Below are 53,551 nucleotides of genomic sequence, written 5' to 3'. Positions count from 1 at the left end.
CTGGGGCGCGCTAACCGCCGCCGAACGGGGGCGGATGCTGGCCGATCTTGGCCGCCTCGTCGCCGCCCGCGCCGATGATCTGGCCGCGCTTGAAGCCGCCGATGTCGGCAAACCGCTGAAACAGGCCCGCGCCGATGCGCTGGCCCTGGCGCGCTATCTGGAATTTTACGGCGGCGCGGCCGACAAGGTGATGGGGCAAACCATCCCCTATCTTTCGGGCTATACCGTTTATACGCTGCGCGAACCGCATGGCGTGACCGGCCATATCGTGCCGTGGAACTACCCGATGCAGATCATCGGCCGCTCGGTCGGGGCCGCCCTTGCTATGGGCAATGCCGCCGTGCTGAAACCGGCGGAAGAGGCCTGCCTGACCGCGCTCGCCTTCGGCGATCTGGCGCTGGAAGCCGGCCTGCCGGCGGGCGCGCTCAACATCGTGCCTGGATTGGGGCCCGAGGCGGGGGCGGCGCTGGCGGGCCATTCCGGCGTGCAGCACATTTCCTTCACCGGCTCGGTTGCCACCGGCGTCGCCGTGCAGGCTGCCGCCGCGCAGAACCTCGTGCCGGTCACGCTGGAGCTTGGCGGCAAATCCCCGCAGCTGGTGTTTGACGATGCGGATCTGGACGCCGCCTTGCCCTTTCTGGTCAATGCAGGCGTGCAGAATGCGGGGCAAACCTGCTCGGCGGCCAGCCGCATCCTCGTGCAGCGCGGCGTGTATGATCGCGTGGCCGAGGCGATGGCTGCGCGCTACCGCGCCTTGCGCGTTGGCCCCGCCGCGCATGACCTCGATATCGGCCCGCTGATCTCGGCCCGCCAGCGCGATATCGTGCAGGGTTTTCTGGGCCAAACCGCCCCCGAACACGAGCTTGCCCGCGCCGCTATGGCGGCTGATCTGCCGCCCGGCGGCTTCTACTTCGCGCCGCGCCTGCTGGCGGGGCTGGCCCCCGACAGCCCGCTCGCCCAGCAGGAAATTTTCGGCCCCGTGCAGGTGCTGATCCCGTTTGAGGATGAGGCCGAAGCCATCGCACTGGCCAATGGCACCGAATACGGGCTGGTGGCTGGCATCTGGACGCGCGACGGCGCCCGCCAGATGCGGCTGGCCAAAAAACTGCGGGCCGGGCAGGTGTTCATCAACAATTACGGCGCAGGCGGCGGCGTGGAACTGCCCTTCGGCGGCACCGGCAAATCCGGCCACGGCCGCGAAAAAGGCTTCGAGGCGCTCTACGGGTTCTCAACCCTGAAAACCGTAGCGGCATTGCACGGTTGACCCAACCCAACCCTCTGCGCCGTCCCGGGCTTGACCCGGGACCTCGACCATTTGCTCAAGGCCCCGGGTCAAGCCCGGGGCGGCGCGGTGCTAAACCTTCACACCGGTCATCACATGCACGGCGTCAGGGTAAACCAGCGCATCGCCGACCACATAGTCTTGCAGCGCATCGGCAACATCACCCGCCAAAGCCGCCTTGGCCGCGTCATCCAGGCCATGAAACGCGGCTGCGATGGGCATGGAGCCTAGGTGCAGGGGCACAAATGTCGCCGCCAACGGCACCTCAATCTGCAAGTCCTGCCGCAGGATATTCACATCACCAAACCCCGCTGCTTCAAGCTGCGCGGCCAGTTCCTCCGGCGACGGTGCCGCGCGCTGGCTGTGTTGCTTTTGGGCGATTTCGGGCGAAATATAGCGCGCAAGCGCATCGCAAAGCGCCGCTGTATAGGGCGAATGCCCCGCCCAGATTGACAGCGCCACCCGCCCGCCGGGTTTTAGCAGCCGCAAAAACTCGGCCAAAGCGGCGGGTTTGTCGGGAAAGTAATGATAGCCGTGTTGTGCGATGATCGCATCAAATGAGCCTGCCGCCAGCCCGGTTCGGGCGGCATCGGCCAAAAGCCAGTCTATCGCACTATCTGGCGCAAGGCTGCGCGCGGTGGCGAGCATCCCTTCATTGACATCAAGCCCAGCAACCCGCCCCGTGCCACCAACCGCCTGAGCAGCCAGCCGCGTGGTCACGCCCGTGCCGCAGGCAATATCCAGAACAGCCTCGCCCGGTTTCAGCGCGACAAGGTCCGACAATTCGCGCGCCCAGCGGCCAAACCACAGGGGCACCAATGTATTCTCGTAAATCTCGGCCGCATTGCCGGAAAGCTGGAAAGACATGTGGCAAGCCTAGCATGTTTTGCATCGCTTGGCGCGATTCAATGGCACAACCGCCACACGGTCGAGGCCCCGGGTCAGGCCCGGGGCGGCGTGGTTCCGGTGGGCCGGGTCACTCAAACACGCTCATGATCTCCCCCAGCGGCTTTTTCAGCTTGGCGACGGCGGGCACGGTTGCATCTTCTGCCGGATGTCCCACGGCGATGATCATCACCGGTTTTTCGCTGTCGGGGCGGCCCAGTGCCTCGGTCAGGAATTTCATCGGGTTGGGGGTGTGGGTGAGGGTGACAAGCCCTGCCGTGTGCAGCGCGGTCAGCAGAAAGCCGGTGGCGATGCCCACGCTTTCGGGCACGTAATAGTTCTTGAACCGCGCGCCATCGTCAAACTGGCCCCAGCGTTGGGCGAAAACCACGATCAGCCAGGGGGCGATGTCCAGATGCGGTTTGTTGGCATCGGTGCCGATGGGTTCCAGCGCCTTCAGCCATTCATCGCCCGCGCCGCCATCGTAAAATGTCTGCTCCTCGGCCTCGGCCTGCAGGCGGATGCGGTGCTTCATCTCAGCCCCGGAAATTGCCGCGAAATGCCAGGGCTGGTGGTTGGCGCCGCTCGGGGCCGTGCCTGCCGCCAGCACGCAATTTTCAATCACTTCGCGCGGCACGGGGCGGTTGCAGAAATCGCGCACCGAATGGCGCTTCTTGATATGCGCATAAAAGGCGGCAGAGGCGGCAAGCATTTCCGCATCGGACATATTTGCGCGGTCGGGCAGGGGCAGGGGCGTGTGGTTTATCTTCTCGCGGGCAAACATGGTGCATCCTTTGGCTGGTTTGGCGCAGATTAGCCAAGCCCGCCGCCCCTCACAAGCCACTTGCGCCTGCCGTTCAGTCTGGCAGTCTGAGGCGCAGAAAATGGGGGTCATATGCAGCTTAAGAACAAACGCGCGCTCATCACCGGCGGTGGCTCGGGCTTTGGGGCGGGGATTGTGGCGAAATTCGCCACCGAGGGCGCACAGGTGCTGGTGGTGGATATCAATGCCGAGGCCGCGCAGGCCGTTGCGGCGGCGCATGGCGCAAGATCTGCCCGCGCCGATGTGTCCAAAGCCGCCGACTGGGCGGCGCTGGCCGCGCACATGCAGGCCGAATTCGGCGGCTGTGATATTCTGGTGAACAATGCCGGCATTACCCATTTGCCCCAGCCGATGGGCGATGTGGAGGAAGACGAGTTCGACCGGATCATCGCGGTCAACGCCAAATCGGTTTACCATTCCGCCCGCCATATCGTGCCGCTGATGCTGGCGGGCGGGGGCGGTGCACTGGTCAATATCGCCTCGACGGCCGGTATTTCGCCGCGCCCGAACCTGACTTGGTATAACGCCTCCAAAGGCTGGATGATGACGGCGACGCAATCAATGGCGGTCGAGCTTGCACCCAGGGGCGTGCGGGTGAACGCCGTCTGTCCCGTGGCCGGTGAAACGCCGCTTTTGCAAAGCTTCATGGGGCAGGATACGCCGGAAGTGCGCGCGAAATTCCTTGCCACAATCCCTATAGGCCGCTTTTCCACCCCCGCCGATATTGCCGAGGCGACGGCCTTTCTGGCAAGCGATGCCGCCGGAATGATTACCGGCATCTGCCTGCCGGTTGACGGGGGGCGCTGCATATGAGGGTGGGCGCGCGCAATCTCATCACCGATGTGGCCGGGCTTTATGTGGGCAATGCGCAGGATGCGGGCCTGAAATCGGGCAGCACGGTGCTGGTGGGCGATGCGCCGTTTTGCGCGGCGGTCAGTGTTATGGGCGGTGCGCCCGGCACGCGTGAAACCGACCTGCTCGCGCCCGATAAAATGGTGCAGGCGGTGGATGCGCTGGTGTTGTCCGGCGGCTCGGCCTTCGGGCTGGATGCCGCAAGCGGTGTGGTCGATGCGCTGGCCGCCGCCGGGCGCGGCTTTGCTGTTGGCCCTGTGACAGTGCCAATCGTGCCCGCCGCGATTCTGTTCGACCTGCTCAATGGCGGCAACAAGGATTGGGGGCAAAACCCCTATCGCGCGTTGGGGGCAGCGGCCTTCGCGGCGGCGGGGCAGGAATTTGCGCTGGGCTCGGCGGGGGCCGGCACGGGGGCGACCACGGGGAACTACAAGGGCGGGCTCGGCTCGGCCTCGTTGGTGCTGGAAAGCGGCATGACCGTCGGCGCGCTGGTTGCCGCCAACCCGTTCGGCACGGTTGCAGGGCCGCAAGGCCATTTCCATGCGGCCAGCCACGAGATTGCGGGCGAGTTCGGCGGGCTGGGCGTTGATGCGGCATTCAACCCGCTGGCCGGCCCGCATAGCGCGAAGATGGACGGGTTCAACCCGCGCGGCAACACCACCATTGCCATTGTCGCAACCGATGCCGCCCTTACCAAGGCCCAGGCGTTGCGCATGGCAACGGCGGCGCAAGATGGGCTGGCCCGCGCCATCTGGCCCGCACATACGCCGGTTGATGGCGACCTTGTTTTCGCCGCCGCGACGGGCGCAAGGGCGCTTCAGGATGAAACCGCCGACCTGCTGCGCCTTGGCCATGCGGCGGCCATTTGCCTTGCGCGGGCCGTGGCGCGCGGCATCTACCACGCGACGGCTGCGAAGGGCGATGTCCTGCCCTGCTGGATAAACCGCTAGGGCAGAATTTCGGCCATCAGCCGCGCGGCCTCATCGGCGGGGCTGGCCAGCTTGCCGCGATCTTCGCCGGGGTAAAACCGTGCGCGCGTGGCCGTGGCCATCGGTTTGGGCGACAGGTGCAGCACGCGCGGCCCGATCTCGGCTGATTCGGCGATCTGCGTTTCCACCAGAGCGGCCTGTGCGGCCTTGCTCATCCCATAGGTCGACTGGAACTTGTGCCCGCCCATATCATCGCGGAAATACACCATCGTGCCGCTGGCCGCCCGCACCAGCGATTCCGCCATGCCCATCAGCCGCTGGGTGGCGCGGATATTCACGGCGATCGAGCGATCGAGGTCTTTTTCCCCCACATGCGACACGGGCGAAAGCGGGGCGGCATGAACCGCGCAATGCACCAGCAAATCAAGCTTGCCCCAGCGTTCATGGATGGCCAGACACATGCGCTGCACGCCCATATCATCGCTCAGGTCCAGCGGCACCAGCGTGCTGGGTGCGCCAATCGCATCCAGCGCATCGGCCAGCTCTTCCAGCCCGCCCTGGCTGCGGGCCAGCGCCATGATGTGGTAGCCGCGCTTGCCAAGCTCCAGCGCCATCGCATAGCCAAGCCCGCGCGAAGCGCCGGTAACAAGCGCCAGTTTTGTCTGTTCTTTCATTGCGCATATCCTTTTGCTGGCAACTGAATAGACATTCAGAACGCGCGCGTAAAGCCACGCAGCGCAAAGGCGCGCTGCCATGCCGCGCCCCCTGCCGCGCCCCCTGCCGCGCCCCCTGCCAGCAATGCTTGAATTTGCCCAGACATAGGTTAAAAGGAGTGGCAACGGGCCTATCACCCCTTTCAAAAAAGGACGCGCTAACATGAAGAATGAAATGGTATTGTCGCAGGCAGTCTGGTCGGGCAACTCGGTGCTGCGCGGGGCTGCGCTGGTGCTTGGCGGCTCGGCGCTGATTGCGGTGGCCGCGCAGGTCTCCATCCCGATGTTCCCCGTGCCGATGACCCTGCAAACCCTTGCCATTCTGGCCGTTGGCCTGACCCTTGGCGCGCGGCTCGGGGCAATGGCGCTGCTGGCCTATCTGGCCGAAGGTGCGGCCGGCCTGCCGGTTTTCGCCAATGGCGGTGCGGGCGTGGCCTATATGATGGGGCCAACCGCGGGCTTTCTGGTCGGCTTTGTGATGATGGCCTTTGTGGCTGGCTATGCCTCGGACAAGGGGCTGACACGCAGCTTCATCGGGGCGGGTATCGTTTCGCTCATCGCCTCGGCCCTGCTTTATGTGCCCGGCCTTGCCTACCCGGCAGCGGCGATGGGCAAAACCTTCCCCGAGCTGTTCAGCGGCTGGATGCTGCCCTTTGTCATTGGCGATGCTGTCAAGGCCGTGCTGGCCGCGCTGATCGTCACCGGCGGCTGGGCTGCCCTGTCGCGCCGCAAAGCCTAGGCGGACCACTACAAAATGCAGGGGCCGTAGCGCAGGCTGCGGCCCTTATTTTGTGGCAATTTCGGCGCGGCGCGCGGCAATCATCCGCCTGAGCAGATCTTCGGGGATGGGCCTGTCGGCCGTAAAATGCACGGCACTTTTCGTAAAGCCAAGCCCAAGCGCCGCAAGCTCGCCCTCGAACTGCGGCACGACATTGCCGGAATGCGGGTAAAAACTGCAATGCTTCACCCAGCCCGCATAGCCCGCAACCACTTTGCCGCCCTGCCTGAAGCCCGGCATGGCGTAGGAAATCACCTCATCAGCTTCGGGCAGTAAAGCCGCAAGCCGCGCGCGAAAGGCCGTGAGCAGCGCGGCGTGTGCGGGGCTTTGGCCAGCCAGATAGGCATCATGGCTGGCGGGGGCGGGCATTATACCGCCTCGCGTGTCTTGAACCCCGCGCTGAGCTTGTCGCTGGGCGCGATGGGGTAGTCGCCGGAGAAACAGGCGTCGCAATATTGCGGGGCGGCATTGTCGCGGCCCTTGTCCTGCCCGGCGGCGCGGTAAAGCCCGTCAAGCGTGACAAAGCGCAAACTGTCCACACCCAGATGCACGCGCATCTGCTCCTCGCTCATTGTCGCTGCCAGCAGGTTTTCCTTGTCCGGCGTGTCGACCCCGTAAAAACAGGGCCAGCTTGTTGGCGGGCTGGCAATGCGGAAATGCACCTCGGCCGCGCCCGCATCCAGGATCATTTCCTTGATCTTCAGGCTGGTCGTGCCGCGCACCACGGAATCATCGACCAGAATCACCCGCTTGCCCTTGATCAGCGCGCGGTTCACGTTCAGCTTCAGCCGCACGCCCATATTGCGGATTTCGGCGGTCGGCTCGATAAACGTGCGCCCCATATAAGAGTTGCGGATAATCCCCATCGCATAGGGAATGCCCGATTCCTGTGAATAGCCAATCGCGGCTGGCGTGCCGCTATCGGGCACGGGGCAGACCAAGTCAGCCTCCACCGGGGCTTCCCTGGCCAGTTCCACACCAATGCGGCGGCGGGTTTCATACACCGAATGCCCGCCGATCACCGAATCGGGGCGCGAAAAATACACATGCTCAAAAATGCAGAACCGGCTGGGGCGTTTTTCAAACGGGGTAAAACTTTCAAGCCCCTCATTGGTAATCACCACCATTTCGCCCGGCGCAATCTCGCGCAGAAACTCGGCGCCGATGATATCGAGCGCGCAGGTTTCCGAGGCCAGCACATAGGCATCGCCGAATTTGCCAAGCATCAGTGGGCGCACGCCCATCGGGTCACGCACGCCAATCAGCTTGGTGCGGGTCATGGCGACAATGGAAAACGCGCCCTCGATGCGGCGCAGCGCATCCTTCAGCCGTTCGGGAATGTTCTTCTGAATCGAGCGCGCCATAAGGTGAATAATGCATTCGGTATCCGACGAGCTTTGGAAGATCGAGCCGCGCTCGATCAGCTCGCGGCGCAGGGCGGTGGCGTTGGTCAGGTTGCCGTTATGGGCAATCGCGCAGCCGCCCATTGCAAATTCGGCAAAAAGCGGCTGCACATCGCGAATTGCCGTCTGGCCCTTGGCACCCGACGTGGAATAGCGCACATGCCCGATGGAAATTTTGCCGGGCAGGGTTTCCATCACGCTGGCCTTGGTGAAATTGTCGCGCACATAGCCAAAGCGGCGGGCCTGGTTGAAGCCGGTTTCAGGGTCGTAGGTGACTATCCCGCCGGCTTCCTGGCCGCGATGTTGCAGCGCGTGCAGGCCAAGGGCGACGTAATTCGCCGCATCCTTGGGGCCGAGAATGCCGAATATCCCGCATTCCTCGTGCAGCTTGTCATCGTCAAACGGCAGCGATGGAAGGGTTGGGAAACTGTCGGTCATGGAAGGCTCGCCTGACTGTCAAAGTTGGCGCCTTATACGCGGCGCTAACTTCAATGTCACGAGATCATCACATAGTTTTTTGGGCCCGCTTGCACAGGCCCAAAACTTAGTTTGCAACCGGCGCGGCAGGTTCAGCCGGGGCGGCTTCGGTGGCGGGCAGGGCGGCCGGTGTTGTGTCGGTGCGGCCGGTGCAATTGGCGGTCATCTCGTCAAAACGATCGGCGAACCATGTCGGCAGGCTGGAGCTTTGCACCTCGGTTGCAAAGCTGGCCTGTGTCGGGCCAAGAATTTCATAGGTTTTGGAGGTGGTGACAATTTCAATGCCATCACCAACCGCAAAGAATTCTTCATAGACAAACAGCGCCACCACGACCAGCAGCACACCGCGCGCCAGACCGAACAGAAAGCCAAGCCCCTTGTCGACCGTGCCAATCGCGCGCCCGCGCACAACCGATGCCAGCAGCGGTGCGAAAAGCGACAGCACGATCAGCGCAATCACGAAAACAATGGCGAAAGCGGCCATCATGGCAAGGTTGCAGCTTTGGTCAATCAACCCGTTGAGCAGCGGAATCTCATACATGAGTGATTCGGCCCGCGGGGCCAGGAAGTAAGCGACAACCGCAGCGCCAACCCAGCCTGCGATTGATGTCAGCTCGCGCATGAAGCCGCGCGCAAAGGCCAAAATGCCCGAAATCAATACAATGGCGATAACCGCGCCATCAATTATGGTAAGATCTTCCATCCCTGATCCCTCTTATTTAAGTTTCGATCACACCAAAGACCTGGTCAATAAATCCAGCGAGGTCGTCGAACTTCTGCACTGTTATGCCCGATTCGGCAGCAAGCTTCACCCGTGAAGGTGTAATTGCCGTCATAAAACCCAACTTTTCTGCCTCTTTAAGCCGCGAATCGGGCTGGCTCACCGGGCGCAGCGCGCCCGAAAGCGAAATTTCTCCAAAAATCACCGTATCCGGCGCAATCGCGTGGTCTTGCCGCGCCGAGATGAGCGCCGCCGCCACGGCAAGGTCGGCGGCGGGTTCCGATATCCGCAAACCGCCCGCCACGTTCAGATAAACATCCATGCCGCCAAAGCCGATGCCGCAGCGCGCATCCAGCACGGCAAGGATCATCGCCAGCCGCCCCGCATCCCAGCCGACAACCGAGCGGCGCGGTGTGGCCAGCGGCGAAGCTGCGACCAGCGCCTGCATTTCGCACAATAGCGGGCGCGAGCCTTCGATGCCGGCAAACACCACCGCCCCCGTGGCCTGGGCATCGCGCGCGCTCAAAAACAGCGCCGAGGGGTTGGCGACTTCGGCCAGCCCCGCGCCCGTCATCTCGAACACGCCAATTTCATCGGCGGGGCCGAAGCGGTTTTTCACGGCGCGCAGAATGCGGAACTGATGGTCGCGCTCGCCCTCAAAATACAGCACGGTATCAACCATATGTTCAACCACGCGCGGCCCGGCGATCTGCCCGTCCTTGGTGACATGGCCGACCAGCACCACCGAAGCGCCCGAGCGTTTGGCATAGGCGACAAGCTCGTGGCAGGCGGCGCGCACCTGGCTGACGGAACCGGGGGCGCTATCCACATTGTCGGCCCACATGGTCTGGATGGAATCGATGATCACCAGGTTTGGCTTTTCAGCGTCAAGCGTGGTCAGGATATTGCGCAGGTTGCTGTCGGCGGCCAGTTGCATGGGCGCGTCAGCAAGGCCCAGCCGCGCGGCCCGCATCCGGATTTGCGCCGTGGCCTCTTCGCCCGAAATGTAAATGCATTTCTGCCCGGCCTTGGCAAAGGCGGCGGCGGCTTGCAGCAGCAGGGTCGATTTGCCGATGCCGGGGTCGCCGCCCAGCAGAATGGCGCTGGCGCGCACCAGCCCGCCGCCCAGAACGCGGTCCAGCTCGCCATTGCCCGATTGCACGCGCGGCGGGGTCGGCTCGCTGCCCGCCAGATCGGTCAGCCGCACGCTTGCGCCGCGCCTGGCCCCCAGCGCCACCTTGGCGGGGCCGGTGGACAGCGGCACATCTTCGGTTATGGAATTCCACGCGCCACAGGCATCGCATTTGCCGGCCCATTTGGCATAGCTTGCGCCGCATTCGTTGCACGAAAAGCTGGTGGATATCTTAGCCAATGACCGTGGTCCAGCCGTTGAAGGGCAGGCGCATGACGAGCGCAATGCCAAAGGCGATATGGATCAGCGGAAAGAGCTTGTTCAGCCATTTCTCCCAAAGCAGCGCCATTGCCGCCGCCGCAACCAGCAGCCCGCCGATAATTTGCGAGGCCAGCACCTGTTCCTGGCTGAGCATCAGCATGGCCAGCAGCGCCAGCACCAGTGCCGCGATCTGCGCGCGCCGCAGCCGCCCGCCATAGCGATAGGCCGAGGTTGCCGACCACCAGCTTGCAACAAGCACCCAGAACGCGATCAGGATTGCATACAGAATTTCATTGTCCATAAGTCTTCCTTTTGGTCAATTCGGTCACAAGCAACGACACCAGCACGCAGGCACTGAACAAATACAGGCCCCAGCCGGTTTCAATATAGCCAACGCCCACGCCCTTGGCGGCGACGATCAGCAGCGCGATCAGAAAAATATCGGCCATTGCCAGCTTACCCAATATTGCCAGCGCGCCAAGCATATTCGCACCCAGCCATTCCAATTGAATCATTAATAAAAGCAATGTCTTGGCCATAGGGGCCAGCAGGGCGAAAAACACCACGACAATCGCCAGAAAGACATCGCTTTCCCACAGGGTTTCAATGGTGGTCAGCACGGTCAGCACATCATCGTTGAACCAGCTCAGCAACCCGGTATGGGCGAGCGGCACGAACCAGCTTATCGGAAAGGCGATCAGCAGAAGCAGGTTCAGGATGATCGGAATGCGCATGTCGGCCTAGCGCACGGATTCAATCGGCCCGGTGGCGCGGCCATGAATGAACTGGTCCAGATATTCATCGCCCGAGGCATCGATATCGGCGACCTTGCCGTGCCAGCGCAGCTTGCCACCGTGGATCATCGCCACCGTATCGGCAATGGCGCGCACCGAGGACATATCATGCGTAATGGTCACCGCCGTCACCCCAAGCTCGACCACGATTTCGCGGATCAGCGTGTTGATCACCCCCGACATGATCGGGTCGAGCCCGGTTGTCGGCTCGTCAAAGAACATGATCTCTGGGGTGGCCGCAATGGCGCGGGCCAGCCCCACGCGCTTTTGCATCCCGCCCGAAAGCTCGGCGGGGAACAGGTTGGCCACGTCGCCCCCCAGCCCCACGCGGGCGAGTTTTTCCACCGCCAATGCGCGCGCCGCCTCGCGCGGCATCCGGCGTTTGCCCTGCAACAGCCGGAAGGCCACGTTCTGCCAGACCGGCAGGCTGTCAAACAGCGCACCGCCCTGAAAGAGCATCCCGATCTTGTCCATGATCAGCGCATCATGGCCCTTCACCTTGCGCCCTGCCACCGAAATGCTGCCGCGCTCCGGCTTGATCAGCCCCAGAATGGATTTGAGCAGCACCGATTTGCCGGTGCCCGAGCCGCCAATCACCACAAGGCTTTCGCCCTTGGCAATATCAAGCGTAATGCCATCCAGCACGACCTTCGGGCCGAAGCGTTTGGCCACATCCCTGATTTCGATCATCGCGCTCATGCCGGAAACAGAAGTTCGGTCAGCAAATAGTTGCTGGCCAGAATCAGGATAGAGGCGGAGACAACCGCGTTGGTTGTGGCCTGCCCAACCCCCAGCGCGCCGCGCCCGGAATTATAGCCATGATAGCAGCCCATCAGTGCCACGATAAAGCCGAACACCGCCGCCTTGATCAGCCCCGAAGTGACATCGCCCACTTCCAGAAAATCAATCGTATTGGTCACATAGGCGCCGGGGTTGAAGCCCAGCCGATACACCGCCACCAGAAACCCCCCCAGAATGCCGATGATATCGCCGATCAGCACCAGCACCGGCATGACCAGCGTGGCTGCCAGCAGGCGCGGGGTGACAAGGTATTTCATCGGGTCGGCGGACAGGGTTGTCAGCGCGTCAATCTGCTCGGTCACGCGCATCGTGCCCATTTCTGCGGCAATCGCGGCGGCCACGCGGCCCGCCACCATCAGCCCGCCCAGAACGGGGCCAAGCTCGCGCACCATGCCGATGGCGACAATGCTCGGCACCACGCTTTCGGCATTCAACCGCCCGCCGCCTGCATAAATCTGCAAGGCGAGTGCGGCACCGGTGAACAGGGCCGTCAGCCCCACGACGGGCAGGCTGAAATAGCCGATGCGCAGCAATTGCTGGCCGAATTCGCGCATATAAAAGGGCGGGCGCGGCAGGGCGGCCAGCGCCTGGCCGGCAAATATGACCAGGTGGCCGATGCTGGCAAACAGCGCCAGCACCGAACGGCCGATCGAGGCCAGAAAGCCGTGAAAGAGGGTGATTGCCTGCATTGCGCTATCCTTTTGCCCCTCTATAAACGCGATTGTAGCGCGCGCCTAGGGCCGTAAGCACTTCGTATGAAATCGTGCCGGCAAGGGCGGCAATATCGCCGGGGCTTTGCTGCGGGCCGATCAGGGTCAGGCTGTCGGGTATTTCACCGAGATCGGTGATATCCACGCCGATCAGGTCCATCGAGATGCGGCCCACAACCGGGCAGGGCGTGCGGCCGCAATACAGGTTCAGCCCTTTGAGGCTGCGAAAAACCCCGTCGGCATAGCCGCCCGCCAGCGTGGCAATGCGGCTGGGGCGGCTGGCGGCCCATATGGCCCCATAGCCAACCGGCTGGCCGGGTAAAAGCTGGCGCGTCTGGATAATCGGCAATTCTGCCTGCACAGGCAGGGTGCCGCCCGCAAAATCGCCGGTATATAGCGCAATGCCGGGGCGCAGCACATCAAAATGAAAGGCCGCACCAAGCGCGATACCGGCGCTGGCGGCCAGCGATTTTGGCACCATCGGCATGGCGGCGGTGAGCAGCGAGAAACTCGCAAGCTGCGTGGCATTCATGGCATGGCCGGGCGTATCGGCGCAGGCCAGATGGCTGGTCAGCAAAGCCGGGCGCAGCGGCGGGCTGGCAAAGGCAAGGCTGGCCAGTGCCGCAGGCTCGAACCCCAGCCGCGCCATGCCGCTGTCAATATCCAGCCCATAGGGCGCATCGGGGAAGTCTTTGCGAAAGGCGGCCAGTTGCGCGGGGCTGTTCAGCAGGGGCCGCGCGCCGCTGGCCTTGAAATCGGCCGCATCGCCCGGCATATAGCCGGAAAACACCCAAATTTCGGCATTTTCCGGCAGATGCGGGCGCAGCGCGGCCGCCTCGCTGGCCAGCACCACGAAAAACTTGCGCGCGCCTTCGGTGGCCAGCGCGCGGGCCACCTGTGCGGCCCCCAGCCCATAGGCATTGGCCTTGACCACGGCGCCGCATTCGGCGCGGCTGGCCTGGTCAAGGCTACGCCAATTGGCGCAGATCGCGTTCAGATCAATGGTCAGAACCGGGTTCATGGTGCAGGCTTAACGCGCCCTTGCGCGATTGTCACCAATCGCCGGAAACCTGATGCGGCTTGGCAAGGTTGCCGAATTTGGTGAACTGGCCTTCAAACGACAATTCAACCGTGCCAATCGGCCCGTGGCGCTGCTTGCCGATGATCACCTCGGCCTTGCCATGCAGGCGGCTCATGTCATCCTGCCATTTCATCATGGCCTCGACATTGTCATCGCCGGGCTTTTCGCGCTCGCGGTAATATTCCTCGCGAAACACGAACATCACCGAATCGGCGTCTTGCTCGATCGAGCCGGATTCGCGCAAATCCGAAAGCTGCGGGCGCTTGTCCTCGCGGTTTTCCACCTGGCGCGAAAGCTGGGAAAGCGCGATGACCGGAATATCAAGTTCCTTGGCAATCGCCTTCAGCCCCTGGGTAATTTCAGACACCTCGTTCACGCGGCTGTCCTTGGCCGAAGCGGGGCGCAAAAGCTGCAAATAGTCGACGATCAGCAAATCCAGCCCGTGCTGGCGCTTGAGCCGCCGCGCGCGGGCATGAACGGCGTTGATCGGCAAGGCCGGCGTGTCGTCAATATACAGCGGGCAACGCTCCAGCTCCTTGGCGGCTTCCACGAAGCGGCGGAATTCTTCTTCCGTCAGGTTGCCCCGGCGCAGGTTTTCGCTGGGCACGCGGCTGGCTTCCGAAAGGATGCGCGTGGCCAGCTGGTCGGACGACATCTCAAGGCTGAAAAACCCGACAACGCCCCCATCGATTGTGCCTTCGCTGCCATCGGTCTTTATGCCGCGCTTATGGGCCTTGGCCACGTTGAAGGCGATATTGGTGACAAGCGCGGTTTTGCCCATCGAGGGGCGACCGGCAAGAATGAGCAGATCGGACGGGTGCAAACCGCCCAGCCGGTTGTCCAGATCCTTCAGCCCGGTGGAAATGCCCGACAGCCCGCCGCCATGCTGATAGGCCTGGTTGGCAATGGCCACCGCATCGGAGACCGAGCGCAGGAAAGACTGAAAGCCACGTTCCGCCTGGCCCTTTTCGCCAAGCTGGTAAAGCGCCTGTTCAGCCTCGACAATCTGCGCGGCGGGCTCGCTATCCACCTCGACCGAGGCCGCCTTGGCCGAAATTTCGCGCCCGATTTCAATGAGTTGGCGGCGAATGGCCAGATCGTAAATCAGCTGCGCATAATCGCGCGCGGCAAAAAGCGAAATGGCCGAACCGGCAAGCCGGGCAAGGTAGGCGGGGCCGCCAAGCTCTTTCAGCCCCTCGTCATTTTCCAGAAATGCCTTGAGCGTGACAGGCGAGGCCAGCGTGTTTTTCTGGATTTTCTGCGCGGCAATATCATAGATGCGGCCATGCACCGGGTCGTAGAAATGCGAATCGGAGATGATGGCCGAGACGCGGTCATAAACCTCGTTATTGACCAGAAGCGCGCCCAGAAGCGCCTGTTCTGCCTCGATATTATGCGGCTGGATATAGTCATCCGCATTCAGGTTTGCCGTGCCGTCCGCCATGTATTCGCCCGTTTTCTGGTTTTGCGCCTTATAGCGGATTCCGCGCGGCAGGTCATTGTGGATATGTCTTCAACGCGGGGATAGCGGGGATAAGTTTGCGCCCAGTCGCAGAATATGGACGCCGGGCACAAAAAAGGGGCCGGAAAACCCGGCCCCCGTTGTTCGGTGCGAAACCGGCTTATGCGTCGCGGTCATCCGCGATGGGGGCGCCGTCTTCGTCCTTGGCGGCTGCGCCCACATCGTCGAACAATTCGGCGATGTCATAATCGGCGGCGGCATCGGCTTCGGCGCGCAGATCCTGGATCGACTTGCCCGAGGCCTGCAATTCGGCTTCCTCGGCCGAACGTGCTACGTTGATGTTGATCTCAACGGTCACTTCGGGGTGCAGAACAACCGACATTGTGTGCATCCCAAGCTCTTTCACCGGACGGTGCAGAACGATCTGGCCGCGGTTGATGGAAAACCCTTCGGCCGTCGCCACTTCGGCGGCGTCACGCGCGGTGACAGAACCGTAAAGCGACCCCGCATCGGAGGCCGAGCGGATGACCACAAACACCTGACCGTCGAGCTTTTCGCCAACGGCTTCGGCCTCTTTGCGGGCTTCAAGGTTGCGGGCCTCAAGCTGGGCGCGCTGGGTTTCGAACTGTTTCAGATTCGCATCATTGGCGCGCAGGGCCTTGCCCTGGGGCAGCAGATAGTTGCGTGCATAGCCCTGTTTGACGTTCACAACGTCGCCCATCTGGCCAAGTTTCGCAACGCGTTCAAGAAGAACAACTTGCATTTTATTCTCCTTATTTCACGGCATAGGGCAGCAGGGCGAGGAAGCGGGCGCGCTTGATCGCGCGGGCCAGCTCACGCTGCTTTTTCGCCGACACGGCGGTAATGCGGGCGGGGACGATCTTGCCGCGCTCGGAAATGTAGCGCTGCAGCAGTTTCACGTCTTTATAGTCGATCTTCGGCGCATCGGCGCTGGAGAACGGGCAAGATTTCCGGCGGCGGAAAAACGGTTTGTTAGCCATGTTCCAAGCCCTCCTTAAAATTCACGGCGCGGGCGGCGCGGCCCACGGTCGTCACGGGAATTCTTTGCCTGAACAACGGCCGAGGGGCCGTCTTCATGGGCATCGACCTTGATCGTCATGATCCGCATCACATCATCATGCAGGCGCATCAGACGTTCCATTTCCTGAACGGCGGCGCTGGGCGCGTCCGATTTCATGAAAACGTAATGGCCCTTGCGGTTCTTGTTGATCTTGTAGGCCATTGTCTTGAGGCCCCAATATTCGTTTTCCAGAACATTGCCGCCATTGTCTTTCAGGATGGCGGTGAAATGCTCAACCAGGCCTTCCGCCTGGGCGCTCGACAGATCCTGCCGAGAAATAAATACGTGCTCATAGAGAGCCATGCGCATATCCTAACATTTGCAAGCGCGCTTCACTAGCAGACCAATGCCCGGCGGTCTGGGAACGAGAGGCGACGCGGTGAGGTTTTACCGGGCAATGGCGCGTTATACCCATGCGCGGGGCAATTGCAAGCAAGTGCTGGTGCGAATTCGCGCAAAATCCCGTGAAAATCATGGATAGGGCTTGGATTCGGGGATTTCGCTGTTATTTTGCCCGCCCAGCAGGGTTGGCACATTCTGGCCCCCAAACCGCCCGACCGCCGGGCACTGATAGAGGTTAAGTGATGAATATTGCGCGTGGGTTGATTTTCTTGCCGATGCTACTGGCCGGATGTCTGGCCGCCACCGACCCGGTGGCAGATGTTTCGACACCGCTGGAGCCGCAGGTCGATGTGCAGCCCATCCCCGATGAAGAGCGGCGCTTTACCGTGAAAATTACCGGGATTGCCGGGCAAAGCTTCGCCAATCTTGTGCCGATCTGGGACAGGACGCTGGATGAAACCTGCAGCAATACCACCTATAACCCGTTCAACCTGAACGAAATTCTGGAGCGTGACGCGCTTGGCCGCACCATTCCCACGCTGCAAGGCACGGTAAGCTGCCGCCCGGCAGACTGAACGCCCAACATTTGAGGTAGATCATGCGCGCATTCGTATTTCCGGGGCAGGGGGCGCAGGCGATTGGCATGGGCAAGGCCCTGGCCGAGGCCTTTCCCGCCGCCAAGGCCGTGTTCGACGAGGTCGATGCCGCTTTGGGCCAGGATCTTTCGGGGCTGATCTGGGGCGGCGATATTGCCGACCTCACGCTGACCGAAAACGCCCAGCCCGCGCTGATGGCCACCTCGATTGCCGCGATGCGCGCGCTTCAGGCCGAAGGTTTTGGCATTGATGATGCAAGCTATGTGGCCGGGCATTCGCTGGGCGAATATTCGGCCCTGTGCGCGGCTGGCGCGCTGTCTCTGGCCGATACCGCAAGGCTGTTGCGCATTCGTGGCCGCGCCATGCAAGAGGCCGTGCCGGTGGGCGTGGGGGCGATGGCCGCCCTTCTGGGGCTGGATTTTGCCGCCGCAGCCGAGGTGGCCGCCGAGGCCGCGCAGGGGCAGGTGTGCCAGGCCGCCAATGACAACGACCCCGGGCAGGTGGTGGTTTCCGGCCATCGCGAGGCCGTGGAGCGTGCCGTAGAGATTGCCCGCGAAAAAGGCGCCAAGCGCGCGCTGCTGCTGCCGGTATCCGCCCCTTTCCATTGCGCGCTGATGGGTCCGGCGGCCACGGCGATGCAGGCGGCTTTGGCAGATGTCACCGTGAATGCCCCTGCCGTGCCGCTGGTGGCCAATGTGCGCGCCGAGCCCGTGCGCGACCCCGACAGCATTCGTGCATTGCTGGTCGCGCAGGTCACAGGTTCGGTGCGCTGGCGCGAATCCGTCATGATGATGCTTGGCGCGGGCGTGGGTGAATTTTGGGAAATCGGCGCCGGTAAGGCGCTGTCGGGCATGATCCGGCGCATTGAAAAAGAGGCCACCTGCCGCGCCATTGGCACGCCCGAGGATATTGCCGCGCTGAAGGGCTAAAGCTCCACACCCTCCTTGATGCCGTGATTGGTGACATCGTCATATTTCTTCTGCGCCTTGCTGTGGTCGGCCAGAAAGGTCTTCCACTCGGCCTTGGCGTCTTTGGCCGATAATGTTTCCATCCCGTCCAGGCGGGCAACGAAAATCGCCACCTGTTCCAGCAGGTGGTAATAATGGTTGTTCTCGTGCTTTGCCAAAGCCTTATACATTTTGTCGAACCGGGTTTTGGCGTCTTTGTCGGCCTTTGAATACTCTGTCCATTTGGGCATGAAGATCACCGGTTTGGCGGAGATGGTGACCTTTTCAACCGGGTCCTTATTGCCCCAGTTGACCGCCTCGTTGGCCACGAAACGGCCCCAGAAGGCGCGGGCCTCAAGATTGGCGAACAGCGTATCGAGGTCTTTGCCCTTGATGTTGTAATGCTTGGTTGTCGGCTTTTTGATCGAGGTCGAAATCTTCATGCTTCACCTCAGAACTGTGGGAACGGGCCGGAATTTACCACAAATGGGGCAAAAAGTCATGGTGGCGGTGCTGTTCGCCCGGCTTTCATATGGCAGGGCGGGCCAAGGGCTGTTATGCAGGGGGAAAGCAGGATTTTGAGGTGCGATATGTTTGATCTGAGTGGGAAGTCGGCGCTGGTGACCGGGGCTTCGGGCGGGATTGGCGGGGCGATTGCGCGCCAGTTGCACGCATCGGGTGCCAAGGTGGCCCTGTCGGGCACGCGGCGCGACCCGCTGGAGGCGCTGGCCGCCGAGCTTGGCGAGGGTGCGCATGTAATCACCTGCAACCTTGGCGATTCGGCCGAGGTGGAGGCCCTGCCCAAAGCCGCCGCCGAGGCGATGGGCGGCTTGGACATTCTGGTGAACAATGCCGGTGTGACGCGCGACAATATCTTCATGCGCATGTCGGATGAGGAATGGGACCAGGTGATCAACGTGAACCTGACCTCGACCATGCGGCTGTGCCGGGGCGTTTTGCGCGGCATGATGAAGGCGCGCTGGGGGCGGATTGTGAATATTTCCTCCATTGTGGGTGTCACCGGCAACCCCGGTCAGGTGAATTACGCCGCGTCCAAAGCGGGCGTGATCGGCATGAGCAAATCGCTTGCGCAAGAGGTGGCGAGCCGTGGCATTACCGTGAATTGCGTGGCGCCGGGCTTCATTACCACCGCCATGACCGACAAGCTGAATGACGAGCAAAAAGCCAAGCTGATGGCCGGCATTCCCGCCGGGCGCATGGGCACGGCCGAAGAAATTGCCGCCGCCACGCTTTACCTTGCATCCCCCGAAGCGGGTTATGTTACAGGGCAAACCTTGCATGTGAACGGCGGCATGGCCATGTTCTAGGCGCACGCGATGCTTGACAAAGCATTTGCCAAAAGGGTTCCTTGTGCTATAGGCGCTGCGGACAACCGGGTTTGGCCACGGATCGGCGAACTGACCGTGACACTGGCTGAACTTAAACACATGGGCGCTGCCCAAAGATAATGAGGAATTAACATGAGCGACATTGCAGATCGCATTAAAAAGATCGTCATCGAGCATCTGAGCGTTGACGCCGACAAGGTGACTGAGAATGCGTCGTTCATCGACGATCTGGGCGCTGACAGCCTTGACACCGTTGAACTGGTGATGGCGTTCGAAGAAGAATTCGGTATCGAAATTCCCGACGAAGCCGCCGAGACCATCCAGTCTTTCGGCGATGCCGTCAAATACGTGACCGAAAACTCCTGAACCCGTTTCAGCCGTGTTTTGAAAAGGCGGTGCCCGCACGGGCGCTGCCTTTTTTTGTGCCGAACGGCACCAGGCCCTGAACCGGCTGGCGCAGAATCTGGCGCACCTGCGCGCGGCTCAGCGATTTTTCAAAGTCGATGGCGGCGAAATGCTCGTTTGCCCATATAACCTTGCCGCTGATGGAAAGCGCATCGAAGCGCAGCGTGACGGGCGTGTGTTTGACCAGCTCGGGCAGCACAACCAGCCGCGCCCCGACCTGGCTGATATCGACAATGGTTGTCAGGCTTTCATTGTCGTCGATTTTGACGGTCACATGGGTTTGGCAATAGTGGCGCCGCGCGCGCCGGCGGTTGCGCCTTTCGCGCCTGCCATAGACGAAAATCAGCATCGCAAAGGACAGGATGAGCAGGCCAAGAACCCAGGTGATGTTGAGCGTCAGCACGGCTTTGGGGGCGGGGGCGACGTAATTCTGCACCGGTGTGACCGTGGCCGCTTGCGCAAAACCCCAGCCGCGCAGCCCCGTTTCCGCGCCAATGTCTGCGCCCGCGTTTCCCCCCGTGCAGGGCGATTGCTGTTCGCAAGGTGAGGATTGCGCCCAGGCGCCGAAGGGCAGGCAGACCAACCAGAACACGGCAAACACATGTCGCCAAACCATTTAACCAACCCTTCCCACAGCCTAAAATATGCCGCCAAAGCTAGCAGCCAATTTCTAAACAAGTGTTAAACGCGGCAGGCGGTTGCCTGCGCGCCCCGCCCCCCACTTATTGCACGCGCCCCGCGCAGCGTGTATCTAAAGAAAAAAGTGTGAATGACGGGGGATTTATGCGTCGTGTGGTGGTAACCGGAATGGGGATGCTTTCCCCCTTGGCCTGCGGGCTGGAAGAAACCTGGACCCGGCTTTTGGCGGGCGAATCCGGTGCGGGCACCATTCAAAAATTCGATGCAAGCCATCTTGGCACCGGTTACGCCTGCGAGATTCCGCGCGGCGATGGCAGCAATGGCAGTTTCAACCCCGATGACTGGATGGAGCCGAAAGAACAGCGCAAGGTGGACCCGTTCATTCTGTATGCCATGTGCGCCGCCGATCAGGCGATTGCGCATTCCGGCTATGAGGCGACGACCGAAGAGCAGAAATGCCGCACGGGCGTGATGATCGGCTCGGGCATTGGCGGGCTGAACTCGATTGCCGAAACCGCTGTCACGCTGAAGGAACGCGGGCCACGGCGCGTGTCGCCCTTCTTCATTCCCGGTGCGCTGATCAACCTTTGCTCGGGGCAGGTTTCCATCCGCTACGGCTATAAAGGGCCGAATCACGCGGTGGTCACGGCCTGCTCGACCGGCGCCCATGCCATTGGCGATGCGGCGCGGCTGATCATGCTGGATGATGCCGATGTGATGATTGCCGGTGGTGCCGAAAGCCCGATCTGCGAGATCGGCATTGCCGGGTTCAACGCCTGCAAGGCGCTGTCGACCGCACGCGCCGATGACCCGAAAAAAGCCTCGCGCCCCTATGACCGTGACCGCGACGGTTTCGTGATGGGCGAAGGGGCCGGCGTGGTCGTGCTGGAGGAATATGAACATGCGCGCGCACGCGGGGCAACGATTTATGCCGAGGTTGTGGGCTATGGCCTGTCGGGTGACGCCTATCACATTACCGCGCCTGCCGCCGATGGCGATGGCGGCTTTCGCTCGATGACCGCCGCGCTGAAACGCGCGGGGGTTGCGCCCGGCGATATTGATTATGTGAATGCGCATGGCACCTCGACAATGGCCGACACGATCGAGCTTGGCGCGGTAGAGCGGCTGTTGGGGCCAGACAGCAGGGCGACGATGAGTTCAACAAAATCCTCTATCGGGCATTTGCTGGGGGCGGCGGGGGCTGTCGAGGCGATCTTCTCGATTCTTGCGCTGCGCGACCAGATTGCGCCGCCCACCATCAACCTTGACAATCTGGATGTCGAAACCCGGCTGGACCTTGCGCCCAATGCCGCAGTGAAGCGGAAAATCGACCTGGCCCTGTCCAATTCCTTCGGGTTTGGCGGCACGAATGCCAGCCTTGTCTTGAAACGGATCTAGGGTATGGGACGCTCGCTGGCCGCCAATGCGCTGCTGATCATCATTGTGGCGCTGGTGGCGCTTGGCCTGACAATCAACTGGGGCAAGGATGCGTTCTATGCCGAGGGGCCGCTGGCCGAGGATGTGGAATTCATCATCGAATCCGGTGAGAGCATCGCCTCGGTCGGGGACAGGTTGCAGGCCGAGGGGATCATCTCCAGCGCGATCGTGTTTCGGATTGGCGCGCGCTATACCGACCGGCGCAGCACCCATAAATTCGGGGCGCATATCATTCCGGCCCGTGCCAGCATGGATGCGGTGCTGGATGTCATCGCATCACCCGCACAGAGCTTTTCCGACTATCGCGTGACCCTTGTGCTGAACGAGGACATGGATGCCCGTGTTGAGCAGCGCCTGGATGGCACCTATGCGCTGGTTGAGGATGAGGTGCAGGCGGCGGGCATTCTGGCGGGGGCGGAAAGCAGCGTGAGCTACCGGCTGTCCCTGCCCGAAGGCGTGACCAGTTTCGAGGCGGTTGAGCGGATGGCGCAGGTGCCCTTCCTGAGCGGGCGCCGCCCGGAATTGCCGCCCGAGGGCAGCCTTGCCCCCGATACCTATGACGTGGCCAAAGGCGCGGACCGCGCCGCACTGGTGGCCGATATGATGGCCGCACAGGCGGCGATTCTGGCGGCGGCCTGGGAGGGGCGCGACCCCGATCTGCCGATTGAGACCCCGGAAGATTTGCTGATTCTGGCCAGTATCGTGGAAAAGGAAACCGGCGTGGCCAGCGAGCGCGGGCAGGTGGCCAGCGTGTTTGTGAACCGTCTGCGCCAGGGAATGCGCCTGCAAACCGACCCGACGGTGATTTATGGCATTACCCTGGGGCGCGAGACCCTGGGCCGTGGGCTGCGGCGCAGCGAGCTGGACCGCGCCACACCCTATAACACCTATGTCATCGATGGACTGCCGCCAACACCCATTGCCAACCCCGGCCGCGCGGCGATTGCCGCCGCCGCCAACCCCGATGAAACGCCCTATATCTTTTTTGTCGCCGATGGCACGGGGGGCCATGCCTTTGCCACGACGCTGGCCGAGCATAACGCCAATGTGGCGCGCTGGCGGGCGATCGAGGCGGGTAACTGATTCGCGGCAGGCGCCGGTTTTTCAGCGCGGCGCGGGCGTGAGGCTGCATCATGAGCTGCCCAGGCCGCGCCGCCTCCGGCAAGCGGTGGGGCCGGTCTTTGACCGGCGCAAACCGCGCGGCAGGGCTTGTTTTTATGGGCGTTCGGCTGTGGTTGCAGGGGTGGGAGCCTCCGGCGGGGATATTTAAGAGCAAAAGATGCGGGCAGAAAGTGATGCAACCTGAAGAATAGTTGTTGACTTTGCGAACGCTCTTAGGTATAGGTTTGGGCAAGCTGGAAGAAATGGGCAGGCGGCATCGTGAAAACGGGGCCGCTTTTTCCGTTTCTGCTCGTGCGGAGCAGACGAAAGCTTATCAATGACAGAAAAACCAAAACGTCGACCTGCCAAGGGGATGCGACGCTTGCGCGATGCGCAGCGTATGTATGAGCGCTGGTCGAAAACATTGACAGCATATCTTGATGCGCTTGACGCAAAAGACCCCGGCGAACTTGGGAATGCCAGAGGCCATCTTACGGCGCTGACAAACCATTACAAGACGCTGGAAAAGCTGTTGGATTTGGAGCGTGATCTTGACGGGCGGATCGAACCAGAACAGGCCAAAGGCGGCGGGGTCACACTTGACCTTGCCGCAGCGCGCGCCGAAATCCTTGAGCGACTTGCTCGTTGGGATGACGGTGGAAGCGCGGATGCGGTTTCTTGACGGATTGAGCCCGAATGCGCTGCTCGCCCTGCCGTGGCTGTTCGAGTTCTGGGCCGTGGCAGGGCACCAGCTGCCCCCGCAGGGGAAATGGAGCAGTTGGGTGATACTGGGCGGGCGCGGCGCGGGGAAAACCCGCGCAGGTGCCGAATGGGTGCGCGCGCAGGTCGAGGGTGCAACCCCGACCGCGCGCGGCACATGCCGGCGCATCGCGCTGGTGGCGGAGACTTTGGAACAGGCGCGTGAGGTGATGGTGTTCGGCGAGAGCGGGCTTTTGGCCTGCTGCCCGCCCGACCGCCGCCCGCAATGGATTGCATCGCGCCAGATACTGCAATGGCCGAATGGGGCCGAAGCGCAGATCTATTCCGCCAATTCACCCGAACGGCTGCGTGGCCCGCAATTCGATGCGGCCTGGTGTGACGAGTTGGCCAAGTGGAAGAAGGGCGTCGAGGCCTGGGATATGCTGAAGCTGGCGCTGCGGCTGGGCGATTATCCGCGCGCCGTGGTGACGACAACGCCGCGCAATCGCCCGGTGCTGACCCAGCTTCTGGCCGCCCCAAGCACGGTGGTGAGCCGGGCGCCGACCTCGGCCAACCGGATGAACCTGGCCAAGGTGTTTTTGGAGGAGGTCAGCGCGCGCTATGCCAATACGCGGCTGGCGCGGCAGGAACTGGAGGGCGAGTTGCTGGTCGATGAGCCGGGCGCCTTGTGGCGGCATGGCGATATTGAAGCCGCCCATGCGGCCCCCGCCTTCAAGCCCGACCGGATTGTCGTGGCGGTTGACCCGCCGGTAACCGGCCATGCGGGCAGTGACGAATGCGGGATTATCGTGGCCGGTGTGCAGATGGACGGGCCACCGCAAACCTGGCGCGGGATTGTGCTGGAGGATGCCAGCATTGAAGGGGCCAGCCCGCAGGCCTGGGCCAAGGCGGCGGTGGAGGCTTTCCATCGTCACAAGGCCGACCGCCTGATTGCCGAAGTGAACCAGGGCGGGGATTTGGTGGAGCAGATGCTGCGCCAGATTGACCCGAGCCTGCCTTACCGCGCGGTGCGCGCCAGCCGGGGCAAGGTGGCCCGGGCCGAGCCTGTGGCCGCGCTGTATGAGCAGGGGCGCATGGTGCATCGGGGGCTGCTTTCCAGGCTCGAAGGGCAGATGGTGCAGATGTGCCAGCAGGGCTTTACCGGGCAGGGCAGCCCGGACCGCGTGGATGCGCTGGTTTGGGCGATCAATGAACTGATCCTTGCGCCAAGCGACAGTTTCCGCTGCGCCCGCGTGCGCAGCCTCTAACGCCGAAATTTCAGAATTAACAGGAGCTTACCCTATGGTATTGCAACTCTTTCGAGGGGCCAAAACCGCTGTGCCGGACGCGCAGAAAGCCTCGGCCGCCGCGCCGCTGATCGCCTTTCAGGGCGGCGGGCGGGTGGCCTGGTCGCCGCGTGATTCCGCCAGCCTGACGCGCAACGGATTCGCCGGGAACCCGGTGGGGTTTCGCTGTGTGAAGCTGATCGCCGAGGCCGCCGCCGCTGTGCCCATCATCGTGCAGGATGCCGAGCGGCGCTATGAGATGCACCCGCTGATGGCGCTGATGCAGCGGCCCAATCCGGGGCAGGGGCTGGCCGAGCTTCTGGAGAATCTTTACGGGCAGCTTTTGCTGACCGGCGATGGCTATCTTGAAGCGGCGATGGATGAAAGCGACGGCACGCCTGCCGAGCTTTATGTGCTGCGTTCCGACCGGATGCAGGTGGTGCCGGGGCCGGATGGCTGGCCGGTCGCCTATGAGTATGCGGTGGGCGCCAAGAAGCACCGGTTTGATTTGCGCGCCGGCTTTGCGCCGGTTCTGCATGTGAAATCCTTCCATCCGCAAAACGACCATTACGGGCTGTCGCCCATGCAGGCGGCGGCAAGCGCGCTGGATGTGCATACGGCGGCGAGCCGCTGGTCGAAGGCATTGCTGGACAATGCGGCGCGGCCCTCGGGGGCGATTGTTTACAAGGGTGCCGACGGGATGGGCGCGCTGGGCAATGAGCAGTATCAGCGGCTGGTGGACGAGCTTGAAACCCACCATCAGGGCGCGCGCAATGCCGGCCGCCCGATGCTGCTGGAAGGCGGGCTGGACTGGAAGCCGATGGGGTTCAGCCCTTCGGATATGGAATTCCAGAAAACCAAGGATTCTGCGGCGCGCGAAATCGCGCTGGCCTTTGGCGTGCCGCCCATGCTGCTGGGCCTGCCCGGTGACAATACCTATGCCAATTACGCCGAAGCCAACCGCGCCTTTTACCGCCTGTCGGTGCTGCCGCTGGTGGGCAAGACGATGGCCGCGCTGAGCGCCTGGCTGGGTGAGGCATTTGGCGACGGGCTGAGCCTGCGCCCCGATCTGGACAATGTGCCCGCCTTGGCCGTGGAGCGCGAAGCGCAATGGCGGCGCGTGGCGGGGGCCGATTTTCTGAGCGCCGCCGAAAAACGCGCCATGCTGGGCCTGCCGCGCGTGGCGGAGGATGAATGAGCGTGGGGCGCAGCCGCAATGGCGGTGGCGGATCCCGCTATTTGTATGAACCGTTTGACGCCGCCACCGCCCGGATCGAGGCCAATGAGCGTGTCATAGAAGAACGCTGGGCGGGGCTGGAGCGGCGGCTGAATGCCATCGAGCTGATGCTGGAACGGCTGGAGCGTCGCCTTTGGTTGGCCGTTTATGGCGTGGCGGCCACGGTCGTTGCCCAGCTTGCCTATGCAATGCTGAACAAACCCCCACTGTAAGGAGTGTTGGATGCCCTATTATGACGGGTTTGACCCCGATTATGAAACCAAGTTCTGCCAGTTCGAAGCGGAAGTATTGGATGAGGAAAGCACGGTAATTACCGGATATGCCTCGGTTTTTGGCCAAAAGGATAATGGCGGAGATGTGGTGCAGACCGGCGCCTTTGCCGCCAGCCTGAAACGGCTTGCCGCCTGTGGCGGCAAGGTCAAGATGCTCTGGCAGCATGACCCGACCCGCCCGATTGGCGTGTGGGATGTGGTGGCCGAGGATGGCCACGGGCTGAAGGTTTCGGGCCGCGTTCTGCCCGATGTGCAGGCCGGGCGCGAGGCGCTGGCGCTACTCAAGGCCGGCGCGGTCGATGGGCTTTCCATTGGCTATCGGACCATCCGCAGCGAAAAAGCCGGTAAAAACAGCCGTTTGCTGCACGAGATTGAGTTGTGGGAAGTGTCGCTTGTGACCTTCCCCATGCTGGCACAGGCCCGCGTGCGTGCCACCGATGGCGGTGGTGCGGATGAGGACGCGGCGCTGGCCGAAACCCTTGCAAGCACCTTTCGTGCCGCACGGGACATGCTGGCGTGAGCCGACGCGCCGAGACCCTGAACCCCCAACAAAACAGGACAATGTGATGCAAAAGCAAAGCCCCACATCGCGCGCCAAGGCTGTGGCCAAAGCGGGCGAAACCAAATCTGCCTTGGGCGGATTTCTGAACGAATTCAATGCGTTTCAGGATGAACTTAAAACACGTCTCAAAGAACAGGAAAACCGTTTGAACATGATTGACCGTAAAAGCCAGATGACCGCGACCCGCCCCGTTCTGTCAAGCCGCACAGAGACCGACCTGCCGCATAAAAAGGCCTTCTCCGCCTATCTGCGCCACGGTGATGACGATGCGTTGCGCGGGCTGATCGCCGAAGAAAAAGCCATGTCGACCGCCGTTTCCGGCGATGGCGGCTATCTGGTCGACCCGCAGACGGCTGAACGTGTCGCCTCGGTTCTGCTGGGGGCGGGTTCGCTGCGCAGTGTCGCCAATGTGGTGAATGTGGAAGCCACCGCCTATGATGTGCTGGTTGACCATTCCGACCTGGGTGCCGGTTGGGCCGATGAAACCACCACCAGCACCGAAACCGGCACGCCGCAGTTCGAACGTGTGAGCATTCCGCTGCACGAGCTTTCGGCCCTGCCCAAGGCCAGCCAGCGCCTGCTTGATGATTCTGCCTTTGATGTTGAAGGCTGGCTTGCGGGCCGGATTGCCGACAAGTTTGCCCGCGCCGAGGGTGCGGCCTTTATTACCGGCGACGGTGTGGACAAGCCCAGGGGCTTTCTGACCCACACGATGACCGAGAATGACAGCTGGATCTGGGGCCGTATCGGCTATGTCGCCACGGGTGCGATTGGCGATTTCGATGCGAGCAACCCGGCGGATGCGATTGTCGATCTGGTTTATGCGCTGGGCGCACGTTACCGCGCCAATGCGAATTTCGTGATGAATTCCAAGACCGCGGGCGCTGTGCGCAAGATGAAGGATGCCGATGGCCGCTTCTTGTGGAGCGATGGTCTGGCGGCGGGCGAGCCTGCCCGGCTGATGGGCTACCCGGTGCTGATTGCCGAGGATATGCCCGACATCATGCCAAATGCCGCCGCCATTGCCTTTGGCGATTTCACCGCCGGTTACACGGTTGCCGAACGCCCCGATCTGCGCATTCTGCGTGACCCGTTCAGCGCCAAACCCAATGTGCTGTTCTATGCCACCAAACGCGTGGGCGGCGATGTTTCGGATTTCGCGGCCATCAAGGTGCTGCGCTTCGGAACCGCCTGATCTGGCACGGCCAGGTCAGGTGCAGTGCCGCGCCTGACAGGCGCGGCACGCCACCCCCGCGCATCCGGCGGTTTTGCATTGCCTCCGCGCGAGCCCCGCGCGGGGGTGGTTTTTGGGATTTTAGCGATTGGACCACAGCAGGCATGAATGCGATTGCGCAGAAATCCCCCGAATCTGAGTTGGATATTGTGATTGACTGGCGGCAGGCCCGGCTTGTGAAGGGCGAGGAACCGGCCGGCGAAATAGGCTGGTATCTTGCCGCGCAACGCGAAGGCGACACGGCGCTGGACCTTGTCGCGCACGGGCTTTCGGGCTGGATTTCGCGCGCCACGCTAACGGGCGGCGCGCCGGGGGCCAGCTACCTTGTCAGCGCGGCGATTGCCACAAGCGAAGGCCGCGTCGCCATGCGGGTTTTACTGGTGCAGATGCGCGCCCGATAGGCGGAACATTCAGGAGAGAGATATGAGTTTGACGGAAATTGCCCCGCCCGATGCGGCGCGGCTGCCGATTGCGGATTTGCGCGATTTTTTGCGCCTTGGCCGCGGTTTTGGCGATGACGAGGCCCAGGACCCTCTGCTGGACACCTGCCTGCGGGGGGCGATGGCGGCGATCGAAGCGCGGCTTTCGCTTGGCCTGCTGAGCCGCGATTACCTGTGGGTGTTGCACTATTGGCGCAGCCAGGAGCCGCTTGTGCTGCCACGCGCGCCCTTGCGCGCGGTTGCAGCCTTCCGGCTGGTGGCGGTAAGTGGCGCGGTCAGCCTGGTGGAGGCCGGGCGCTACCGCTGGGGCACCGATGAGCGCGGCGCGTTTCTGGCCATGAATTCGGGCACAATGCCGCATCTGGCAACAGGAGCGCATGGCGAGCTGGAATTTACAGCGGGCTTTGGCGACTGGGCGGATATTCCGGCCGATCTGCAACAGGCCTGGCTGCGGCTGGCGGCGCAGTTTTACGAGCATCGGCACGGGGGCGAAAAACCGGGCCTGCCCTTGGCGGTGCTGGCGCTGATCGAGCCCTATCTGCCCCGCCGCATGGGGGCGCGCCGATGAGCCGGGATTATTTGCTGAACCGCCCGATGGTGCTGCAGGACCGCGTGCAAACCCCCGATGGGATGGGCGGGCAGCGGCTGGACTGGCAGGTGCTTGGCACGCATTGGTGCGAGCTGCGCAGCCGCGCGGTGAGCCTGCGGCTGCTGGGCGGCTATGCGCAAAGCAAGGGTGCGGCGCGGATATTTCTGCGGGCTGTGGCGGTGGATGCGCCCTCACGCCCCAAAGCCGGGCAGCGCTTTGTGAATGCGGGCCGGGTTTTTGGCATTGTCGCGGTGAGCGAAGCCGATGCCGAGGGCCGCTATCTGGAATGCCAGGTCGAGGAGGTGCAGGGATGAGCTATTTTTCCGCAGCCCCGTTGCAAGAGGCGGTGTTTGGCGCGCTTCAGGGCGATGCCGGGCTGGCCGCGCTGATCGGCGGGCGGGTTTATGATGCCCCGCCCGAAGCACTGGAGGCCAGCGCCACGCCCTATGTGCTGATCGGCGATGAGCAGGTGCGCGACCGGTCGTCATCGACCCATTCCGCCGCCCGGCACGATCTGGTGGTAAGCATCTATTCCGACGCTGCGGGCTTTGCCGATGCCAAGGCCGTGGCGGGCGCGGTTTGCGCGGCGCTGGATGGTGCCGACCTTGCGCTTGCCGCCGGGCATTTGGTGCAGTTGCAGTTTTTCCGGGCCCGGACCGGGCGCAAACCCGCGCCGGGCGGGCGCAGCATAGATTTGACTTTCCGCGCGCTTGTGCAAAGCGCCTGACCCTAACGCAGAAGGATTTCCGATATGACAGCCCAAAAAGGCAAGGATCTGCTGATCAAGATCGACATGACCGGCACTGGTGACTACACGACATTGGGCGGGCTGCGCGCGCAGCGCATCGCCTTCAATGCGCAAACGGTCGATGTGAGCAATATCGAAAGCAGCGGCGGCTGGCGCGAGCTTTTGGGCGGGGCGGGGATGCGGCAGGCCACGCTTTCCGGCTCGGGCGTGTTTCTGGACAGCGACGCCGATGCCCGCGCGCGGCAGGTGTTTTTTGACGGCGAAGTGCCGGATTTCCAGATCATCATTCCGGATTTCGGCACGATCACCGGGCCGTTCCAGATAACCTCGCTTGAATATGCAGGCCAGCATGATGCGGAAGCCACCTATGAGATGGCGCTGGCCTCGGCGGGTGCGCTGGCCTGGGTGGCGGCATGAGCGTGAACCGGTTTCGTGGCGAAGTGGCGCTGAAGCTGGACGGCGTGGCGCGCGTGATGCGGCTGAACCTGGCGGCTTTGGCCGGGCTGGAGGCCGATTTGGGGGCCGACAGCCTTGTGGCGCTGGTCGAGCGCTTCGAGGGCGGGCGCTTCAAGGCCGCCGATGTGATTGCGCTGCTGCTGGCCGGGCTTGAGGGCGGCGGTGCGCCGATGACGCGTGAGGCGCTGATGGCGGCCAGCATCGAGGGCGGGCCGCTGGGCGCTGCGCGCGCTGCGGCCGAGTTGCTGCGCGTGACATTTTCGACCGAGGCTGCATGAGCAAAATCGACTGGCCCGCGCTGATGCGCCTGGGGCTTGTCGGGCTGCGGCTGACACCCGATGCCTTTTGGGCGCTGACCCCGGCCGAGCTGAGCCTGATGGCCGAAGCCCTTGGCCCGGCCGAGCGTGGGTTGAGCCGCGCCGGGCTGCGCGCGCTGATGCAGGCCCATCCGGATGCGGTGAAACCAGATTAGTTTAAGGATAAACCATGCCAGAAATCGAAACGGATCTGGAGCAGCTGGATGCGCTGCTTGGCGATCTGCAAACCAGCATCGGCGGCACGCAATCGGCCACGCTGGCCTTTCAGCGCGAAATGGCGGGGATGAATGCCAGCCTTGAGGCGGCGGTGCAAACCACGGCGGGGCTGTCGCGTTCCATCTCCAACCAGCTTGGCACGGCTTTTGATGCGCTGATCTTTGACGGCGCGAAACTGTCGGATGTGCTGCTGAACGTGGCGCGGGGCGTGTCCAACACCGCCTATAGCCAGGCGATGAAGCCGCTGACCGACGGGCTGGGCAGCCTGCTTGGCAACGGAATTACCAACCTTATCAGCGGGATAATGCCGTTCGCGCAGGGCGGTGTGATGACCAGCGGACGGGTGAGCGCCTTTGCCAGTGGCGGCATTGTGGAGGGGGCGACGACCTTTCCGATGCGCGGCGGCACCGGGCTGATGGGCGAGGCCGGGCCCGAGGCGATTATGCCGCTGGCGCGCGGCGCTGACGGGCGGCTTGGCGTGCGCGGCGGCGGCGGCAGCCAGGTGAATGTGACCATGAACATCACCACGCCGGACGCGCCGAGTTTTGCCCGCTCGCGCAGCCAGATCGCCGCGCAAATGAGCCGCGCGCTGCAACGCGGCGCACGCAATCTGTAAAGGGGGATGGCATGAATTTTCACGATATTCGCTTTCCGGCCAGCCTGTCTTTCGGGGCGCTGGGCGGGCCGGAGCGCCGCACCGAAATTGTGACGCTGGCCAACGGGTTTGAAGAGCGCAACAGCCCCTGGGCGCAATCGCGGCGGCGCTATGATGCCGGGCTCGGGATGCGCTCGCTCGACGATCTGGCCGAGGCTGTGGCGTTTTTCGAGGCGCGACAGGGCCAGCTTTACGGGTTTCGCTGGAAAGACTGGACGGATTACAAAAGCTGCGCCCCTTCCGAACGCCCCGGCCCGTATGACCAGTTGATCGCCACGGGCGATGACGTGCGCACGGTTTTTGAACTGGTTAAGCTCTATACCTCTGGCGGGCATAGCCATAGGCGGCGGATATCCAAGCCGATTGCGCCCAGTGTTTCCATAGCCCTGGATGGTGATGAACTGGTCGAGGGCGAGGGATTCAGCGTGGATTATGCCACGGGTCTGGTCAGCTTTCCGGATGCACCGCCCTTGGGGGCGCCGATTACCGCAGGCTTTGAATTTGACGTGCCCGTGCGCTTTGACACCGACCGGATAGCGGTGAGCTATGCCGGGTTCGAAGCGGGCGAAATTCCGGCGATTCCGGTGGTGGAGGTGCGGGTTTAATGCGCGAATTTTCACAAGAACTGGCGGCGGAACTGGCCAGCGGGGCCAGCCATTTCTGCCGTTGCTGGCTGGTGGTGCGCGCCGATGGGCAACGCATGGGCTTTACCGACCATGACCGCGATCTGCGTTTTGATGGCGATACCTATCTGGCCGAAACCGGGCTGACGGGCAGCGCCGTTGAAACCGCAACCGGGCTTGCCGTGGATAATGCGCAGGCCTTTGGCGCGCTTTCGGCGGCGGGCTTGCGCGAGGAAGACATTCTGGCGGGCCGCTATGATCGGGCCGAGGTAAGGCTGTATCTGGTCGACTGGCAGGTGCCGGAAAACCGGATTTTGCAGTTTCGTGGCCGGCTTGGCGAGATCGAGCGCGGGGCCGTGGCCTTTGAGGCGGAGCTGCGCGGGCTGGCCGATGATCTGAACCAGAAAATGGGCCGCGCCTATGTGCCGAATTGCGATGCCAGCCTTGGCGATACGCGCTGCGGAGTGGCGCTGGAAGCACCCTATGTGCTGGCGCGTGCGCTAATCCGCCAGGACGGGGCGCGCCGGCTGATTGTGGCGGCAACGGGCCTTGAGCCGGGCTGGTTTTCGCGCGGCTATGCAGAATGGCAGAGCGGAAAACTTGCCGGGCTGCGCAGCCTGATCCGCGATGACAGCCCGCATGAGGATGGCCATGTGCTGGAGCTGTGGGACGATGCCACGCTGACGCCTGCACCGGGCGATGCGCTGCGGCTGATTGCCGGCTGCGACAAACGGGCCGAGACCTGCCGAACAAAATTCGCCAACCTGCTGAATTTCAGGGGGTTTCCGCATATTCCGGGCGAAGACTGGGTGACAGCCGTGCCGGATGACAAAACCGTGCATGACGGCGGAAAGCTGCTGAATGGGCGCTGAAACCGGCCGCGCGGCGGCAGAGATTGCGCGGGGCTGGCTGGGCACCCCCTATCAGCACCAGGCCAGTTGCAAGGGCGCGGGGGCCGATTGTTTGGGCCTGTTGCGCGGCGTGTGGCGTGCGCTTTACGGGGGCGAACCGATGGCGCTGCCCGCCTATACCCCCGATTGGGGCGAATGCGATGGGCGCGAGGCGTTGCTGGACGGAGCGCGCAAGTTGCTGTTGCCCGCCGGGCCGGAATTGCAAACCGGCGATGTGCTGGTGCTGCGGATGCGCAGCAACGGGCCGGCCAAGCATTTGGCGATTCTTGGCCAAAGCGCCCCGTGCAGCCTGATCCACGCCTATAGCGGGCGGGGGGTTGTTGAATCATCACTCACGCCGGCCTGGGCGCGGCGCATTGCCGGGCATTTCCGGTTTCCCGACAGGAGCGAATAATGGCGACGATATTACTTTCGGCGGTTGGCGCCTCGGTTGGGGCAAGCCTTGGCGGCTCGGTTCTTGGCATTTCGGCGGCGGTGATTGGCCGTGCGGCGGGCGGTGTGGCGGGCAAGCTGATCGACAACCGCCTGCTGGGCACGGGCGCAAAAGCCGTGGAAAGCGGGCGTGTCGAGCAGCTGCGCATCATGGGCTCGGGCGAGGGGCAGAGCATGGCGCGCATTTTCGGGCGCGTGCGTGTTGCCGGCCATGTGATCTGGTCGAGCCGGTTTTACGAGCATGTCGCGACAAGCGGCAGCGGCAAGGGCATGGCGGTTGGCCCGACGCGGCGCGATTACAGCTATTCGATCAGCCTTGCCGTGGCCTTGTGCGAGGGCGAGGTTTCGCGCATTGGCCGCATTTGGGCCGATGGCAACTTGCTGGATACAAGTGGCATGTCGTGGCGCCTGCACAAGGGCGGCGAAAGCCAGATGCCGGACCCGGCGATCGAGGCGGTGGAAGGTGCGGGGCTGGCGCCTGCCTACCGTGGCACCGCCTATGTTGTGTTTGAAGATCTGGACCTGACACAGTTTGGCAACCGGATTCCGCAGTTCAATTTTGAAGTGATGCGCGCGACAAAATCCGATACCCCGGCGCCGCGCGACCTGATCGAGGCGGTCGCGCTGATCCCCGGCACGGGGGAATATGCGCTGGCCACCGAGCCGGTGTATTTTGAGGAAAGCCGTGGCACGAGCCGCAGCGCCAACAGCAATGGCGACACGGGCGATGTGGATTTTACCGCCTCGCTGGAGCAGATGGCGGGGGAGCTGCCCAATGTGGGCGCAACCTCGCTTGTCGTGAGCTGGTTCGGCAATGATCTGCGCTGCGATACATGCGAGATTTACCCGGCGGTTGAGCAAAACGCGGTGGATGGCACACCGATGCCCTGGCGGGTGAACGGGATGGACCGTGCCGCTGCGCGGCTGATCAGCCAGACTGACGGGCGGCCGAATTATGGCGGCACGCCGAGTGATACTTCGGTGCTGCAGGCGATTGCCGCGCTGAAAGATGCGGGCAAGGCGGTAACATTTTACCCCTTCGTGCTGATGGACATTGCCCCCGGCAACACGCTGACCGACCCTTATAGCGGCACGGCGGGCCAGCCGGTATTTCCGTGGCGCGGGCGGATCACGACCTCGCTGGCCGCGGGGCAGGCAGGCAGCCCGCAGATGAACGCGCAGGCCGCCGATGAGGTTGCGGCGTTTTTCGGCACCGCGCAGGCGGGTGATTTTACGGTGAGCAACGGGCAGGTAAGCTATTCCGGCCCGGCGGAATTTTCCTATCGGCGCTTCATTCTGCACTATGCGCATCTATGCGCGGCGGCGGGCGGTGTGGATGCGTTCTTGATTGGCAGCGAATTGCGCGGGCTGACGCGGATTCGCGCCGGGCAGAACGACTTTCCGGCTGTTGATGCGCTGCGCGTGCTGGCGGCCGATGTGCGCGCCATTCTGGGGGCGGGGGTGAAAATTTCCTATGCCGCCGACTGGTCGGAATATGGCGCCTATGCGGCGGGCGATGGCGATGTGCTGTTTCATCTGGACCCGCTTTGGGCGGATGACACGATCGACTTCATCGGCATCGACAATTACCTGCCGCTTTCGGACTGGCGCGACGCGGATGGCCATGCAGATGCGCAGGCGGGTTCGATTTATGCGCTGGATTATTTGCAGGGCAATATCGAGGGCGGCGAGTATTTCGACTGGTATTACGCCAATGACGAGGCGCGCAAACTGCAACGGCGCCGCCCGATTGAAGACGGCGCCTATGGTGAGCCGTGGATTTACCGCGCCAAGGATATTCGCAGCTGGTGGCGCCTGCCGCATTCCAACCGCCTGAACGGCGTGCGCCAAAGCGGCTATACCGACTGGGTGCCGCAATCCAAGCCGATCTGGTTTACGGAGCTTGGCTGCGCGGCGATTGACAAGGGCACCAACCAGCCGAATGTGTTTTATGATGCGAAATCGTCGGAATCGGCGGTGCCGTATTTTTCATCCGGCGCCCCGGATGACGCGATTCAGGCGGCCTATATTCAGGCGATGCTGGGCTATTGGGGCGATGCGGCGAACAACCCGCAAAGCCCGCATTATGAGGGCCGGATGCTGGACATGGGCCGCGCGCATTTATGGGCCTGGGACACGCGGCCCTGGCCGGCCTTTCCGGCGCGGCAAAGCCTGTGGTCGGATGCCGAAAACCATGCGCGCGGGCATTGGCTAAACGGGCGTGTCGGGCAGGTATCGCTGGCCGGTGTCGTGGCCGAGATCTGCGCCTATGCCGGGCTGTCGGCGGTGGATATATCGGCGCTTCATGGCGCGGTGCAGGGGTATATTTTGCAGGGCGATGAAAGCGCGCGGCAGGCCTTGCAGCCGCTGATGCTGGCCTATGGCTTTGATGCGATTGAACGCGCGGGCGGCTTTGCCTTTGCCACCCGCGACGGGCGCGCCTTGCTGACGCTGGAAGCCGAAGGCATGGCACTGGGCGAGGATACCCCGAGCCCGGTGCAGTTTCAGCGTGGCGAGGATGCGCCGGCACGTGTGCGGATCAGCTTTTTCGAGGGGGATAATGCCTATCAATCGGGCGCGGCCGAGGCGGCGCGCCCCGATGCGCAGAGCCCGGAGGTAAGCCATTCGGGGCTGGGGCTTGTGCTGGGCATGGGCCAGGCGCAAGCCATTGCCGAACGCTGGCTGAACGAGGCACGCGTGGCGCGCGATGCGGTGCAGTTTGCGCTGCCGCCATCGCAATTGGCGCTGGATGCGGGCGATGTGGTGCGGTTGCGCCATAGCGGCGAAACGGCCGCCTATCGCATTGATCGCATTGAAGATATGGGCGAACGGCGGATGAGCGCGGTGCGGGTTGAGCCCGGTGTTTACAAGGCTGCGCCTATGACGCTGCGCCGACATGAGCGGGGCGGGATCAGCACGGCGGGGCCGGTTTACGGGATGCTGCTGGACCTGCCGCTTCTGGCCGAAAGCGATGTGCCGCACGCGCCCTATATGGGGGTTGCCGCCGCGCCCTGGCCGGGCGCTGTTTCGGTGCTGAGTGCGGCAGCCAGCAGCGGGTTTGAACTGGTCGGCACGCTGACACGCAGCATGGTGCTGGGTAAAACGCAACAGGACTTGCCCGCCGCCATGCCGGGGCGCTGGCAGCGTGGCGCGGGGCTGGAGGTGAAGCTCGACCTGGGCCAGTTGCAAAGCCGCGCGCCGCTTGATGTGCTGGGCGGGGCAAATGCGGCGGCGTTGCGGCTGGGGGATGCGTGGGAGATCATCCAGTTTGAAACGGCTGAATTGATTGCCCCGCTGACCTATAGGCTGGATGGGCTGCTGCGCGGCCAGCGCGGGACCGATGCGCTGATGCCGGAGATAGTGCCGGCAGGGGCCGATTTTGTGCTGCTGGATGGCGCGCAAGCGCAGCCTGACTTCAGCCTCGGCCAGATTGGCGCTGCGCGGCAGTATCGCATTGGCCCGGCCAACCGCCCCTATGACGATATGCGCTACCATGCATTTGAGGCCACGCATGAAGGTGCCGGCTTGCGCCCCTATGCGCCGGTGCATTTGCGCGCCAGCAAGCAGGGAAGCGATTTGGTGCTGAGCTGGATCCGGCGGGGCCGGCTTGACAATGACAGCTGGCTTGCGGGCGATATTCCGCTGGGCGAGGAGGCGGAGGCCTATCGTCTGCGGATTTTCGTGGGCGGTGAACTGCGGCGCGACGTGGCGCTGAGCAGCCCCGCCTTTACCTATAGTGCGGCGGCGATGGCCGCCGATGGCGCAACCCCAAGCTTTGAATTTGAAATTGCCCAACTTTCCGCCAGCATCGGCGCGGGCCTTGTTGCAAGGAAAACTGTGTATGTCTGAAAGCTATAACCTGAACCTGCCGCTGATCGTGCCGGGGCAGGCGCAAAAGCATGTGACCGTGAACGAGGCTTTGGCGCGGCTGGATGCACTGGCGCAGTTGCGGCTGGTGGCGCTTGGGGTGAACACACCGCCCGCCAGCGCCGTTGACGGGGCGGCATATGGGCTGGGGGCCGCGCCAAGCGGCGCCTGGGCCGGGCAGGCGGGGCAGATCGCCATTGCCAGCAATGGCGGCTGGAGCTTCGTTGCCCCGCGCCTTGGCTGGGTGGCCTGGGATGAGGCCAGCAAAGGCCGCGCGGTGTTCGATGGGGCAGCCTGGGTTGCCGATGCGCAGAGCCTGCAAGCAAGCGGGGCGGCGACGCTGGGGCAGATTGCCGAGGTGAGCCATGTGATCGGCGCCGGTGCGACCAGCACGACAGCAGCAATCATCCCGCAGAACGCGGTGGTGATTGGCGTGACCGGGCGGGTGACTTCGGCCATTACGGGCGCCGGGCTGACCGGCTGGCGGCTGGGTGTTGCGGGCGCCGATAACCGCTATGGTGCCGGGCTTGGCCTGGGGTTGAACGCCTATGCTTTGGGGGTAACCGGCCAGCCACAAGCCTATTATGCGCCCACGCCGCTGGTGCTGAGCGGCGAGGGTGGCAGCCTTGCGGGCGGCGAGGTTTTGCTGGCGGTGCATTACATGGCGCTGCAGGTGCCGCGTGCGGTGTAACGAACTGTTTGCCAACAGGTGGTTGACGCGGGGCAGATTTGCTATGATTTAGGGTGAAACGCCGAAAGCGGAGCCTGAAATGAACAAGACCAACCCGAAAATTGCCCGAGTCGACCCTGTCTGGAGCCAGATTCAGGACGAGGCGCAAGCAATTGTTGCCGATGAAGCCGCGCTGGGCGGAATGATTTTTGCCGGTGTCATCCACCACAAATCGCTTGAGGCGGCCTTGGCGCATCGCATTGCACAAAAGCTGGCCTCGGGAGAGATGACCGAAGCGGTGTTGCGCGAGGTATGCCTTGAAGCCTATGAGAACGATAGCTGGCTGGGGCAGGCGGCGCGGGCCGATATTGTGGCGATTTTCGATCGCGACCCGGCCTGCCATCGGTTTATCCAGCCGCTTTTGTATTTCAAGGGGTTTCAGGCCGTGCAGGCGCATCGTGTGGCCAACTGGCTGTGGCGGCAGGGGCGCAAGGATATGGCCTATTTCATCCAGATGCGCGCCAGCGAAGTGTTCGGCGTCGACATCCACCCGGCGGCCAAAATCGGCCAGGGGCTGATGATTGACCATGCCCATTCCATTGTGATTGGTGAAACCGCCGTAGTGGGCGACAATGTGTCGATGCTGCATTCGGTGACATTGGGCGGCACGGGCAAGCAGGATAGCGACCGGCACCCGAAAATCGCCGATGGTGTGCTGATCGGGGCCGGAGCCAAGATTCTGGGCAATATCAAGGTGGGCCATTGCAGCCGGATTGCGGCAGGCTCGGTCGTGCTGGAAGAAGTGCCACCCTGCAAAACCGTGGCCGGTGTGCCCGCGCGGATTGTGGGCGAGGCGGGTTGCGCCAACCCGTCCAAGACGATGGACCAGCTGCTTTCATAATGCAAAGCCCCCGAATTCGGGGGCTTTTTGGCAGGTCGAGGCCCCGGATCAAGTCCGGGGCGGCACCGTGCTTGTGACCTAGGCCAGCATCGACATCGGGTTTTCGAGATAGCCCTTGATGGCGGCCAGAAATGTTGCGCCAAGTGCGCCGTCGATCACGCGGTGGTCGACCGATAGGGTGACGGACATGACGGTTGCCACGGAAATCTCACCCTCGGCATTGACGACCGGCTTTTTGACGCCCGCCCCCACCGCCAGAATCGAGGCATGGGGCGGGTTGATGACCGCGTCGAAATTCTCGATCCCCATCATCCCGAGATTGGACACCGCAAAGCTGCCACCCTGATATTCATGCGGGGCGAGTTTGCGGGTTTTCGCCCGCGCGGCGAGGTCTTTCATTTCGACCGACAGGGCAGAGAGCGATTTTTGGTGGCTGTCGCGCAGCACGGGCGTGAACAGCCCGCCCTCGATGGCCACAGCGACAGCAACATCGGATGGCTTGAGCTTCAGCACACGGTCACCCGCCCAGACGGCGTTGCAATCGGGCACATCTTGCAGGGCCAGCGCGCAGGCCTTGATGATGAAGTCATTCACCGAAAGCTTGATGCCGCGCGCCTCGACCGTTTTGTTGAGCTTGGCGCGCAGCGCCATGAGCGCATCCAGCTCGATATCGCGGCGCAGATAGAAATGCGGGATGGTCGATTTCGCCTCGGTCAGGCGGGCGGCGATGGTTTTGCGCATCCCGTCGAGCGTGACCTCTTCGAATTCGCGATCGGCGTAGATTTTCTTGACCTGATCGGCGCTGGCGCTGCTGGCGGCTGCTGCGACCGGGGCCGGGGCGGCGCTTGCGGTAGCGGCAGGTTTGGCACCGGCTTTGGCGCCGTCCAGATCGGCTTTCACAATGCGGCCATGCGGGCCGGACCCTTTGATGGCGGCCAGATCGACACCCTTGTCGGCCGCGATACGGCGCGCCAGCGGGCTTGCGAAAATGCGGTTGCCATCGGCTGCGGCGGGGGCGGCTGGTGCGGCTGGTGCGGCTGGTGCGGCTTTTGGCGCGGCTTCGGCTGGTTTTGCCGCAGGCGCGGCCTCGGCTTTCGCGGCGGGGGCGGCCTCGGCCTTGGTGTCGATATCACCGGCGCTTTCGCCCTCTTCCAGCAGCACGGCGATCAGGCTGTTGACCTTCACACCCTCGGTGCCTTCAGCAACCACAATCTTGCCGATTGTGCCTTCATCGACCGCTTCGAATTCCATCGTCGCCTTGTCGGTTTCGATCTCGGCAATCACGTCGCCAGAGGCCACGCTATCGCCTTCCTTGACCAGCCATTTGGCCAGAGTGCCTTCCTCCATCGTGGGGGAAAGTGCGGGCATCAGAATGTTGATTGGCATCTTTCGCTCCTAACGGTAGGTGACGGCCTTGACGGCCTCGATCACTTCGGCGGTGGTGACCAGCGCCAGTTTTTCAAGGTTGGCGGCATAGGGCATGGGCACGTCCTTGCCAGCGCAGTTGATTACCGGCGCGTCCAGATAATCAAACGCCTGCTGCATGATGACAGCCGACAGATGGTTGCCGATGGAGCCAACGGGATACCCCTCTTCCACAGTCACGCAACGGTTTGTTTTCTTTACAGAATTCAGCACCGTATCATAGTCGATTGGCCGCAGCGAGCGCAGGTCGATCACCTCGGCGGAGATGCCCGTTTCGGCCAACGCGTCGGCGGCGGCAAGCGCGTATTGCATTCCGATGCCAAAGCTGACGATGGTGACATCTTTTCCCTCGCGCCAGATGCGGGCCTTGCCGATGGGCACGGTGTAATCGTCGATCTCTGGCACTTCGAAGCTGCGACCATAGAGGATTTCATTTTCCAGAAAGATGATCGGGTTCGGGTCGCGGATGGCCGATTTCAGCAGGCCTTTGGCATCGGCCGCGGAATAGGGCATGACGACCTTGAGGCCGGGGATTTGCGCATACCAAGCGGCATAATCCTGGCTGTGCTGCGCGCCCACGCGGGCGGCGGCGCCATTGGCCCCGCGAAACACGATGGGGCAGCCCATTTGCCCGCCCGACATGTAAAGCGTTTTGGCCGCCGAGTTCAGGATCTGGTCAATCGCCTGCATGGCGAAGTTGAAGGTCATGAACTCGACAATCGGGTTGAGGCCGGCGAATGCGGCCCCAACGGCAAGGCCGGTGAAGCCATGTTCGGTAATGGGTGTGTCGATCACCCGGCGTTCGCCAAATTCGGCCAGCATCCCCTGTGAAATTTTATAGGCGCCCTGATATTCGGCCACCTCTTCGCCCATCAGGAACACATTCTCGTTGGCGCGCATTTCTTCAGACATCGCATCGCGCAAGGCTTCGCGCACGGTTTGGGTCTTGAAGGTGGTGCCTTCGGGCAGGTCAAGCTCGACAGGTGTGGAGGCGACGGGTTTGGCCGTGGCGGGCGTGCTTGGCGCGGCTTCGGCTTTTGGCGCTTCAGCCTCGGCTTTCGGGGCGGCGTCGGGCGTGGCATCGGCGCTTTCGCCTTCTTCCAGCAGCACGGCGATCACTTCGTTCACCTTCACGTTTTCGGTGCCCTCGGGCACGGTGATCTTGCCGATGATCCCGTCATCGACCGCTTCAAATTCCATCGTGGCCTTGTCGGTTTCAATTTCGGCCAGAATGTCGCCGGATGACACGGTGTCACCTTCTTTGACGAGCCATTTGGCCAGCGTGCCTTCTTCCATCGTGGGGGAAAGGGCGGGCATGAGGATATTTGTTGCCATGTTGTCTTTCTCCCTTATGCGTAAATGTCGGTCCAAAGCTCGGCTTCGGCCGGCTCCGGGCTTTCAACGGCAAAATCGGCCGAGGCGCTGACGATGGATTTGATTTCCTTGTCGATGGCTTTCAGATCGTCCTCGGATGCGTGTTTGCCGCCAAGCAGCATATCGCGGATATGGTCGATCGGGTCACGCTCGTCGCGCATTTTCTGCACCTCTTCGCGGGTGCGGTATTTGGCCGGGTCCGACATGGAATGCCCGCGATAGCGATAGGTGTTCATTTCCAGAATATAGGGGCCCTTGCCCGCACGGCAGTAGGCCACGGCCTTTTCGGCAGCAGCCCTGACGGCCAGCACATCCATGCCGTCAACCGCTTCACCGGGAATGCCGAAGGCCTCGCCGCGCGTGTAAAGCGCGGGCGTGGATGAGCCGCGCTTCATGCTGGTGCCCATTGCATACTGGTTGTTCTCGATCACGAAAATGCAGGGCAGTTTCCAGAGGCTGGCCATGTTGAAGGTTTCATAGATCTGGCCCTGATTGGCGGCGCCATCGCCGAAATAGGCGAAGGCCACATTGTCATTGCCGCGGTATTTATTGGCGAATGCCAGCCCCGCGCCAATGGGCACTTGTGCGCCGACAATGCCGTGGCCGCCATAAAAGTTCTTCTCTTTGGAGAACATATGCATGGAGCCGCCCTTGCCTTTGGAATAGCCCCCTTCGCGCCCCGTCAGTTCGGCCATCACGCCTTTCGGGTCCATCCCGCAGGCCAGCATATGGCCGTGGTCGCGGTAGGATGTGACGCGCTGGTCGCCTTCCTTGGCTGCGGCCTCAAGGCCCACGACAACCGCTTCCTGCCCGATATACAAATGGCAGAAGCCACCGATCTTGCCCATGCCGTAAAGCTGGCCGGCCTTTTCCTCAAACCGGCGGATGAGCAGCATTTCGCGGTAATAGCCCAGCAACTCCTCGGCTGCGACATTCGATTGCTTTGCTGGCTGTTTGGCCTTCTTGGCTGTCGCCATCCCGACATCCTCCGATTATAGTTTAGCGTTAAACCATAGTATACAGAACCAAAACGCGCGCGACACGTGTTTTTTTGACCTAAGGGTATGCAATGGTTGCAAAGCCGGGGTGAGGCCTAGTTGAAGATGATCTCGTCACCGCGCGCCATGCCCAGAACACGGCGGGCCTGCTCGTCGAGCAGGTCAAGGTCAAGATATTGATCTGAAAGCCGTTTTGTAAGATTCGCGGCGGCTTCACGCTCGGCTTTCAGGCTGGAAAGTTCGGCTTCCAGAAAATCGCGCTGGTCTTGCACCTGGAATAATTTCAAGAGCCCGTTTTCGCCCTGAATGGCCGTAAAGGCGAAATATCCCATAGCCACAACCACGAGAAATGCGAGAATTACATCGCCGATCCGACTTTTTTGCGTCGTAGAGTCCATGCCTGTATGCTTTTCGCCGTGTTTTTATGGGTGCTGCGAATCATGACAGATGTGATTCGACTTGTGAATCCCCTAATTGAAAAAATAACCGGGTCGATGCCGCAAACTGCGCCGCCCCGGGCCTGACCCGGGGCCTCTGCTGCAAGGTCGAGGTCCCGGGTCAGGCCCGGGACGCCGCAGGATGGTATCAGGCTTTGCCCTTGTAGATATCGACCAGCTTGCCAAGCATCTCAAGCGCATCGGCGCGCGGGCGCTGGAAGGTGTTGCGCCCGATGATCGAGCCGTTACCGCCGCCATCGCGGATGGCGCGGGCATCGTCATACACGCTATCGGCACCTTTTTTGGCCCCTCCGGAAAACACGACAATGCGGCGACCGTTGAAGGCCGAGCGCATGATATCGCGCACGCGGGCGGTTTGATCGGCGATGTCGATCTTCTCGGCCTCATACACCGCCTTGGCTTCTTTCAGCGACAGATGGTCGGTGGGCAGTTTGACCTTGATGATATGCGCCCCCAGCAATGCTGCGATTTGCGCGGCATAGGCCGAAATATCGGCGGCGGTTTCGCCGTTCTTGTCCAGCGCCTCGCCGCGTGGATAGGACCAGATGACCGTGGGAATGCCAACCGCCGCGGCCTCGGCGCGCATTTCGGAAATTTCCTCGAACATTTCCAGCCCCATTGTCGAGCCGGGATAGATGGTGAAGCCGATGGCGGCACAGCCAAGGCGCAAGGCATCGTCAACGCTGGCGGTGATGGCCTGATCTTTGAACGCCGCGTCCGGAATGAGCGAATTGGCGGAATTGGCCTTGAGAATGGTGGGGATGGCGCCTGCATAGGTGTCGGCCCCGGCTTCCAGCATACCAAGCGGGGCGGCATAGGCGCTCATCCCGGCATCGATGGCAAGCTGATAGTGGTAATGCGGGTCATAGGCGGCCGGGTTGGGTGCAAAGCTGCGCGCCGGGCCATGTTCAAACCCCTGATCGACGGGCAGGATGATGAGCTTGCCGGTGCCGCCAAGCTTTCCTTCCATCAGAATACGCGCAAGGTTGCCCTTCACGCCGGGATTGTCGCTTTCGTAATTGCGCAGGATCGCCTGCACGGCTTTGGTCACTTTCATCGCAATTGGGCCTTTCGTGCGGTGGTTGTGGTTATCGGGACAGCGCCGCCACGCCGGGCAGGGTTTTGCCTTCCATCCATTCCAGGAAAGCCCCGCCCGCCGAGGAGACATAGGTGAAGTCATCCGCCACCCCGGCGGCGTTCAGCGCAGCCACGGTATCGCCCCCGCCAGCAACCGAAAGCAGCTTGCCCGCACGGGTAAGTTCTGCGGCGGCGCGGGCGGCGGCATTGGTGGCCATGTTGAACGGTTCCAGTTCGAACGCCCCAAGCGGTCCGTTCCAGACAAGGGTTTTGGCGCGGGCAAAGGCGCCTTCGATACGGGCCACGGCCATCGGGCCTGCATCCAGGATCATCGCATCGGGCGGGCAGGCGGTGGCGGCCACGGTCATATTGGGGGCATGGGCGGCAAATTCGCGTGCCACAACCACATCTGTTGGCAGGATCAGGTCGCAATCGGCTTCGGCCGCGCGCTCCATGATGGCGCGGGCAGTATCGGCAAGGTCGCGCTCATAAAGCGATTTTCCAACCGGAATGCCCTGGGCCGCCAGAAATGTGTTGGCCATGCCGCCGCCGATGACGATCATATCGACCTTGTCGATCAGATTGCCAAGCAGGTCGAGCTTGGTGGAAACCTTCGCCCCGCCAACCACGGCAACAACCGGGCGTTCCGGCCTGGCCAGCGCGGCTTCGAGTGCCGAAAGCTCGGCCTGCATGAGGCGGCCTGCACAGGCGGGCAAATGGTGGGCGACACCTTCGGTGCTGGCATGGGCGCGGTGGGCGGCAGAGAAGGCATCGTTGCAATAGACATCGCCCAAGGCGGCCAAAGCGCGGGCGAATTCGGGGTCGTTCGCCTCTTCTCCGGGGTAAAAGCGGGTGTTTTCCAGCAAAAGCGTGCTGCCCGCGGGCAGGGCGGCAATGGCGGCTTTGGCGTCCTCGCCCACGGTTTCGCCACAAAAGGCGACCGGGCTGCCAAGCGCGGCTTCAAGCGGGGCGCGCAGCGGCGCAAGGCTCATGCCTGGCACGGGCTTGCCTTTGGGGCGGTCGAAATGCGCCAGCAGAACCGGGCGGCCACCCTTGGCGAGAATGTCGCGCAGGGTGGGAATGATGCGCATGATGCGGGTGGCATCGGTGACGCGCCCATTTTCCATTGGCACGTTGATATCGACACGGGTGAGAACGGTCTTGCCGTTCAGATCAACCTCATCCAGCGTTTTCCAAGCCATCGGATTTTCCCCCGTTTAGCGCCAGAAGGCCAGCCAGCGAATGGCGGCGGTGGTCGCGTCCAGAAATATCTGCATCAGGTTCCACTCGAAATAGAAATAGTCTGCCGCAATGACGGTAATGATGATGGCCATCAACCAGAATGCGACATAGTTGGTCATGGAAACCTCGCAGGCAAAAAAACTGCGCCCGAAGGCGCAGTTCAGATCTTAGAGCAGGGCTTCGGCCGCCGCGGCGGTGGCTTCAGCCGTTATGCCGAAATGCGCGTAAAGCGCGGGCGCGGGGGCCGAGGCGCCAAACCCGTCCATGCCGATGAAGCCGGCCTTTTTGGCGGCGCCACGCTCGGCACAAAGCCATTTATCCCAGCCAAGGCGCACGCCGGCTTCCACCGCAACGCGCACCGGGCCGGCGGGCAGAACCTTGCGGCGATAGGCTTCGTCCTGAGCTTCAAACAGCTCCCAGCAGGGCATGGAGACAACGCGGGTGCCGATACCTTTGGCTTGCAGAATGTCGCGCGCGGCCATTGCAATTTCAACTTCCGAACCCGTGGCCATGAGGATCACGCGGCGCTTGCCCTCTGCTTCGGCCAGCACATAGGCGCCCTGGGCGGACAGGTTCCTGGTGCTGTGTTTGGTGCGCAGGGTTGGCAGGTTCTGGCGGGTCAGCACCAGAACGGAGGGGGTGCGGGCGGTGGTTGCGGCCAACTCCCAGGCCTCGGCGGTTTCAACCGTGTCGGCGGGGCGGAACACATGGGTGTTGGGTGTGGCGCGCAGCATGGCAAGATGCTCAACCGGCTGGTGGGTCGGGCCGTCTTCACCCAGACCAATGCTGTCATGCGTCATCACATAGGTGGTGCGAATGCCCATGAGTGCCGACAGGCGCATCGCGCCGCGCGCATAATCGGTGAAGCACAGGAAGGTGCCGCCATAGGGCATGACACCGCCATGCAGGGCCATGCCGTTCATGGCCGCCGCCATACCGTGTTCGCGGATACCGTAGTAAACGTAACGCCCGGCGCGGTTTTCAGCATCAAACGTGCCAAGCCCCTTGGTGAGCGTGTTGTTCGAACCCGTCAGATCGGCCGAGCCGCCAATGGTTTCGGGCATCACGCTGTTCAGCACCTCCAGCACCATTTCGCTGGATTTGCGGGTGGCGATTTTGGGTGCGGAGTCGGAGATGGTTTTCTTGAAGGCGCGGATTGCTGCGGCAAGCTTTTTGGGCGCTTCGCCAGCGATAACGCGGTCAAACTCGGCGGCTTTGGTGGTGGACAGGCTCGCCTTGCGGGCTTCCCATGCGGCACGGGCTTCGCTGCCGCGCGCGCCGATCGCCTCCCAGGCCGATTTGATATCGGCGGGAATGACGAAAGCCGGATGCGACCAGCCATAGATTTCGCGAACCTTGGCGATTTCTTCGGCCCCGAGCGGTGCGCCATGCGCGCCCGATGTATCCTGTTTCGCAGGCGAGCCAAAGCCGATATGGGTGGCGCAATCTATCATCGCCGGGCGCGGGCTGGCCTTGGCGGCGGTCAGCGCGCGGTCGATATCGGCCGGATCATGGCCATTGCAGGCGAACACATCCCAACCACAGGCGGCAAAGCGGGTCTGCTGGTCGGTAATGTCGGACAGGGCGACCTTACCGTCGATGGAAATGCCGTTATTGTCCCACATCACGATCAGCTTGTTCAGCTTCTGCTTGCCGGCCAGCGCAATCGCCTCATGGCTGATGCCTTCCATCAGACAGCCATCGCCGGCAATGACATAGGTGTAATGGTCGACGATCTTTTTGCCAAAGCGCGCGGCAAGGCTGGCCTCGGCCATCGCAAAACCAACCGCATTGGCCAGCCCCTGGCCCAGCGGGCCGGTGGTGGTTTCAATGCCGGATGCGTGCCCATATTCGGGGTGGCCGGCGGTGATCGCGCCCATCTGGCGGAAATTCCTGATCTGCGCGATGGTCATATCGGCGTAACCCGTCAGGTGCAGCAGCCCGTAGAGCAGCATCGAGCCGTGGCCCGCCGACAGGATAAACCGGTCACGGTCGGCCCAGTTGGGGGCGGAGGCATCAAATTTCAGGTGGTTCTCAAACAGCACGGTGGCCACATCGGCCATGCCCATCGGCATACCGGGATGGCCGGAATTTGCGGCCTGAACGGCGTCCATTGCCAAAACGCGCAAGGCGGCGGCTTTGTTCCAATGATCGGGGTGCTGGGCTTTGAGTGTGTCGATATCCACGAAAATCTCTCGCTTTTGGGCCGAAAAGGCAGGTTTCGCCGGGTTTCAGGGTTGGCGCCTTGTTAGCAGTATCCCGCCAAGCGTCAAGCCGGGTTGGGCATAATCCAGCCGACATGGCGCGAAAAACTGATTAAACTTGCGTCGCGCACCTGCAAATGCGATTCGTGCAACAACAGACGGGTGAAGGACAGGCGATGAGTGACTTGAAAAAACTGGAAAGCCGGATCAATGCGGCGCTGTCGCGGCTTGAGGCCGCCGAGGCCGGACATTTGGAGCTGACCAAGGAAAATGCCAGGCTGCGGGCCGATCTGGAAGAGCAGAAAAACCAGCGCCAGAGCGACCTGGAAGAGCTGGAGCGGCTGCTGGACCAGCTCAAACCGCTGATCGAGGAGGGTGAAAATGCCTGACATTAACATCGAGATTGGCGGGCGCAGCTTTGCAATTGCCTGCGAGCCGGGCGAAGAACCACAGGCACGCGCTGCTGCCGAATTGCTGAACGCCCAGGCGAAAACGCTGCAAGCCGCGCTGGGCCGCCTGCCCGAATCGCGCATGTTGCTGATGGCCGGGCTGATGCTGGCCGATCTGCAAAAAGAGCTGGAATGGAAGGCCAAGGATGCGTCTGAACGCGTGGCCGATATGGAAACACGCCTGCGCAAGGCTGAAAGCAAGGCGGCGGCCTTGGCGGCAGATCTGGAGCTTCAGGCCAGGAAGGCACCGTCAGCCGAGCCGAGTGCCGCGCCCGCCAGCCTGTTTGATTCGGTTGAATTGCCCGAAGCGATGAAGCTGCTGGAAAGCACCGCCAAGCGGCTGGAGAAGCTTGTGGCCGATTGAGCCTGATCTCGGCCTGCCGCGCAAGAAAGCCCCGAAAATTCGGGGCTTTTTGCTTGGCGGTGGCGGCGCGGCACGGGCGCGCTATTGGCAGCCTGGCGCCCGCGCCGCCTTGCACCGTCAGGCGCGGTTATGCGGTTGCATCCAGTCGATTGCCGGAGCCAAAGGCACGATCCGGTGCGGATTGATGCTTTCATGGCTGTAATGGTAGTGCCGCCTGATATGGTCGAACTTCACGGTATCGGCCACGCCGGGCTGCTGGAACAGATCGCGCGCATAGGCCCAGAGATTGGGAAAATCGACCAGGCGGTTACGGCTGCATTTGAAATGGCCGTGATAGACGGCATCAAAGCGGAACAGCGTGGGCGCTAGGCGCCAGTCGGCCTCGGTGATGCTGTCGCCCACAAGGTAGCGGCTTTTGGCAAGGCGCGCCTCCAGCCAGTCCATCGTGTCAAACAGCTCGCCCACGGCGGTATCATAGGCCCGTTGCGAGGTGGCAAAGCCGCAGCGATAGACACCATTGTTGAGCGTGTTGTAAACACGGGTGTTGACGGCGTCGATCTCGTCTTCCAGCCCGGCGGGGCGGAAGGTTGCGGTATTGCCGGTCAGCCCGTTGAAGGCCGTGTCGAACATGCGGATGATCTCGGCGCTTTCGTTGGAGACGATGCTGTTGGTCTGCTTGTCCCACAGGATCGGCACGGTGACGCGGGCCGACACGCCGGAATCGGCGCGCTGGTAGATTTCGTAAAGCTGTTTGGCACCGAACAAATGGTCGGGGGTTGCGCCATTATAGCTTTCGTCAAACTTCCAGCCCTTGTTCAGCATATCGGGGTGGACGACGCTGACGGTGATATGGTCGGCCAGCCCCCGCAACGCGCGGTAGATCAGCGTGCGATGCGCCCAGGGGCAGGCATAGCTGACATAGAGATGATAGCGCCCGCTTTCGGGCAGATAGCCGCCCGCACCGCTTGGCCCCGGCGCGCCATCGGGCGTGACCCAGTTGCGGAAACTGGCATCGGGGCGGCGAAACGCCCCGTCGGATGACGTTGGGAAGTTCGGGTTCTCGTCCCATTCTCCGTTGATAAGCTGGCCCATAGTTTTTCCTTTCGTTTCATCCGATATAGATGCGGCGGTTTGGTGTATAAACCCCGCAGAGATACCAAGACTGTATCGAAAACGGAAACGGCGCCCGCAAGGACGCCGTTCATCGCACATGGGCTGTGCTTCAGTCTTCCTTGTTGGCTTCGCGGATTTTCGCGGCAGCCTCGGCGTCAAAGGCGATGCCGTTCTGGGTGAACAGCCCGTCAAGCTCGCCCGACAAGGTCATCTCGGTGATGATGTCGCAGCCGCCCACAAACTCGCCCTTCACATAAAGCTGGGGAATGGTTGGCCAGTCGGAAAAATCCTTGATGCCCTGGCGGATTTCATCATCGGCCAGCACGTTCACGTCTTTATAGGCCACGCCCATATAGTTGAGAACGCCCGCCACGCGGGATGAAAACCCGCATTGCGGCATTTGCGATGTGCCCTTCATGAACAGGACAACATCGTTGCTGGAAACGGTTTCGCGAATGGTATCTTCTGCCGACATGGGCTTACTCCGGTGCTTTGGTGGTGAGGGCCAGCGCGTGCAATTCACCCGCCGGGCCGTCCATTTTTCCCTTTAGGGCTGCGTAAACCAGTTGGTGCTGCTTTACCCGGTTCAGCCCGCGAAATTCTTCGGCAATCACGGTTGCCGCATAGTGGTTGCCATCGCCGGCAAGGTCGTCGATCTCGACCTTGGCGGTGGGGAAGGCGGCGCGGATCAGCGCCTCGATCTGGTGTGCTTGCATGGCCATTGTTACATTCCTTTAGCGCAAATCTATGCCTGCGGCGATACGGTTACAAGGCCTAGCCAAAAGCCTGCGGCAGCGCGCCGCGATGGGCGGCGGTAACGATGTTCAGCGGCAGGGTCGCGGTGCCAAGCGTGATGTTCTCGCCGCCAAAGGCGCCGATTTCGGCCAAAGGCACGCCGGTTTCGGCGGCCAATGCGGCCAGTTCGGGCAGGTTATCGGCCGGCAAAGCCAGCAGATAGCGGCCCTGATCCTCGCCAAACAGATAGCCGGTGCCGGTTTGCGCAATGCTGACCCCGCATTTGCCTGCAATGGCCATTTCGGCGGCAGCAAGCGCAAGCCCGCCATCGGCAAGGTCGTGCGCGGCGGTAATCAGGCCGCGGGCGGCGCGCACGAATTCGCCATTGCGCCGCTCGGCCCCAAGGTCGACATGCGGCGCGTCGCCATCTTCGCGGCCAAACAGCTCGGCAAGCAGGGCGGATTGGCCCAAATGGCCCTGTGTCTCCCCCACCAGCACCAGAATATCGGCGCTATCCGGAACGGCGCGGATGATATCCTCAACCGAATCAAGCAGCCCGACCGCGCCGATTGTGGGCGTGGGCAGAATGCCGCGCCCGTCGGTTTCGTTATAAAGGCTCACATTGCCCGAAACGATGGGCATATCCAGCACCAGACAGGCGGCGCCGATGCCTTCGATACAGCCCACGAATTGCCCCATGATTTCGGGCTTTTGCGGGTTGCCGAAGTTGAGATTGTCGGTTGTGGCCAAGGGGCGCGCGCCAGAAGCACACAGGTTGCGGAAGGCTTCGGCCACCGCCTGCTTGCCACCCTCGACCGGATTGGCGCGGCAATAGCGCGGGGTGACATCCGAGGTGAAGGCGATGGCCTTGTTGGTGCCATGCACGCGCACGATGCCCGCATCTGACCCCGGGCGCACCAGCGTGTCGGCCATGACGGTATGGTCATATTGCTCCCACACCCAGGCACGGCTGGCATAATTGGGGCTGGAGATGAGGGAAAGCAGCGCGGCGGCGGCGTCGATCTGCGGCAATTCGGCCATATCGGCAGCGGCGGCCGTGGGCAGCCAGGGGCGGTCATATTCCGGTGCATCGCCCGACAGGGCCTTCAGCGGCAGATCGGCCTTCACCTCGCCATTCATGCAGACAAGGAACCGGTCTTCGGCGATGGTTTCACCGACGATGGCAAAGTCGAGGTCCCATTTATCGAATACAGCCTTGGCCACGGCCTCTTTTTCCGGGCGCAGCACCATGAGCATCCGCTCCTGGGATTCAGACAGCATCATTTCATAGGCGGTCATGCCGGTCTCGCGGCAGGGCACTTTCTCAAGGTCGAGCCGCACGCCAAGACCGCCCTTGTCGCCCATTTCAACGGCAGAACAGGTCAGGCCAGCGGCCCCCATATCCTGGATGGAGATGACAGCGCCGGTGCGCATCAGTTCCTGGCAGGCTTCCATGAGGCGCTTTTCGGTGAACGGGTCACCGACCTGCACGGTGGGGCGCTTGTCTTCAATGCTGTCATCAAACTCGGCGCTGGCCATTGTCGCCCCGCCGACACCATCGCGCCCGGTCTTGGCGCCCAGATATACAACCGGCATCCCGACACCGCTGGCGGCCGAGTAGAAAATCTTGTCGGCATCGGCCAGCCCGGCGGCAAAGGCGTTCACAAGGCAGTTGCCGTTATAGGATTTGTGAAAGCGCAGCTCGCCGCCGATATTCGGCACGCCAAAGCAGTTGCCATAGGCGCCGATGCCCTCGACCACACCATTGACCAGCGATCTGGTTTTCGGGTGGGAAACTTCGCCAAAGGAAAGCGCGTTCATCGTGGCGATCGGGCGCGCGCCCATTGTGAAGACATCGCGCAGAATGCCGCCAATGCCGGTGGCCGCCCCCTGATGCGGCTCGATATAGCTGGGGTGGTTGTGGCTTTCCATCTTGAAGACCAGCGCCTGACCATCGCCAATATCGACCACGCCGGCATTCTCGCCGGGGCCGCAAATTACCTGCGGGCCGGTGGTGGGCAGGGTGCGCAGCCATTTTTTGGACGATTTATACGAGCAATGCTCGTTCCACATGGCCGAAAAAATCCCAAGCTCGGTATAGGTCGGCGCCCGGTTCAGGCGGCGAATGATCCGGTCATATTCATCGGCGCTCAGCCCGTGGGCCTCGATCAACGCTGGGGTGATTTCGGGCTCAATCGTCATGGCAGACCTCGCAACGGCTTGGGGGTTTGGCGGCCTTTTAGCGCCAAGCCCGTAAAGTTGAAAGGGGGATATCGTGATCGGCGCAAATGCGCGCACCCTTGCCGCACAGACGACGGCGCCCCGGACCTGATCCGGGGCCTCGAGCGGTAAAGGCAGGAGGCCCCGGATCAGGTCCGGGGCGGCGCTGGATGCGGCATCGGGATTGGTTTGTAGCGGCTCAGCCCTTGACCCGCGCTTGCGCGCGCTGGCGGGCAAAGGCGGATTCCTGGTCTGACAGGCCCAAAAGGCTGCAGATCAGGCGCAGAAAGCCGTTTTCCTCGTTATCGCGCCGCCCGTCGGCCAGGGCGAGCAGCCAGAGGTCTTCCATGACCTCGGCGCGGCGGTCATACTCCACCAGATCCTTGATCTGCTTGGTGAAATGCACATGGTCATGCGGTTCGGCCTCGGCGCGCTCGGCCTGCTCGACCAGCAATTCGGCGGCCACGTCATCAAGCTTGAAGCGTTCTTTCAGAATGTCGATGATCTGGGCGCGCTCTTCCAGCACATATTCGTAATCGGTGCGCGCAAGCCGCACGAGCAGCACGGCCAGCGGCACACGCTCATCCGAGGGGCCGGATTGCGCCGACGATGTCTGGCCTCCGAACAGCGATTTGAAGAAATGACCTAACATCTAAACCAGCCTTGATTGTTCGACCGCCGCGCGCACGAAATCGGCGAAGAGCGGGTGGGGTGCGAAGGGTTTGGACTTCAGCTCCGGATGGAACTGCACGCCGATATACCACGGATGGCCCTTG

Annotated in this window: 64 protein-coding genes (2 of these 64 only partly in view); 32 read left to right on the top strand and 32 right to left on the bottom strand. The window is 62.5% G+C overall.

The genetic code is table 11. The annotated features are described in order from the left end of the window. A protein-coding gene (locus tag LGT41_RS14335; protein WP_274127598.1) for an aldehyde dehydrogenase family protein crosses the window boundary here: on the top strand, window positions 1-1,264 show its 3' portion. Its footprint begins 185 nt before the window's first position; the window shows 1,264 of its 1,449 coding nt (coding positions 186-1,449); its start codon lies off the left edge, out of view; the stop codon is at window positions 1,262-1,264. A 90-nt stretch (window positions 1,265-1,354) separates the two neighbouring features. Here the strand turns inward: LGT41_RS14335 and LGT41_RS14330 are convergent, their stop codons facing one another. Together LGT41_RS14330 and LGT41_RS14325 are read right to left on the bottom strand one after the other, a co-directional pair. After that, window positions 1,355-2,149: a methyltransferase domain-containing protein gene (locus tag LGT41_RS14330; RefSeq protein ID WP_274127596.1), complete on the bottom strand. Its 795-nt coding sequence runs from the start codon at window positions 2,147-2,149 to the stop codon at window positions 1,355-1,357. A gap of 109 nt (window positions 2,150-2,258) precedes the next feature. Next, window positions 2,259-2,951: a nitroreductase family protein gene (locus tag LGT41_RS14325; protein ID WP_274127595.1), complete on the bottom strand. Its 693-nt coding sequence runs from the start codon at window positions 2,949-2,951 to the stop codon at window positions 2,259-2,261. 111 nt (window positions 2,952-3,062) lie between these two features. Between LGT41_RS14325 and LGT41_RS14320 the strand changes: the two genes are divergently transcribed. Further along, entirely contained in the window at window positions 3,063-3,803 is a 741-nt protein-coding gene (locus LGT41_RS14320; RefSeq protein WP_274127594.1) for a glucose 1-dehydrogenase, read from the top strand. Next, a complete protein-coding gene (locus tag LGT41_RS14315; protein ID WP_274127593.1) occupies window positions 3,800-4,792 on the top strand; it encodes a P1 family peptidase in 993 nt (330 codons plus the stop codon). The genes LGT41_RS14320 and LGT41_RS14315 overlap by 4 nt, the downstream gene beginning before the upstream one ends. Here the strand turns inward: LGT41_RS14315 and LGT41_RS14310 are convergent. Further along, window positions 4,789-5,445: an SDR family NAD(P)-dependent oxidoreductase gene (locus tag LGT41_RS14310; protein WP_274127592.1), complete on the bottom strand. Its 657-nt coding sequence runs from the start codon at window positions 5,443-5,445 to the stop codon at window positions 4,789-4,791. The genes LGT41_RS14315 and LGT41_RS14310 overlap by 4 nt on opposite strands. Before the next feature lie 202 nt (window positions 5,446-5,647). Between LGT41_RS14310 and LGT41_RS14305 the strand changes: the two genes are divergently transcribed. Continuing rightward, the gene (locus LGT41_RS14305; protein ID WP_274127591.1) at window positions 5,648-6,223 is read left to right on the top strand and encodes a biotin transporter BioY; all 576 of its coding nucleotides are present in this window, start codon (window positions 5,648-5,650) and stop codon (window positions 6,221-6,223) included. Between the two features lie 45 nt (window positions 6,224-6,268). Here the strand turns inward: LGT41_RS14305 and LGT41_RS14300 are convergent, their stop codons facing one another. From LGT41_RS14300 to rpsF, 13 genes are all read right to left on the bottom strand, one after another. Beyond that, window positions 6,269-6,631 carry an iron chaperone gene (locus LGT41_RS14300; protein WP_274127590.1) on the bottom strand — a complete coding sequence of 121 codons (363 nt, stop codon included), beginning with the start codon at window positions 6,629-6,631 and terminating at the stop codon, window positions 6,269-6,271. Next, window positions 6,631-8,103 (bottom strand): amidophosphoribosyltransferase, encoded by a 1,473-nt coding sequence (purF, locus tag LGT41_RS14295; RefSeq protein ID WP_274127589.1) that lies wholly within the window; start codon window positions 8,101-8,103, stop codon window positions 6,631-6,633. The genes LGT41_RS14300 and purF overlap by 1 nt, the downstream gene beginning before the upstream one ends. 106 nt (window positions 8,104-8,209) lie before the next feature. Then, window positions 8,210-8,845 carry a CvpA family protein gene (locus LGT41_RS14290; protein WP_274127588.1) on the bottom strand — a complete coding sequence of 212 codons (636 nt, stop codon included), beginning with the start codon at window positions 8,843-8,845 and terminating at the stop codon, window positions 8,210-8,212. Window positions 8,846-8,861: 16 nt separating this feature from the next. Next, entirely contained in the window at window positions 8,862-10,235 is a 1,374-nt protein-coding gene (radA, locus tag LGT41_RS14285; RefSeq protein WP_274127586.1) for a DNA repair protein RadA, read from the bottom strand. Further along, a complete protein-coding gene (locus tag LGT41_RS14280) occupies window positions 10,228-10,557 on the bottom strand; it encodes a hypothetical protein (RefSeq protein ID WP_274127584.1) in 330 nt (109 codons plus the stop codon). Before LGT41_RS14280 ends, radA begins: the two co-directional genes overlap by 8 nt. Next, window positions 10,547-10,990 carry a paraquat-inducible protein A gene (locus LGT41_RS14275; protein ID WP_274127582.1) on the bottom strand — a complete coding sequence of 148 codons (444 nt, stop codon included), beginning with the start codon at window positions 10,988-10,990 and terminating at the stop codon, window positions 10,547-10,549. The genes LGT41_RS14280 and LGT41_RS14275 overlap by 11 nt, the downstream gene beginning before the upstream one ends. Before the next feature lie 6 nt (window positions 10,991-10,996). Then, window positions 10,997-11,740: an ABC transporter ATP-binding protein gene (locus LGT41_RS14270; RefSeq protein ID WP_274127580.1), complete on the bottom strand. Its 744-nt coding sequence runs from the start codon at window positions 11,738-11,740 to the stop codon at window positions 10,997-10,999. A gap of 5 nt (window positions 11,741-11,745) precedes the next feature. Then, window positions 11,746-12,540 (bottom strand): MlaE family ABC transporter permease, encoded by a 795-nt coding sequence (locus LGT41_RS14265; protein WP_274127578.1) that lies wholly within the window; start codon window positions 12,538-12,540, stop codon window positions 11,746-11,748. 4 nt (window positions 12,541-12,544) lie between these two features. Further along, window positions 12,545-13,582, bottom strand: a complete 1,038-nt coding sequence (alr, locus tag LGT41_RS14260; RefSeq protein ID WP_274127577.1) for an alanine racemase — start codon at window positions 13,580-13,582, stop codon at window positions 12,545-12,547. A 31-nt stretch (window positions 13,583-13,613) separates the two neighbouring features. Next, on the bottom strand, window positions 13,614-15,086 hold the full coding sequence (locus tag LGT41_RS14255; protein WP_274127576.1) for a replicative DNA helicase: 1,473 nt from the start codon (window positions 15,084-15,086) through the stop codon (window positions 13,614-13,616). A gap of 178 nt (window positions 15,087-15,264) precedes the next feature. Then, entirely contained in the window at window positions 15,265-15,867 is a 603-nt protein-coding gene (gene rplI / locus LGT41_RS14250) for a 50S ribosomal protein L9 (protein WP_274127575.1), read from the bottom strand. 10 nt (window positions 15,868-15,877) lie between these two features. Further along, window positions 15,878-16,105: a 30S ribosomal protein S18 gene (gene rpsR / locus LGT41_RS14245; protein WP_274127574.1), complete on the bottom strand. Its 228-nt coding sequence runs from the start codon at window positions 16,103-16,105 to the stop codon at window positions 15,878-15,880. A 14-nt stretch (window positions 16,106-16,119) separates the two neighbouring features. Beyond that, entirely contained in the window at window positions 16,120-16,488 is a 369-nt protein-coding gene (gene rpsF / locus LGT41_RS14240; protein ID WP_274127573.1) for a 30S ribosomal protein S6, read from the bottom strand. A gap of 281 nt (window positions 16,489-16,769) precedes the next feature. Between rpsF and LGT41_RS14235 the strand changes: the two genes are divergently transcribed. Together LGT41_RS14235 and fabD are read left to right on the top strand one after the other, a co-directional pair. Next, on the top strand, window positions 16,770-17,102 hold the full coding sequence (locus LGT41_RS14235) for a hypothetical protein (protein ID WP_274127572.1): 333 nt from the start codon (window positions 16,770-16,772) through the stop codon (window positions 17,100-17,102). Between the two features lie 23 nt (window positions 17,103-17,125). Next, on the top strand, window positions 17,126-18,052 hold the full coding sequence (gene fabD, locus LGT41_RS14230; RefSeq protein WP_420720189.1) for an ACP S-malonyltransferase: 927 nt from the start codon (window positions 17,126-17,128) through the stop codon (window positions 18,050-18,052). On the opposite strand, the gene LGT41_RS14225 is transcribed toward fabD, so the two are convergent. Continuing rightward, entirely contained in the window at window positions 18,049-18,513 is a 465-nt protein-coding gene (locus LGT41_RS14225) for a DUF922 domain-containing protein (protein ID WP_274127571.1), read from the bottom strand. The genes fabD and LGT41_RS14225 overlap by 4 nt on opposite strands. Window positions 18,514-18,660: 147 nt before the next feature. Here LGT41_RS14225 and fabG point away from each other — a divergent pair, with 147 nt between their 5' ends. Both fabG and LGT41_RS14215 read left to right on the top strand, forming a co-directional pair. Further along, window positions 18,661-19,398: a 3-oxoacyl-ACP reductase FabG gene (fabG, locus tag LGT41_RS14220; RefSeq protein WP_274127570.1), complete on the top strand. Its 738-nt coding sequence runs from the start codon at window positions 18,661-18,663 to the stop codon at window positions 19,396-19,398. A gap of 153 nt (window positions 19,399-19,551) precedes the next feature. Further along, complete coding sequence (locus LGT41_RS14215; protein WP_274127569.1) at window positions 19,552-19,785, top strand: acyl carrier protein; 234 nt, start codon at window positions 19,552-19,554, stop codon at window positions 19,783-19,785. 7 nt (window positions 19,786-19,792) lie between these two features. Here the strand turns inward: LGT41_RS14215 and LGT41_RS14210 are convergent, their stop codons facing one another. After that, window positions 19,793-20,440: a PilZ domain-containing protein gene (locus LGT41_RS14210; RefSeq protein ID WP_274127568.1), complete on the bottom strand. Its 648-nt coding sequence runs from the start codon at window positions 20,438-20,440 to the stop codon at window positions 19,793-19,795. Between the two features lie 167 nt (window positions 20,441-20,607). Between LGT41_RS14210 and fabF the strand changes: the two genes are divergently transcribed. The 22 genes from fabF (at window position 20,608) to cysE (ending at window position 39,116) form a co-directional block, all read left to right on the top strand. Beyond that, on the top strand, window positions 20,608-21,861 hold the full coding sequence (gene fabF / locus LGT41_RS14205; RefSeq protein ID WP_274127567.1) for a beta-ketoacyl-ACP synthase II: 1,254 nt from the start codon (window positions 20,608-20,610) through the stop codon (window positions 21,859-21,861). A 3-nt stretch (window positions 21,862-21,864) separates the two neighbouring features. Then, window positions 21,865-22,983 (top strand): endolytic transglycosylase MltG, encoded by a 1,119-nt coding sequence (mltG, locus tag LGT41_RS14200; RefSeq protein WP_274127566.1) that lies wholly within the window; start codon window positions 21,865-21,867, stop codon window positions 22,981-22,983. Window positions 22,984-23,338: 355 nt separating this feature from the next. Beyond that, window positions 23,339-23,683 (top strand): hypothetical protein, encoded by a 345-nt coding sequence (locus LGT41_RS14195; protein WP_274127565.1) that lies wholly within the window; start codon window positions 23,339-23,341, stop codon window positions 23,681-23,683. Further along, a complete protein-coding gene (locus LGT41_RS14190; RefSeq protein WP_337993016.1) occupies window positions 23,670-24,968 on the top strand; it encodes a DNA-packaging protein in 1,299 nt (432 codons plus the stop codon). The genes LGT41_RS14195 and LGT41_RS14190 overlap by 14 nt, the downstream gene beginning before the upstream one ends. Before the next feature lie 34 nt (window positions 24,969-25,002). Beyond that, entirely contained in the window at window positions 25,003-26,184 is a 1,182-nt protein-coding gene (locus tag LGT41_RS14185; RefSeq protein WP_274127564.1) for a phage portal protein, read from the top strand. Next, complete coding sequence (locus LGT41_RS14180; protein ID WP_274127563.1) at window positions 26,181-26,435, top strand: GTA head formation protein, RCAP_rcc01685 family; 255 nt, start codon at window positions 26,181-26,183, stop codon at window positions 26,433-26,435. Before LGT41_RS14185 ends, LGT41_RS14180 begins: the two co-directional genes overlap by 4 nt. A gap of 10 nt (window positions 26,436-26,445) precedes the next feature. Further along, window positions 26,446-27,015 (top strand): HK97 family phage prohead protease, encoded by a 570-nt coding sequence (locus LGT41_RS14175; RefSeq protein WP_274127562.1) that lies wholly within the window; start codon window positions 26,446-26,448, stop codon window positions 27,013-27,015. 46 nt (window positions 27,016-27,061) lie between these two features. Further along, on the top strand, window positions 27,062-28,252 hold the full coding sequence (locus tag LGT41_RS14170) for a phage major capsid protein (RefSeq protein WP_274127561.1): 1,191 nt from the start codon (window positions 27,062-27,064) through the stop codon (window positions 28,250-28,252). Window positions 28,253-28,395: 143 nt separating this feature from the next. Then, window positions 28,396-28,692 carry a phage fiber-tail adaptor protein gene (locus LGT41_RS14165; protein WP_274127560.1) on the top strand — a complete coding sequence of 99 codons (297 nt, stop codon included), beginning with the start codon at window positions 28,396-28,398 and terminating at the stop codon, window positions 28,690-28,692. A gap of 22 nt (window positions 28,693-28,714) precedes the next feature. After that, window positions 28,715-29,299, top strand: coding sequence for a head-tail connector protein (locus tag LGT41_RS14160; RefSeq protein WP_274127559.1), 585 nt, complete (start codon window positions 28,715-28,717; stop codon window positions 29,297-29,299). Then, on the top strand, window positions 29,296-29,634 hold the full coding sequence (locus LGT41_RS14155) for a head-tail adaptor protein (protein WP_274127558.1): 339 nt from the start codon (window positions 29,296-29,298) through the stop codon (window positions 29,632-29,634). The genes LGT41_RS14160 and LGT41_RS14155 overlap by 4 nt, the downstream gene beginning before the upstream one ends. Next, a complete protein-coding gene (locus LGT41_RS14150) occupies window positions 29,631-30,047 on the top strand; it encodes a DUF3168 domain-containing protein (protein WP_274127557.1) in 417 nt (138 codons plus the stop codon). Before LGT41_RS14155 ends, LGT41_RS14150 begins: the two co-directional genes overlap by 4 nt. Window positions 30,048-30,071: 24 nt before the next feature. Next, on the top strand, window positions 30,072-30,485 hold the full coding sequence (locus tag LGT41_RS14145; RefSeq protein ID WP_274127556.1) for a phage major tail protein, TP901-1 family: 414 nt from the start codon (window positions 30,072-30,074) through the stop codon (window positions 30,483-30,485). Further along, window positions 30,482-30,802, top strand: coding sequence for a gene transfer agent family protein (locus LGT41_RS14140; protein ID WP_274127555.1), 321 nt, complete (start codon window positions 30,482-30,484; stop codon window positions 30,800-30,802). Before LGT41_RS14145 ends, LGT41_RS14140 begins: the two co-directional genes overlap by 4 nt. Further along, window positions 30,799-30,996 carry a rcc01693 family protein gene (locus LGT41_RS14135; protein WP_274127554.1) on the top strand — a complete coding sequence of 66 codons (198 nt, stop codon included), beginning with the start codon at window positions 30,799-30,801 and terminating at the stop codon, window positions 30,994-30,996. Before LGT41_RS14140 ends, LGT41_RS14135 begins: the two co-directional genes overlap by 4 nt. A gap of 14 nt (window positions 30,997-31,010) precedes the next feature. Beyond that, window positions 31,011-31,673: a phage tail tape measure protein gene (locus LGT41_RS14130; protein ID WP_274127553.1), complete on the top strand. Its 663-nt coding sequence runs from the start codon at window positions 31,011-31,013 to the stop codon at window positions 31,671-31,673. Window positions 31,674-31,684: 11 nt separating this feature from the next. Further along, window positions 31,685-32,317: a DUF2460 domain-containing protein gene (locus LGT41_RS14125; protein WP_274127552.1), complete on the top strand. Its 633-nt coding sequence runs from the start codon at window positions 31,685-31,687 to the stop codon at window positions 32,315-32,317. Next, on the top strand, window positions 32,317-33,207 hold the full coding sequence (locus LGT41_RS14120; RefSeq protein WP_274127551.1) for a DUF2163 domain-containing protein: 891 nt from the start codon (window positions 32,317-32,319) through the stop codon (window positions 33,205-33,207). Before LGT41_RS14125 ends, LGT41_RS14120 begins: the two co-directional genes overlap by 1 nt. After that, on the top strand, window positions 33,197-33,640 hold the full coding sequence (locus LGT41_RS14115; RefSeq protein WP_274127550.1) for a C40 family peptidase: 444 nt from the start codon (window positions 33,197-33,199) through the stop codon (window positions 33,638-33,640). Before LGT41_RS14120 ends, LGT41_RS14115 begins: the two co-directional genes overlap by 11 nt. Further along, window positions 33,640-37,527, top strand: coding sequence for a baseplate multidomain protein megatron (locus tag LGT41_RS14110; RefSeq protein ID WP_274127549.1), 3,888 nt, complete (start codon window positions 33,640-33,642; stop codon window positions 37,525-37,527). The genes LGT41_RS14115 and LGT41_RS14110 overlap by 1 nt, the downstream gene beginning before the upstream one ends. Next, entirely contained in the window at window positions 37,520-38,236 is a 717-nt protein-coding gene (locus LGT41_RS14105) for a DUF2793 domain-containing protein (RefSeq protein ID WP_274127548.1), read from the top strand. The genes LGT41_RS14110 and LGT41_RS14105 overlap by 8 nt, the downstream gene beginning before the upstream one ends. 79 nt (window positions 38,237-38,315) lie before the next feature. After that, a complete protein-coding gene (cysE, locus tag LGT41_RS14100) occupies window positions 38,316-39,116 on the top strand; it encodes a serine O-acetyltransferase (protein WP_274127547.1) in 801 nt (266 codons plus the stop codon). Window positions 39,117-39,194: 78 nt separating this feature from the next. On the opposite strand, the gene LGT41_RS14095 is transcribed toward cysE, so the two are convergent. The 8 genes from LGT41_RS14095 to tkt all read right to left on the bottom strand — a co-directional run bounded on the left by LGT41_RS14095 (window position 39,195) and on the right by tkt (window position 47,876). Further along, a complete protein-coding gene (locus tag LGT41_RS14095) occupies window positions 39,195-40,502 on the bottom strand; it encodes a pyruvate dehydrogenase complex dihydrolipoamide acetyltransferase (RefSeq protein ID WP_274127546.1) in 1,308 nt (435 codons plus the stop codon). Between the two features lie 9 nt (window positions 40,503-40,511). Continuing rightward, the gene (locus LGT41_RS14090; RefSeq protein WP_274127545.1) at window positions 40,512-41,876 is read right to left on the bottom strand and encodes a pyruvate dehydrogenase complex E1 component subunit beta; all 1,365 of its coding nucleotides are present in this window, start codon (window positions 41,874-41,876) and stop codon (window positions 40,512-40,514) included. Between the two features lie 14 nt (window positions 41,877-41,890). Continuing rightward, on the bottom strand, window positions 41,891-42,892 hold the full coding sequence (gene pdhA, locus LGT41_RS14085; protein WP_274127544.1) for a pyruvate dehydrogenase (acetyl-transferring) E1 component subunit alpha: 1,002 nt from the start codon (window positions 42,890-42,892) through the stop codon (window positions 41,891-41,893). A gap of 116 nt (window positions 42,893-43,008) precedes the next feature. Then, window positions 43,009-43,311, bottom strand: a complete 303-nt coding sequence (locus LGT41_RS14080) for an FtsB family cell division protein (protein WP_274127543.1) — start codon at window positions 43,309-43,311, stop codon at window positions 43,009-43,011. A 187-nt stretch (window positions 43,312-43,498) separates the two neighbouring features. Then, entirely contained in the window at window positions 43,499-44,428 is a 930-nt protein-coding gene (locus LGT41_RS14075; RefSeq protein WP_274127542.1) for a class I fructose-bisphosphate aldolase, read from the bottom strand. A gap of 31 nt (window positions 44,429-44,459) precedes the next feature. Further along, a complete protein-coding gene (locus LGT41_RS14070; RefSeq protein WP_274127541.1) occupies window positions 44,460-45,650 on the bottom strand; it encodes a phosphoglycerate kinase in 1,191 nt (396 codons plus the stop codon). A gap of 15 nt (window positions 45,651-45,665) precedes the next feature. Beyond that, window positions 45,666-45,809 (bottom strand): glyceraldehyde-3-phosphate dehydrogenase, encoded by a 144-nt coding sequence (locus tag LGT41_RS14065; RefSeq protein WP_274127540.1) that lies wholly within the window; start codon window positions 45,807-45,809, stop codon window positions 45,666-45,668. Between the two features lie 48 nt (window positions 45,810-45,857). Beyond that, window positions 45,858-47,876 carry a transketolase gene (tkt, locus tag LGT41_RS14060; RefSeq protein WP_274127539.1) on the bottom strand — a complete coding sequence of 673 codons (2,019 nt, stop codon included), beginning with the start codon at window positions 47,874-47,876 and terminating at the stop codon, window positions 45,858-45,860. 194 nt (window positions 47,877-48,070) lie between these two features. On the opposite strand from tkt, the gene LGT41_RS14055 reads away from it, so the two are divergent. Further along, the gene (locus tag LGT41_RS14055; protein WP_274127538.1) at window positions 48,071-48,283 is read left to right on the top strand and encodes a hypothetical protein; all 213 of its coding nucleotides are present in this window, start codon (window positions 48,071-48,073) and stop codon (window positions 48,281-48,283) included. After that, the gene (locus LGT41_RS14050) at window positions 48,276-48,707 is read left to right on the top strand and encodes a cell division protein ZapA (protein ID WP_274127537.1); all 432 of its coding nucleotides are present in this window, start codon (window positions 48,276-48,278) and stop codon (window positions 48,705-48,707) included. Before LGT41_RS14055 ends, LGT41_RS14050 begins: the two co-directional genes overlap by 8 nt. Window positions 48,708-48,824: 117 nt before the next feature. On the opposite strand, the gene LGT41_RS14045 is transcribed toward LGT41_RS14050, so the two are convergent. The 6 genes from LGT41_RS14045 to LGT41_RS14020 all read right to left on the bottom strand — a co-directional run. After that, a complete protein-coding gene (locus LGT41_RS14045) occupies window positions 48,825-49,799 on the bottom strand; it encodes a glutathione S-transferase family protein (protein WP_274127536.1) in 975 nt (324 codons plus the stop codon). Between the two features lie 130 nt (window positions 49,800-49,929). Next, complete coding sequence (gene grxD / locus LGT41_RS14040; protein ID WP_274127535.1) at window positions 49,930-50,295, bottom strand: Grx4 family monothiol glutaredoxin; 366 nt, start codon at window positions 50,293-50,295, stop codon at window positions 49,930-49,932. Window positions 50,296-50,299: 4 nt separating this feature from the next. After that, window positions 50,300-50,542 carry a BolA family protein gene (locus LGT41_RS14035; protein ID WP_274127534.1) on the bottom strand — a complete coding sequence of 81 codons (243 nt, stop codon included), beginning with the start codon at window positions 50,540-50,542 and terminating at the stop codon, window positions 50,300-50,302. Window positions 50,543-50,594: 52 nt separating this feature from the next. Beyond that, window positions 50,595-52,757 (bottom strand): phosphoribosylformylglycinamidine synthase subunit PurL, encoded by a 2,163-nt coding sequence (gene purL / locus LGT41_RS14030; protein ID WP_274127533.1) that lies wholly within the window; start codon window positions 52,755-52,757, stop codon window positions 50,595-50,597. A 217-nt stretch (window positions 52,758-52,974) separates the two neighbouring features. Next, window positions 52,975-53,427 carry a tellurite resistance TerB family protein gene (locus LGT41_RS14025; RefSeq protein WP_274127532.1) on the bottom strand — a complete coding sequence of 151 codons (453 nt, stop codon included), beginning with the start codon at window positions 53,425-53,427 and terminating at the stop codon, window positions 52,975-52,977. Further along, a protein-coding gene (locus tag LGT41_RS14020; RefSeq protein WP_274127531.1) for a CTP synthase crosses the window boundary here: on the bottom strand, window positions 53,428-53,551 show its 3' end. 1,523 nt of this gene lie beyond the right edge of the window; only the last 124 of its 1,647 coding nucleotides appear in the window; its start codon lies beyond the right edge, outside the window — the gene reads right to left on this strand; the stop codon is at window positions 53,428-53,430. It abuts the gene before it with no gap.

Origin of the sequence: Abyssibius alkaniclasticus (genome assembly GCF_020447305.1) — a bacterium.
Lineage (GTDB): Bacteria > Pseudomonadota > Alphaproteobacteria > Rhodobacterales > Rhodobacteraceae > Abyssibius > Abyssibius alkaniclasticus.
The sequence above is the reverse complement of the archived record's forward strand: the minus strand, read 5'-3'. Positions and strand labels throughout refer to the sequence as shown.

Excerpts from the sequence above, each read along its gene's own strand:
- fabG (WP_274127570.1), top strand. The coding sequence starts at position 18,661 with ATGTTTGATCTGAGTGGGAAGTCGGCGCTGGTGACCGGGGCTTCGGGC.
- LGT41_RS14135 (WP_274127554.1), top strand. The coding sequence starts at position 30,799 with ATGAGCAAAATCGACTGGCCCGCGCTGATGCGCCTGGGGCTTGTCGGG.
- LGT41_RS14275 (WP_274127582.1), bottom strand. The coding sequence starts at position 10,990 with ATGCGCATTCCGATCATCCTGAACCTGCTTCTGCTGATCGCCTTTCCG.
- fabD (WP_420720189.1), top strand. The coding sequence starts at position 17,126 with ATGCGCGCATTCGTATTTCCGGGGCAGGGGGCGCAGGCGATTGGCATG.
- rpsF (WP_274127573.1), bottom strand. The coding sequence starts at position 16,488 with ATGGCTCTCTATGAGCACGTATTTATTTCTCGGCAGGATCTGTCGAGC.
- purF (WP_274127589.1), bottom strand. The coding sequence starts at position 8,103 with ATGACCGACAGTTTCCCAACCCTTCCATCGCTGCCGTTTGACGATGAC.
- LGT41_RS14130 (WP_274127553.1), top strand. The coding sequence starts at position 31,011 with ATGCCAGAAATCGAAACGGATCTGGAGCAGCTGGATGCGCTGCTTGGC.
- LGT41_RS14115 (WP_274127550.1), top strand. The coding sequence starts at position 33,197 with ATGGGCGCTGAAACCGGCCGCGCGGCGGCAGAGATTGCGCGGGGCTGG.
- rplI (WP_274127575.1), bottom strand. The coding sequence starts at position 15,867 with ATGCAAGTTGTTCTTCTTGAACGCGTTGCGAAACTTGGCCAGATGGGC.
- LGT41_RS14225 (WP_274127571.1), bottom strand. The coding sequence starts at position 18,513 with ATGAAGATTTCGACCTCGATCAAAAAGCCGACAACCAAGCATTACAAC.
- mltG (WP_274127566.1), top strand. The coding sequence starts at position 21,865 with ATGGGACGCTCGCTGGCCGCCAATGCGCTGCTGATCATCATTGTGGCG.
- LGT41_RS14175 (WP_274127562.1), top strand. The coding sequence starts at position 26,446 with ATGCCCTATTATGACGGGTTTGACCCCGATTATGAAACCAAGTTCTGC.
- LGT41_RS14310 (WP_274127592.1), bottom strand. The coding sequence starts at position 5,445 with ATGAAAGAACAGACAAAACTGGCGCTTGTTACCGGCGCTTCGCGCGGG.
- LGT41_RS14080 (WP_274127543.1), bottom strand. The coding sequence starts at position 43,311 with ATGGACTCTACGACGCAAAAAAGTCGGATCGGCGATGTAATTCTCGCA.
- LGT41_RS14315 (WP_274127593.1), top strand. The coding sequence starts at position 3,800 with ATGAGGGTGGGCGCGCGCAATCTCATCACCGATGTGGCCGGGCTTTAT.
- LGT41_RS14270 (WP_274127580.1), bottom strand. The coding sequence starts at position 11,740 with ATGATCGAAATCAGGGATGTGGCCAAACGCTTCGGCCCGAAGGTCGTG.
- LGT41_RS14305 (WP_274127591.1), top strand. The coding sequence starts at position 5,648 with ATGAAGAATGAAATGGTATTGTCGCAGGCAGTCTGGTCGGGCAACTCG.
- LGT41_RS14265 (WP_274127578.1), bottom strand. The coding sequence starts at position 12,540 with ATGCAGGCAATCACCCTCTTTCACGGCTTTCTGGCCTCGATCGGCCGT.
- LGT41_RS14110 (WP_274127549.1), top strand. The coding sequence starts at position 33,640 with ATGGCGACGATATTACTTTCGGCGGTTGGCGCCTCGGTTGGGGCAAGC.
- LGT41_RS14150 (WP_274127557.1), top strand. The coding sequence starts at position 29,631 with ATGAGCTATTTTTCCGCAGCCCCGTTGCAAGAGGCGGTGTTTGGCGCG.
- LGT41_RS14235 (WP_274127572.1), top strand. The coding sequence starts at position 16,770 with ATGAATATTGCGCGTGGGTTGATTTTCTTGCCGATGCTACTGGCCGGA.
- fabF (WP_274127567.1), top strand. The coding sequence starts at position 20,608 with ATGCGTCGTGTGGTGGTAACCGGAATGGGGATGCTTTCCCCCTTGGCC.
- rpsR (WP_274127574.1), bottom strand. The coding sequence starts at position 16,105 with ATGGCTAACAAACCGTTTTTCCGCCGCCGGAAATCTTGCCCGTTCTCC.
- LGT41_RS14070 (WP_274127541.1), bottom strand. The coding sequence starts at position 45,650 with ATGGCTTGGAAAACGCTGGATGAGGTTGATCTGAACGGCAAGACCGTT.
- LGT41_RS14300 (WP_274127590.1), bottom strand. The coding sequence starts at position 6,631 with ATGCCCGCCCCCGCCAGCCATGATGCCTATCTGGCTGGCCAAAGCCCC.
- LGT41_RS14125 (WP_274127552.1), top strand. The coding sequence starts at position 31,685 with ATGAATTTTCACGATATTCGCTTTCCGGCCAGCCTGTCTTTCGGGGCG.
- LGT41_RS14180 (WP_274127563.1), top strand. The coding sequence starts at position 26,181 with ATGAGCGTGGGGCGCAGCCGCAATGGCGGTGGCGGATCCCGCTATTTG.
- alr (WP_274127577.1), bottom strand. The coding sequence starts at position 13,582 with ATGAACCCGGTTCTGACCATTGATCTGAACGCGATCTGCGCCAATTGG.
- LGT41_RS14025 (WP_274127532.1), bottom strand. The coding sequence starts at position 53,427 with ATGTTAGGTCATTTCTTCAAATCGCTGTTCGGAGGCCAGACATCGTCG.
- LGT41_RS14190 (WP_337993016.1), top strand. The coding sequence starts at position 23,670 with ATGCGGTTTCTTGACGGATTGAGCCCGAATGCGCTGCTCGCCCTGCCG.
- LGT41_RS14075 (WP_274127542.1), bottom strand. The coding sequence starts at position 44,428 with ATGAAAGTGACCAAAGCCGTGCAGGCGATCCTGCGCAATTACGAAAGC.
- LGT41_RS14045 (WP_274127536.1), bottom strand. The coding sequence starts at position 49,799 with ATGGGCCAGCTTATCAACGGAGAATGGGACGAGAACCCGAACTTCCCA.
- LGT41_RS14120 (WP_274127551.1), top strand. The coding sequence starts at position 32,317 with ATGCGCGAATTTTCACAAGAACTGGCGGCGGAACTGGCCAGCGGGGCC.
- LGT41_RS14255 (WP_274127576.1), bottom strand. The coding sequence starts at position 15,086 with ATGGCGGACGGCACGGCAAACCTGAATGCGGATGACTATATCCAGCCG.
- LGT41_RS14280 (WP_274127584.1), bottom strand. The coding sequence starts at position 10,557 with ATGGACAATGAAATTCTGTATGCAATCCTGATCGCGTTCTGGGTGCTT.
- LGT41_RS14160 (WP_274127559.1), top strand. The coding sequence starts at position 28,715 with ATGAGTTTGACGGAAATTGCCCCGCCCGATGCGGCGCGGCTGCCGATT.
- LGT41_RS14215 (WP_274127569.1), top strand. The coding sequence starts at position 19,552 with ATGAGCGACATTGCAGATCGCATTAAAAAGATCGTCATCGAGCATCTG.
- LGT41_RS14165 (WP_274127560.1), top strand. The coding sequence starts at position 28,396 with ATGAATGCGATTGCGCAGAAATCCCCCGAATCTGAGTTGGATATTGTG.
- LGT41_RS14140 (WP_274127555.1), top strand. The coding sequence starts at position 30,482 with ATGAGCGTGAACCGGTTTCGTGGCGAAGTGGCGCTGAAGCTGGACGGC.
- LGT41_RS14065 (WP_274127540.1), bottom strand. The coding sequence starts at position 45,809 with ATGACCAACTATGTCGCATTCTGGTTGATGGCCATCATCATTACCGTC.
- LGT41_RS14290 (WP_274127588.1), bottom strand. The coding sequence starts at position 8,845 with ATGGAAGATCTTACCATAATTGATGGCGCGGTTATCGCCATTGTATTG.
- LGT41_RS14210 (WP_274127568.1), bottom strand. The coding sequence starts at position 20,440 with ATGGTTTGGCGACATGTGTTTGCCGTGTTCTGGTTGGTCTGCCTGCCC.
- LGT41_RS14320 (WP_274127594.1), top strand. The coding sequence starts at position 3,063 with ATGCAGCTTAAGAACAAACGCGCGCTCATCACCGGCGGTGGCTCGGGC.
- LGT41_RS14035 (WP_274127534.1), bottom strand. The coding sequence starts at position 50,542 with ATGGCCATGCAAGCACACCAGATCGAGGCGCTGATCCGCGCCGCCTTC.
- LGT41_RS14330 (WP_274127596.1), bottom strand. The coding sequence starts at position 2,149 with ATGTCTTTCCAGCTTTCCGGCAATGCGGCCGAGATTTACGAGAATACA.
- LGT41_RS14185 (WP_274127564.1), top strand. The coding sequence starts at position 25,003 with ATGGTATTGCAACTCTTTCGAGGGGCCAAAACCGCTGTGCCGGACGCG.
- pdhA (WP_274127544.1), bottom strand. The coding sequence starts at position 42,892 with ATGGCGACAGCCAAGAAGGCCAAACAGCCAGCAAAGCAATCGAATGTC.
- LGT41_RS14105 (WP_274127548.1), top strand. The coding sequence starts at position 37,520 with ATGTCTGAAAGCTATAACCTGAACCTGCCGCTGATCGTGCCGGGGCAG.
- LGT41_RS14195 (WP_274127565.1), top strand. The coding sequence starts at position 23,339 with ATGACAGAAAAACCAAAACGTCGACCTGCCAAGGGGATGCGACGCTTG.
- LGT41_RS14155 (WP_274127558.1), top strand. The coding sequence starts at position 29,296 with ATGAGCCGGGATTATTTGCTGAACCGCCCGATGGTGCTGCAGGACCGC.
- LGT41_RS14325 (WP_274127595.1), bottom strand. The coding sequence starts at position 2,951 with ATGTTTGCCCGCGAGAAGATAAACCACACGCCCCTGCCCCTGCCCGAC.
- LGT41_RS14050 (WP_274127537.1), top strand. The coding sequence starts at position 48,276 with ATGCCTGACATTAACATCGAGATTGGCGGGCGCAGCTTTGCAATTGCC.
- cysE (WP_274127547.1), top strand. The coding sequence starts at position 38,316 with ATGAACAAGACCAACCCGAAAATTGCCCGAGTCGACCCTGTCTGGAGC.
- LGT41_RS14095 (WP_274127546.1), bottom strand. The coding sequence starts at position 40,502 with ATGCCAATCAACATTCTGATGCCCGCACTTTCCCCCACGATGGAGGAA.
- LGT41_RS14170 (WP_274127561.1), top strand. The coding sequence starts at position 27,062 with ATGCAAAAGCAAAGCCCCACATCGCGCGCCAAGGCTGTGGCCAAAGCG.
- LGT41_RS14055 (WP_274127538.1), top strand. The coding sequence starts at position 48,071 with ATGAGTGACTTGAAAAAACTGGAAAGCCGGATCAATGCGGCGCTGTCG.
- purL (WP_274127533.1), bottom strand. The coding sequence starts at position 52,757 with ATGACGATTGAGCCCGAAATCACCCCAGCGTTGATCGAGGCCCACGGG.
- LGT41_RS14090 (WP_274127545.1), bottom strand. The coding sequence starts at position 41,876 with ATGGCAACAAATATCCTCATGCCCGCCCTTTCCCCCACGATGGAAGAA.
- LGT41_RS14145 (WP_274127556.1), top strand. The coding sequence starts at position 30,072 with ATGACAGCCCAAAAAGGCAAGGATCTGCTGATCAAGATCGACATGACC.
- grxD (WP_274127535.1), bottom strand. The coding sequence starts at position 50,295 with ATGTCGGCAGAAGATACCATTCGCGAAACCGTTTCCAGCAACGATGTT.